Annotated in this window: 57 protein-coding genes (2 of these 57 only partly in view); 17 read left to right on the top strand and 40 right to left on the bottom strand. The window is 70.6% G+C overall.

Features of this window, described 5'->3' with window-relative positions; genetic code table 11:
* The 4 genes from menE to ABZX10_RS16105 form a co-directional block, all read left to right on the top strand.
* A protein-coding gene (gene menE, locus ABZX10_RS16090) for an o-succinylbenzoate--CoA ligase (protein ID WP_355541714.1) crosses the window boundary here: on the top strand, positions 1–1,071 show its 3' portion. The gene continues 81 nt to the left of window position 1, outside the view; only the last 1,071 of its 1,152 coding nucleotides appear in the window; its start codon lies beyond the left edge, outside the window; the stop codon is at positions 1,069–1,071.
* Positions 1,072–1,139: 68 nt separating this feature from the next.
* Complete coding sequence (locus ABZX10_RS16095; protein WP_355541717.1) at positions 1,140–2,933, top strand: acyl-CoA dehydrogenase; 1,794 nt, start codon at positions 1,140–1,142, stop codon at positions 2,931–2,933.
* Between the two features lie 21 nt (positions 2,934–2,954).
* Positions 2,955–3,833 (top strand): 1,4-dihydroxy-2-naphthoate polyprenyltransferase, encoded by an 879-nt coding sequence (locus ABZX10_RS16100; RefSeq protein WP_355541720.1) that lies wholly within the window; start codon positions 2,955–2,957, stop codon positions 3,831–3,833.
* A 253-nt stretch (positions 3,834–4,086) separates the two neighbouring features.
* Positions 4,087–4,638, top strand: coding sequence for a LysR family transcriptional regulator (locus tag ABZX10_RS16105; RefSeq protein WP_355541723.1), 552 nt, complete (start codon positions 4,087–4,089; stop codon positions 4,636–4,638).
* Positions 4,639–4,785: 147 nt separating this feature from the next.
* Here the strand turns inward: ABZX10_RS16105 and ABZX10_RS16110 are convergent, their stop codons facing one another.
* Together ABZX10_RS16110 and ABZX10_RS16115 are read right to left on the bottom strand one after the other, a co-directional pair.
* Positions 4,786–5,877 carry a PLP-dependent cysteine synthase family protein gene (locus ABZX10_RS16110; protein WP_355541726.1) on the bottom strand — a complete coding sequence of 364 codons (1,092 nt, stop codon included), beginning with the start codon at positions 5,875–5,877 and terminating at the stop codon, positions 4,786–4,788.
* Complete coding sequence (locus tag ABZX10_RS16115; RefSeq protein ID WP_355541729.1) at positions 5,874–6,173, bottom strand: DUF4229 domain-containing protein; 300 nt, start codon at positions 6,171–6,173, stop codon at positions 5,874–5,876. Before ABZX10_RS16115 ends, ABZX10_RS16110 begins: the two co-directional genes overlap by 4 nt.
* 176 nt (positions 6,174–6,349) lie before the next feature.
* Between ABZX10_RS16115 and ABZX10_RS16120 the strand changes: the two genes are divergently transcribed.
* On the top strand, positions 6,350–6,511 hold the full coding sequence (locus tag ABZX10_RS16120) for a BldC family transcriptional regulator (protein ID WP_168544426.1): 162 nt from the start codon (positions 6,350–6,352) through the stop codon (positions 6,509–6,511).
* Positions 6,512–6,600: 89 nt separating this feature from the next.
* Here the strand turns inward: ABZX10_RS16120 and ccsB are convergent, their stop codons facing one another.
* From ccsB to hemL, 6 genes are read right to left on the bottom strand one after another with little or no spacing between them, the layout of a single operon-like run.
* Positions 6,601–7,608, bottom strand: coding sequence for a c-type cytochrome biogenesis protein CcsB (gene ccsB / locus ABZX10_RS16125; RefSeq protein WP_355541732.1), 1,008 nt, complete (start codon positions 7,606–7,608; stop codon positions 6,601–6,603).
* Positions 7,609–7,610: 2 nt separating this feature from the next.
* On the bottom strand, positions 7,611–9,254 hold the full coding sequence (locus tag ABZX10_RS16130; protein WP_355541735.1) for a cytochrome c biogenesis protein ResB: 1,644 nt from the start codon (positions 9,252–9,254) through the stop codon (positions 7,611–7,613).
* Positions 9,251–10,036, bottom strand: coding sequence for a cytochrome c biogenesis CcdA family protein (locus ABZX10_RS16135; RefSeq protein ID WP_355541738.1), 786 nt, complete (start codon positions 10,034–10,036; stop codon positions 9,251–9,253). Before ABZX10_RS16135 ends, ABZX10_RS16130 begins: the two co-directional genes overlap by 4 nt.
* Positions 10,036–10,626 (bottom strand): TlpA disulfide reductase family protein, encoded by a 591-nt coding sequence (locus ABZX10_RS16140; protein ID WP_355541741.1) that lies wholly within the window; start codon positions 10,624–10,626, stop codon positions 10,036–10,038. The genes ABZX10_RS16135 and ABZX10_RS16140 overlap by 1 nt, the downstream gene beginning before the upstream one ends.
* Positions 10,623–11,252 (bottom strand): histidine phosphatase family protein, encoded by a 630-nt coding sequence (locus ABZX10_RS16145; protein ID WP_355541744.1) that lies wholly within the window; start codon positions 11,250–11,252, stop codon positions 10,623–10,625. Before ABZX10_RS16145 ends, ABZX10_RS16140 begins: the two co-directional genes overlap by 4 nt.
* 23 nt (positions 11,253–11,275) lie before the next feature.
* On the bottom strand, positions 11,276–12,580 hold the full coding sequence (gene hemL / locus ABZX10_RS16150; RefSeq protein WP_355541747.1) for a glutamate-1-semialdehyde 2,1-aminomutase: 1,305 nt from the start codon (positions 12,578–12,580) through the stop codon (positions 11,276–11,278).
* A 125-nt stretch (positions 12,581–12,705) separates the two neighbouring features.
* Between hemL and ABZX10_RS16155 the strand changes: the two genes are divergently transcribed.
* From ABZX10_RS16155 to ABZX10_RS16175, 5 genes are all read left to right on the top strand, one after another.
* Complete coding sequence (locus tag ABZX10_RS16155; RefSeq protein WP_355541750.1) at positions 12,706–12,909, top strand: CopG family transcriptional regulator; 204 nt, start codon at positions 12,706–12,708, stop codon at positions 12,907–12,909.
* Positions 12,906–13,274 (top strand): type II toxin-antitoxin system death-on-curing family toxin, encoded by a 369-nt coding sequence (locus ABZX10_RS16160; RefSeq protein WP_355541753.1) that lies wholly within the window; start codon positions 12,906–12,908, stop codon positions 13,272–13,274. Before ABZX10_RS16155 ends, ABZX10_RS16160 begins: the two co-directional genes overlap by 4 nt.
* A 93-nt stretch (positions 13,275–13,367) precedes the next feature.
* Complete coding sequence (locus ABZX10_RS16165) at positions 13,368–14,780, top strand: wax ester/triacylglycerol synthase family O-acyltransferase (protein WP_355541756.1); 1,413 nt, start codon at positions 13,368–13,370, stop codon at positions 14,778–14,780.
* Positions 14,777–16,258, top strand: coding sequence for a carboxylesterase/lipase family protein (locus ABZX10_RS16170; RefSeq protein WP_355541759.1), 1,482 nt, complete (start codon positions 14,777–14,779; stop codon positions 16,256–16,258). Before ABZX10_RS16165 ends, ABZX10_RS16170 begins: the two co-directional genes overlap by 4 nt.
* A 41-nt stretch (positions 16,259–16,299) precedes the next feature.
* Positions 16,300–17,793: a carboxylesterase/lipase family protein gene (locus ABZX10_RS16175; RefSeq protein ID WP_355541762.1), complete on the top strand. Its 1,494-nt coding sequence runs from the start codon at positions 16,300–16,302 to the stop codon at positions 17,791–17,793.
* Positions 17,794–17,873: 80 nt separating this feature from the next.
* On the opposite strand, the gene ABZX10_RS16180 is transcribed toward ABZX10_RS16175, so the two are convergent.
* On the bottom strand, positions 17,874–18,797 hold the full coding sequence (locus tag ABZX10_RS16180; protein ID WP_355541765.1) for an alpha/beta hydrolase: 924 nt from the start codon (positions 18,795–18,797) through the stop codon (positions 17,874–17,876).
* A gap of 178 nt (positions 18,798–18,975) precedes the next feature.
* Here ABZX10_RS16180 and ABZX10_RS16185 point away from each other — a divergent pair, with 178 nt between their 5' ends.
* From ABZX10_RS16185 to ABZX10_RS16195, 3 genes are all read left to right on the top strand, one after another.
* A complete protein-coding gene (locus tag ABZX10_RS16185; RefSeq protein WP_355541768.1) occupies positions 18,976–20,949 on the top strand; it encodes an acyl-CoA dehydrogenase in 1,974 nt (657 codons plus the stop codon).
* Positions 20,950–21,092: 143 nt separating this feature from the next.
* Entirely contained in the window at positions 21,093–21,431 is a 339-nt protein-coding gene (locus tag ABZX10_RS16190; protein ID WP_355541771.1) for a type II toxin-antitoxin system RelE/ParE family toxin, read from the top strand.
* On the top strand, positions 21,431–21,763 hold the full coding sequence (locus ABZX10_RS16195) for a helix-turn-helix domain-containing protein (RefSeq protein ID WP_355541774.1): 333 nt from the start codon (positions 21,431–21,433) through the stop codon (positions 21,761–21,763). Before ABZX10_RS16190 ends, ABZX10_RS16195 begins: the two co-directional genes overlap by 1 nt.
* 138 nt (positions 21,764–21,901) lie before the next feature.
* On the opposite strand, the gene ABZX10_RS16200 is transcribed toward ABZX10_RS16195, so the two are convergent.
* Complete coding sequence (locus ABZX10_RS16200; RefSeq protein WP_355541777.1) at positions 21,902–23,272, bottom strand: serine/threonine-protein kinase; 1,371 nt, start codon at positions 23,270–23,272, stop codon at positions 21,902–21,904.
* 105 nt (positions 23,273–23,377) lie between these two features.
* Here ABZX10_RS16200 and ABZX10_RS16205 point away from each other — a divergent pair, with 105 nt between their 5' ends.
* Positions 23,378–24,319, top strand: coding sequence for a hypothetical protein (locus ABZX10_RS16205; RefSeq protein ID WP_355541780.1), 942 nt, complete (start codon positions 23,378–23,380; stop codon positions 24,317–24,319).
* A 19-nt stretch (positions 24,320–24,338) separates the two neighbouring features.
* Here the strand turns inward: ABZX10_RS16205 and ABZX10_RS16210 are convergent, their stop codons facing one another.
* The 12 genes from ABZX10_RS16210 to ABZX10_RS16265 all read right to left on the bottom strand — a co-directional run bounded on the left by ABZX10_RS16210 (position 24,339) and on the right by ABZX10_RS16265 (position 36,433).
* Positions 24,339–25,154, bottom strand: a complete 816-nt coding sequence (locus ABZX10_RS16210) for a DUF1266 domain-containing protein (RefSeq protein ID WP_355541783.1) — start codon at positions 25,152–25,154, stop codon at positions 24,339–24,341.
* A gap of 40 nt (positions 25,155–25,194) precedes the next feature.
* Positions 25,195–25,674: a hypothetical protein gene (locus ABZX10_RS16215; RefSeq protein WP_355541786.1), complete on the bottom strand. Its 480-nt coding sequence runs from the start codon at positions 25,672–25,674 to the stop codon at positions 25,195–25,197.
* A gap of 91 nt (positions 25,675–25,765) precedes the next feature.
* Positions 25,766–26,686: a MetQ/NlpA family ABC transporter substrate-binding protein gene (locus ABZX10_RS16220; protein WP_355541789.1), complete on the bottom strand. Its 921-nt coding sequence runs from the start codon at positions 26,684–26,686 to the stop codon at positions 25,766–25,768.
* The gene (locus ABZX10_RS16225) at positions 26,683–27,393 is read right to left on the bottom strand and encodes a methionine ABC transporter permease (protein ID WP_355541792.1); all 711 of its coding nucleotides are present in this window, start codon (positions 27,391–27,393) and stop codon (positions 26,683–26,685) included. The genes ABZX10_RS16220 and ABZX10_RS16225 overlap by 4 nt, the downstream gene beginning before the upstream one ends.
* A complete protein-coding gene (locus tag ABZX10_RS16230; RefSeq protein WP_355541795.1) occupies positions 27,390–28,385 on the bottom strand; it encodes an ATP-binding cassette domain-containing protein in 996 nt (331 codons plus the stop codon). The genes ABZX10_RS16225 and ABZX10_RS16230 overlap by 4 nt, the downstream gene beginning before the upstream one ends.
* 101 nt (positions 28,386–28,486) lie before the next feature.
* Positions 28,487–29,164 carry a TetR/AcrR family transcriptional regulator gene (locus ABZX10_RS16235; RefSeq protein ID WP_355541798.1) on the bottom strand — a complete coding sequence of 226 codons (678 nt, stop codon included), beginning with the start codon at positions 29,162–29,164 and terminating at the stop codon, positions 28,487–28,489.
* 5 nt (positions 29,165–29,169) lie between these two features.
* Positions 29,170–31,335: an MMPL family transporter gene (locus tag ABZX10_RS16240; protein WP_355541801.1), complete on the bottom strand. Its 2,166-nt coding sequence runs from the start codon at positions 31,333–31,335 to the stop codon at positions 29,170–29,172.
* A 104-nt stretch (positions 31,336–31,439) separates the two neighbouring features.
* Positions 31,440–33,752, bottom strand: a complete 2,313-nt coding sequence (locus ABZX10_RS16245) for a protein kinase (RefSeq protein WP_355541804.1) — start codon at positions 33,750–33,752, stop codon at positions 31,440–31,442.
* 77 nt (positions 33,753–33,829) lie between these two features.
* Positions 33,830–34,312 carry a hypothetical protein gene (locus ABZX10_RS16250; protein WP_355541807.1) on the bottom strand — a complete coding sequence of 161 codons (483 nt, stop codon included), beginning with the start codon at positions 34,310–34,312 and terminating at the stop codon, positions 33,830–33,832.
* A 46-nt stretch (positions 34,313–34,358) separates the two neighbouring features.
* Positions 34,359–34,982, bottom strand: coding sequence for a hypothetical protein (locus tag ABZX10_RS16255; protein ID WP_355541810.1), 624 nt, complete (start codon positions 34,980–34,982; stop codon positions 34,359–34,361).
* Positions 34,983–35,005: 23 nt separating this feature from the next.
* Positions 35,006–35,212 carry a heavy metal-associated domain-containing protein gene (locus tag ABZX10_RS16260; protein ID WP_355541813.1) on the bottom strand — a complete coding sequence of 69 codons (207 nt, stop codon included), beginning with the start codon at positions 35,210–35,212 and terminating at the stop codon, positions 35,006–35,008.
* Between the two features lie 99 nt (positions 35,213–35,311).
* Positions 35,312–36,433, bottom strand: a complete 1,122-nt coding sequence (locus tag ABZX10_RS16265; RefSeq protein WP_355541816.1) for a serine hydrolase domain-containing protein — start codon at positions 36,431–36,433, stop codon at positions 35,312–35,314.
* Positions 36,434–36,472: 39 nt separating this feature from the next.
* On the opposite strand from ABZX10_RS16265, the gene ABZX10_RS16270 reads away from it, so the two are divergent.
* Positions 36,473–36,952 (top strand): NUDIX domain-containing protein, encoded by a 480-nt coding sequence (locus ABZX10_RS16270; protein ID WP_355541819.1) that lies wholly within the window; start codon positions 36,473–36,475, stop codon positions 36,950–36,952.
* A gap of 3 nt (positions 36,953–36,955) precedes the next feature.
* Here the strand turns inward: ABZX10_RS16270 and ABZX10_RS16275 are convergent, their stop codons facing one another.
* A complete protein-coding gene (locus tag ABZX10_RS16275; protein WP_355541822.1) occupies positions 36,956–38,701 on the bottom strand; it encodes a GMC family oxidoreductase in 1,746 nt (581 codons plus the stop codon).
* Between the two features lie 132 nt (positions 38,702–38,833).
* Here ABZX10_RS16275 and ABZX10_RS16280 point away from each other — a divergent pair, with 132 nt between their 5' ends.
* Positions 38,834–39,406 carry a TetR family transcriptional regulator gene (locus tag ABZX10_RS16280; RefSeq protein WP_355541825.1) on the top strand — a complete coding sequence of 191 codons (573 nt, stop codon included), beginning with the start codon at positions 38,834–38,836 and terminating at the stop codon, positions 39,404–39,406.
* On the opposite strand, the gene ABZX10_RS16285 is transcribed toward ABZX10_RS16280, so the two are convergent.
* From ABZX10_RS16285 to ABZX10_RS16315, 7 genes are all read right to left on the bottom strand, one after another.
* A complete protein-coding gene (locus tag ABZX10_RS16285; protein WP_355541828.1) occupies positions 39,390–39,878 on the bottom strand; it encodes a DUF3093 family protein in 489 nt (162 codons plus the stop codon). The two genes, ABZX10_RS16280 and ABZX10_RS16285, sit on opposite strands and share 17 nt — an antisense overlap.
* Positions 39,875–40,450: a hypothetical protein gene (locus tag ABZX10_RS16290; RefSeq protein WP_355541831.1), complete on the bottom strand. Its 576-nt coding sequence runs from the start codon at positions 40,448–40,450 to the stop codon at positions 39,875–39,877. The genes ABZX10_RS16285 and ABZX10_RS16290 overlap by 4 nt, the downstream gene beginning before the upstream one ends.
* A 5-nt stretch (positions 40,451–40,455) precedes the next feature.
* Positions 40,456–41,448 carry a porphobilinogen synthase gene (gene hemB / locus ABZX10_RS16295; protein WP_355541834.1) on the bottom strand — a complete coding sequence of 331 codons (993 nt, stop codon included), beginning with the start codon at positions 41,446–41,448 and terminating at the stop codon, positions 40,456–40,458.
* 58 nt (positions 41,449–41,506) lie between these two features.
* The gene (locus ABZX10_RS16300; protein ID WP_355541838.1) at positions 41,507–43,228 is read right to left on the bottom strand and encodes a bifunctional uroporphyrinogen-III C-methyltransferase/uroporphyrinogen-III synthase; all 1,722 of its coding nucleotides are present in this window, start codon (positions 43,226–43,228) and stop codon (positions 41,507–41,509) included.
* Positions 43,229–43,254: 26 nt separating this feature from the next.
* Positions 43,255–44,190: a hydroxymethylbilane synthase gene (gene hemC / locus ABZX10_RS16305; RefSeq protein WP_355541840.1), complete on the bottom strand. Its 936-nt coding sequence runs from the start codon at positions 44,188–44,190 to the stop codon at positions 43,255–43,257.
* A 1-nt stretch (position 44,191) separates the two neighbouring features.
* Positions 44,192–45,529: a glutamyl-tRNA reductase gene (locus ABZX10_RS16310; protein ID WP_355541843.1), complete on the bottom strand. Its 1,338-nt coding sequence runs from the start codon at positions 45,527–45,529 to the stop codon at positions 44,192–44,194.
* Between the two features lie 207 nt (positions 45,530–45,736).
* Complete coding sequence (locus ABZX10_RS16315; RefSeq protein ID WP_355541846.1) at positions 45,737–45,979, bottom strand: glutaredoxin family protein; 243 nt, start codon at positions 45,977–45,979, stop codon at positions 45,737–45,739.
* 122 nt (positions 45,980–46,101) lie between these two features.
* Here ABZX10_RS16315 and ABZX10_RS16320 point away from each other — a divergent pair, with 122 nt between their 5' ends.
* Positions 46,102–46,989, top strand: a complete 888-nt coding sequence (locus tag ABZX10_RS16320; protein ID WP_355541849.1) for an HAD-IB family hydrolase — start codon at positions 46,102–46,104, stop codon at positions 46,987–46,989.
* A gap of 173 nt (positions 46,990–47,162) precedes the next feature.
* Here ABZX10_RS16320 and ABZX10_RS16325 read toward each other — a convergent pair whose 3' ends face one another.
* From ABZX10_RS16325 to ABZX10_RS16370, 10 genes are all read right to left on the bottom strand, one after another.
* Positions 47,163–48,086: a hypothetical protein gene (locus ABZX10_RS16325; protein ID WP_355541852.1), complete on the bottom strand. Its 924-nt coding sequence runs from the start codon at positions 48,084–48,086 to the stop codon at positions 47,163–47,165.
* Between the two features lie 218 nt (positions 48,087–48,304).
* On the bottom strand, positions 48,305–49,375 hold the full coding sequence (locus ABZX10_RS16330; RefSeq protein WP_355541855.1) for a lysophospholipid acyltransferase family protein: 1,071 nt from the start codon (positions 49,373–49,375) through the stop codon (positions 48,305–48,307).
* Positions 49,372–50,463 carry an NAD-dependent epimerase/dehydratase family protein gene (locus ABZX10_RS16335; RefSeq protein ID WP_355541858.1) on the bottom strand — a complete coding sequence of 364 codons (1,092 nt, stop codon included), beginning with the start codon at positions 50,461–50,463 and terminating at the stop codon, positions 49,372–49,374. Before ABZX10_RS16335 ends, ABZX10_RS16330 begins: the two co-directional genes overlap by 4 nt.
* Positions 50,464–50,538: 75 nt before the next feature.
* Entirely contained in the window at positions 50,539–50,640 is a 102-nt protein-coding gene (locus tag ABZX10_RS16340) for an AURKAIP1/COX24 domain-containing protein (RefSeq protein ID WP_003402602.1), read from the bottom strand.
* Between the two features lie 161 nt (positions 50,641–50,801).
* Positions 50,802–51,047, bottom strand: a complete 246-nt coding sequence (locus ABZX10_RS16345; RefSeq protein WP_068523814.1) for a helix-turn-helix domain-containing protein — start codon at positions 51,045–51,047, stop codon at positions 50,802–50,804.
* 128 nt (positions 51,048–51,175) lie between these two features.
* Positions 51,176–51,985: a pyrroline-5-carboxylate reductase gene (proC, locus tag ABZX10_RS16350; RefSeq protein WP_355541868.1), complete on the bottom strand. Its 810-nt coding sequence runs from the start codon at positions 51,983–51,985 to the stop codon at positions 51,176–51,178.
* 30 nt (positions 51,986–52,015) lie between these two features.
* Positions 52,016–52,837 (bottom strand): thioesterase family protein, encoded by an 822-nt coding sequence (locus ABZX10_RS16355; protein WP_355541871.1) that lies wholly within the window; start codon positions 52,835–52,837, stop codon positions 52,016–52,018.
* A gap of 40 nt (positions 52,838–52,877) precedes the next feature.
* Entirely contained in the window at positions 52,878–53,723 is an 846-nt protein-coding gene (locus ABZX10_RS16360) for a sugar phosphate isomerase/epimerase (RefSeq protein ID WP_355541874.1), read from the bottom strand.
* Between the two features lie 14 nt (positions 53,724–53,737).
* Positions 53,738–54,808: a hypothetical protein gene (locus ABZX10_RS16365; RefSeq protein ID WP_355541877.1), complete on the bottom strand. Its 1,071-nt coding sequence runs from the start codon at positions 54,806–54,808 to the stop codon at positions 53,738–53,740.
* Between the two features lie 162 nt (positions 54,809–54,970).
* Positions 54,971–55,497: the 3' portion of a Ppx/GppA phosphatase family protein gene (locus ABZX10_RS16370; protein WP_355541880.1), read on the bottom strand. 433 nt of this gene lie beyond the right edge of the window; the window shows 527 of its 960 coding nt (coding positions 434–960); the start codon falls outside the window, past its right edge; the stop codon is at positions 54,971–54,973.

Here is a 55,497-nt window from a genome sequence, read left to right on the forward strand (position 1 = left end):
GCATGGCTGCCCGTTCCCGCGCACGATCCGCGTGAGGCGGCCCGGCTCACCGACGCGCTCGCCGCGGGCGAGCCGATCGACGAGCGCGTCGCCCTCGTGGTCGCGACCTCCGGCACCACCGGCACCCCCAAGGGCTCGATGCTCAGCCGGGAGGCGCTGACGGCCAGCGCGTCGGGCACGCATGCCCGGCTCGGCGGCGCGGGCCAGTGGCTGCTCGCGATGCCGCCGCATCACGTCGCCGGAGTGCAGGTGATGCTGCGCTCCCTGGCCGCCGGACACGCGCCCGCCCAGCTCGACGTCCGCGGCGGATTCGACCCCGCGGCCCTCGCCCCGGCGCACGCCGCGATGACGGCGGACCGTCGGTACGTCTCCCTGGTGCCGACCCAGCTCGTCAAGGTCCTCGTGGACCCCGCCGCCACCGACGCCCTGGCCCGCTTCGACGGCGTGCTCATCGGCGGCGCCGCCTGCCCCGCCCCCGTCCGCGAGGCGGCGCTCGCCGCCGGGATCCGGATGGTCCGCACGTACGGGATGAGCGAGACGGCCGGGGGCTGCGTGTACGACGGTGCGCCCCTCCCCGGCGTCGAGGTCCGCCTGGACGGTCCGGAATCCCGCGTCGTGCTGGGCGGCCCGACGGTGGCTCTCGGCTACCGGAACCTGCCCGATCACCCCGCGTTCGCCGAGCCCGGGTGGTTCCGCACCGACGACGCGGGGACACTCACGAACGGTGTCCTCGCCGTCACGGGCCGGCTCGACGAGGCCATCTCGACCGGCGGCCTGACGGTGCTCCCCCAGGTCGTCGAGGCCGTCCTCGCGCGGGTGCCCGGCGTGGCCGAGGTCGCGGTGTTCGGCCAGCCCGATCCGCGGCTGGGGCAGGCCGTCGCGGCGGCGGTGGTCCCTGCACGGGGTGGGCCGGAGGTCACCGTCGAGGCCCTGCGACGGGCGGTCGAGGCCGAACTGGACCGGACGGCGGCGCCGCGCGCGGTGTACCTGGTGGACGCGCTGCCCCTCCGTGGGCCGGGCAAGGTCGACCGCCGGAGCCTGGCGGCGCAGATCACAAATATTCACGAGTGAAGGAATCTCCGGTAAGGTTACCGCCGAGTAAGATAGCCCGGCAGTAGTCAGCCCCGGATCGGAGAACCGTGAAGCAGAACATCGCAGCGCAGACCCCGCTGCTCAACCCCCGCGACGTCGACTTCCTGCTCTACGAGTGGCTGAACGCCGAGGAGCTGACCAAACGCGAGCAGTTCGCCGACCACTCCAAGGAGACCTTCGACGCCGCGCTCGACCTGGCCGCCGACATCGCGGTGCACAAGCTGTCGAACCACTACAAGGAGGCCGACGCCGCGGAGCCGACGATCCAGCCCGACGGCACCGCGAAGACGCTCCCCGAGACCAAGGCGGGCCTGGACGCGATCAACGAGGCCGGCTTCACCTTCGCCGAGCTGCCCGCCGAGGAGGGCGGCATCGGCCTGCCGTCGCTGATCAGCAAGGCCGCGTTCGCGTGGATGCAGGCGGCGAACGTCTCGACCACGGTCTACTCGGGCCTGACGCTCGGCAACGGCAATGTCATCCGGTCCTTCGGCACCGACGAGCAGAAGCGGCTGTACCTCGAGCCGATGATCGCGGGCCGCTTCACCGGCACCATGTGCCTCTCCGAGCCGGACGCCGGCTCGGCGCTCGCCGACATCAGCGCGAAGGCCGAGCCCCGCGAGGACGGCACCTACGCCATCACCGGCACCAAGATGTGGATCACCGGCGGCGACCACGAGATGACCGAGAACATCGTCCACCTCGTGCTGGCGAAGGTGCCGGGCGCGCCCGACGGGGTCAAGGGCATCTCGCTGTTCATCGTGCCGAAGTACCTGGTGAACGACGATCAGTCCGTCGGCGAGCGCAACGCCGTGAACCTGGTGAGCCTCAACCACAAGATGGGTAACAAGGGCACGACGAACTGCCTGCTCTCGCTCGACGGTGCCACCGGCTACCTGGTCGGCGCCGAGAACCGCGGCCTCGTGCAGATGTTCCAGATGATGAACGAGGCGCGCGTCGCGGTGGGCCTCGCGTCGTCGGCGATCGGCTACACCGGGTACCTGCAGTCGCTGGAGTACGCCAAGACCCGCGTGCAGGGCCGCCCCGTCACCGCCCCGACGGGGCCGCAGGTCCCGATCATCGAGCACCCCGACGTACGCCGGATGCTGCTCGCGCAGAAGAGCTACGTCGAGGGCGGGCTGGCGCTCGCGCTGTTCGGCGCGCGCCTCGTCGACGACGCGCACACGGCACCGTCGGAGGAGGAGCGGGCGGCGGCCGCCCAGCTGTTGGACCTGCTGACCCCGATCATCAAGAGCTGGCCGTCGGAGTGGGCGACCCGCGCCAACGATTACGCCCTCCAGATCCACGGCGGCTACGGCTACACGCGCGACTACAACGTCGAGCAGTTGTACCGGGACAACCGGCTCAACGCGATCCACGAGGGCGCGAAGGCGATCCACGGCCTGGATCTGCTGGGCCGCAAGGTGCCGCAGCAGGGCGGCGCCGCGTTCGGCGCACTGCTCGGCCGGATCGAGGCCACCGCGGCCCGCGCCGCCGGCGTCGACGAGCTCGCCCCGTTCGCCGAGGCCCTGCGGGCGGCGTCGCAGCGCGCCGTCGAGGTGACGATGACGCTCGGCGGCTCCGGCGACCCGTCGCTCTCGCTCGCCAACGCCACCTCGTACCTGGACGGTCTCGGGCACGTCGTGGTGGCATGGCTGTGGCTGGACCAGGCCCTGGCGACCTACGCCGAGGACGGGACGGCGCGGGGGGAAGCGTTCTACCGCGGCAAGCGGTCGGCCACGCAGTACTTCTTCGTCTACGAGCTGCCCAAGGCGCACACCGAGTTCGACCTGCTCGCGAAGCTCGATCGGACCACGCTCGACCTGGACACGTCGGTCCTCTAGCGACTGCATAGGGTGGGTCGCATGGCAACCCCCGCGCAGTGGCTCGAAGGAGCCCGGCCCCGCACGCTCCCGAACGCGATCGCCCCGGTGATCGCGGGTACGGGGGCGGCGGGGTTCTCCGGCCTGGAGTGCTGGCCGCGGGCCGCGCTCGCACTGGTGGTCTCGCTGTCGCTGATCATCGGCGTGAACTTCGCCAACGACTACTCGGACGGCGTGCGCGGCACCGACGACGACCGCGTCGGCCCGCTGCGCCTCGTCGGCTCCGGGCTCGCCTCCCCCGCGGCGGTCAAGCGGGCGGCGTTCTGCTGCTTCGGCCTGGCGGGCGTGGCCGGCGTCGTGCTCTCGCTGCTCGCGGGCGCATGGTGGCTGATCCTGGTGGGCGCGGTGTGCGTCGCGGGCGCGTGGTTCTACACGGGCGGATCGAAGCCCTACGGCTACCTCGGGTTCGGCGAGATCGCGGTGTTCGTGTTCTTCGGCCTGGTCGCGGTGCTCGGCACGCAGTTCGTGCAGGCCGGGAGGGTCGACGGTGCCGGGTGGCTCGCCGCCAGCGCGGTGGGCTCGTACAGCTCCGCGGTCCTCGTCGCCAACAACCTGCGCGACATCCCCACCGACCGCGAGTCGGGCAAGATCACCCTCGCCGTCCGGCTCGGCGACTCCCGCACGCGCGTCCTGTTCGCCGTCCTGGTGGGCGTCCCGACGGTGCTCGGCCTGGTCCTGGCCCTCGCCTACTCGCCGTGGGCGCTGCTGACCCTGCTGTCCGCGCCGCTCGCGGTGCGCGCCGCGCTCCCGGTCGTGCGCGGCGGCCAGGGCCGCGACCTGATCCCGGGTATCGCGCAAACCGGCCTGGCCATGCTGGTCTGGTCCGTCGGCGCCGCGGTCGGGCTGTTCCTGGGCGCCTGACGGAGGCGTCGTCCGCCCGTGACCGTCCCACTCGGACCGCGGGTACGCCGCCTCCGGCAGGTGCACTCCCCGACACCCATGTCGTTCTTGAAAGCCATGCACTGGACGCATGGCTCTATATTCGCAGGTCTGCCCATATTTTCCGCGGCCGAGCCATGCATACCGCGCATGGCTCGGACGCCGCGGCCGACCGCACCGCGGATCCCGACTGGCGGAAGCGAAAGTCGTCAGTGTCCGGCGGTACCGTCCCGACATGTCCGACATAGAACGATTGCGGGTGGTGGCCACGGTCGCGCACACGCACAGCATCAGTGAGGCGGCGCGGGTGCACGGCGTCGCGCAGTCGACCGTCACGCGGTCCGTGGCGGCTGTCGAGGCGCACGTGGGATTCCCCCTCTTCCGGCGCGGCGTCGCGGGAGCGCAACTGGAGGTGGGCGCACGGCCGGCGATCGCACTGATCGAACGGATCGTGGGCGGCTTCGACGAGCTTCGCACCCTCGGTGGCGACCGGCCGGAGGCGTTCCGCCTGGCTCATCGCGCTGATCTGCAGCTGCCCGCGCACCTGGAGAGCACGATGATCCGGTGGAACCGGGAACACACACCCCACGCCGAGGAGGTCATCCTCGATGATCCGATCGCGGCTCTGCTGGCCGGCGAGGTCGAGATCGCGATGGTGCTCCGCAGTGGTCCGGGTAACGAGGACCTGGAGACCCGCGTGGTCAAGGCGATGCGCACCTCCCGGGTCGAGCTGGTGAATCTGCCCGATCCGCCCGCGGAGATGGCCGAGTTCCTGTTGCGCGTCTAGCCGTCGACGGCGTGAGCCATGCGCTCGGCGTATGGCTCACGTCACAAAAACACCTATTGACCTGCAATTTCATCTGCCATGCGTCCGACGCATGGCTTTCTGAACGAGACACGCACCTCGGTCGGCGTGTCAGCAGGGCCCCGCCGCCTACTCCCGCCAGGTCCCGTCGGCGAGGAACCGTTCGACGGTGAGCGTGGGCGGGATCAGGTCGAAGCCCTTGGACGCGACCCAGGCGTCGTCGAAGTAGGTGTCGAGGTAGCGGTCACCGTCGTCGGCGAGGAGCGTGACGACACTGCCCGACCGGCCCGCCGCCACCATTTCGGCGATCACGCCGAACGCGCCCCACAGGTTCGTGCCGGTGGATCCGCCGACGCGCCGCCCGAGCATGGCGGAGGCGATGCGGGCCGCGGAGATCGAGCCCGCGTCGGGCACGCCGACCATCCGGTCCACGATCTCGGGGACGAAGGAGGGCTCGACACGCGGGCGGCCGATTCCCTCGATCCGCGAGGACTGCCCCGTCTCCACCGAGCAGTCCCCCGCCTCGAAGCCGGGCAGGAAGCTGGAGTTCTCCGGGTCGACGACGCACAGGCGCGTTGCGTGCCGGCGGTACCGGATGTACCGGCCGATCGTCGCGGATGTGCCGCCGGTGCCCGCGCCGACCACGATCCACGCCGGCTCCGGATGCTCCTCGAGCGAGAGCTGCGAGAAGATCGACTCGGCGATGTTGTTGTTCCCGCGCCAGTCGGTGGCGCGCTCCGCGTGCGTGAACTGGTCCATGTAGTGCCCGCCCAGGTCGCGGGCGAGGCGAGCCGCCTCCGTGTACACCTGGTCCGCGCGATCGACGAAGTGGCAGGTACCACCCTCCCGCTCGATGAGCGCGACCTTGGCCGGCGACGTGGTCCGCGTCATCACCGCCACGAAGGGCAGGCCGAGCAGCTTGGCGAAGTACGCCTCGGACACGGCGGTGGACCCCGACGACGCCTCGATCACTGTGGTGCCCTCCCGCACCCACCCGTTGCAGAGCGAATAGAGGAACAGGGACCGGGCCAGACGGTGCTTGAGGCTGCCCGTGATGTGCGTGGTCTCGTCCTTGAGGTACAGCTGGATACCACCCGCCCAGGACCCGAGCGGGAAGCGCAGCAGGTGCGTGTCGGCGCTGCGGCGCGCATCGGCCTCGATGAGCCGTACCGCGTTGTCCACCCAGGCGCGGTCCCCGGACCGATCGCAGACGACCGTCATTCGTCCACGCCCTGCAGCCGCCGACGGAAATCGTCGCGCTTCTGCTTGCGGGCGGCGTCGATCACCGAGACGCTGCGGTTGACGCGATCCCGCAATCCCTTGCCGACGACCATCGACACCGGAAGGGCGACGACGAGAGCGAAGAGGAAGACGATCACGAGGGGGACGTCGTCCATGAACAGCCGACCGATTCCGTAGAACACCGCCGCGATCACCGCGAGGAGTGCCAGGCGGAACAGCGTATACAAAACAATGTCGCGCGCCAGCGCGCGCTTGGCGGCTCCCGTATCGGTCATGCCGATCAGCCTACCCCCGTCCGAAATCCGACTTTACCAATACTTGACACTTCGATAGCGGTTCGAGTACTCGGGCAAATCGCTGCATACTGGGCATCATGACCACGGCACACCCGAACCTCGCCCAGCGCACCGTCGACCCGCGCGCCGCGGCGCCCCGTCAGCCCGAGCGCCTCATGACCCCTGGCCAGGTGGCTGCTCTGTTCAACGTGAACCCGAAAACGGTCACCCGGTGGGCGGGTGCGGGCCTCCTCGGCTCCGTCCGCACCCCCGGCGGGCACCGTCGCTTCCGCGCGTCGGAGGTCTTCGCTCTACTGAACCAGAACACCACCGGGTAGCCCGGTCCGCGGGCCGGAAAAGGGGCGCAGCTCCGTCGTCGATGACGGAGCCGCGCCCCTTTTCCGTACGCGGATTTCCGGCGCGAATATCAGCCCGCGTAGGAATGCAGTCCGGTCACCACGTAATTGATGAAGAACAGGTTGAACACCATCGCGGCGAATCCCAGGATGTTCAGATAGGGCGCGGCCATGCGCCACACCGAGGTCGCCCGCGCGTGCAGGTACGCCGCGTAGATCACCCACGCGATGAACGACACCGTCTCCTTCGGATCCCAGCCCCACGGCCGGCCCCACGCCGCCTCGGCCCAGATCGCACCGCAGATCACGCCCGCACTGAACAGCGGGAACGCCACGATCACGGTGCCGTAGGCCACGCGATCGAGCACCTGCGCGGAGGGCAGGGCCTCGACCAGCCGGCCCGGGAAGCCCGACGGTGCCGCCACCGTCCCGTCCGGCCGCTCGTAGCGACGCCGGAGCAGGTACAGCAGGCTGGCCACGCCGGAGACGAGGAAGATCCCCGAGCCGATCGACACGATCGACACGTGGATCGCGAGCCAGTAGGACTTCAATGCGGGCACCACGGGGCCCGCGGTCGTGTACAGCACGCCCTCGGCGACGAACATCAGCGCCAGGACCGGGAGCAGCACGAACACGAGGATCGGCCGGGTCTCGGACCTGCGCAGCATGATCAGCGCGGCGAGCACCGCGCCCGCGCAGGTGATGGTCACGAACTCGTACATGTTGCCCCAGGGCATGCGCCCGGTGGCGATGCCGCGGGAGACGATGGACGCGACGTGCAGCAGCAGACCCGCGACGACCACCGCGTAGCCCATCCGGCCGATCCGCTCGGACCGGGAGCGACGCGGACCGTCGTCCACGACGAGGCCGGGCGTGCCGGCCGTGGCGATGGGCGCGCCGCCCGCGGCGACGAGCTCCCGGCTGCGGTCGCGGGCCGCGGTCGCGGTGACCCGGGTGGTCGCGAGTTCGATCACCAGCAGCACCAGGGCGACCGCGTAGATCGCCGTGGCGCTGAGGAACATCGTCTCGGCGTACCCGGCGAGGGTCGTGTTGGTCCCCTCAGCAAGTTGGACTTCCATCGTCAAGCCACCTTCTCACCGTTACGGCCGACGAGGCGGTCGGCCAATGCATCGAAGTCTTCGTTCCATCCGGCCTGGTCGGTGCGGGCCAGTCCGCCGATCTCCATCACGGTACCGCCGTGCTCGCGCGGGGTCAGCCGCACGAACACCCGCCGCCGTTTCACCGTCAACGAGACGATCAGCCCGCCGAGCATCCCGATCGCGAACACCAGCGTCCAGTTCTGGGCGGGATTGTGGCTCACCTGCAGCGCGGCGAAGTTCGCCACGCCGTCGAAGCGCACCTGCGTGCCGTCCTCGAGCGTGGTCGACTGCCCGACGTCGAGGTTCACCCGCGCCTTCCGCTCGAGCCGGCCGGAGTCGATCTGGTCGCGGCTGAGCGAGAAGATGTTCTGCGGCTTGCCCGAGTCGAGGCCCGTATCGCCCTCGTAGACGTCGATCGCGACGGCCGGGTCGTTCGGCGCCGGGAACCGCGAGGTCAGGAGGGATCCGTTGAGCTGCTTGGTGGGGGCGAGCAGGCCCTCGATCCCGATCTGCTTGGCGCGGCGCTCGTCCTCGGTCTTGTACAGCTCGGCCGGCGGGTCGAAGCGCAGTGCGCCGGAGCTGAGGAAGTAGACCTTGTCCTGCGGCGCGAACTGCATGGTCTGGGTGCGGGTCTGCCCGCCCGGGTAGGTCACGGTGAACGTGCCGGCGTAGCCGTGGCCGAGCATGTAGACGCGCACGCCCTCCATGCGCAGGGGCTTGTTCACCTCGATCGTGAACTTCTTCCAGGTGCCGTCGCGCAGGCCGTCGCGGTCCTGGTAGGAGGCGTTCGTGGAGAACATGTCGGGCTGCGCGTTCGGCAGGAAGGTGGCGTTGACCGCGTCCGCTTTGATGCAGAAGGGCGCGAGTCCGGTGCCGTCGACGAGGTTGCCCGCGCGGAAGTTGTCGTAGTTCGACGAGGTGTTGCAGAAGCCCTCGTCGCCGGCGATGACGATGCGCGAGCCCTCGTAGCCGAACTGCTGCCCGACCCCGATCGCGACGAGGATGCCCAGCAGCGACGCGTGGAAGAGGAGGTTGCCCGCCTCGCGGAGGTAGCCCTTCTCGGCGGAGACGGTGACGGTGGCGCCGCGATCGGTGCCGGCCTCGGCGGCCGTCTCCACCCGCGATATCCGGCGCCAGCCGCGGAGGCCGGCGAGCACCGTCCGCGCCGCGGTCTCCGGGTCCTCGTCGCTCTCGCGGACGGTGTGCCGGGGTAGGCGGGACAGGTTGCGGGGAGTGTTGACGGGGGCCGTGCGCAGCGCGCGCAGGTGCTCGACCAGGCGGGGCACGATGCAGCCGACGAGCGAGACGAACAGCAGCGCGTAGACGGCGGTGAACCACACCGACTTGAACACGTCGAAGAGTTGCAGCTTCTCCATGATCTCGCCGAGCGTGCCGTGGTCGGCGATGTACTTGGCGGTCGCGGCGGCGTCGATGTCGCGCTGCGGCAACAGCGCGCCGGGCATGGCCGCCACGGCGAGCAGGAACAGCAGGACCAGCGCCGTCTTCATCGAGGTCAGTGAGCGCCAGGTGTTGCGGACCGTGGCCATCGCGCGGCGCAGCGGCGACTGCCGCTGCGGGCTCGAGGGCGGGACCGGCTGGTTCGGATGTTTCGTCAAGGTACTCATATCGGCATCACCGTGTCGGAGACGAAGAGGCGGCGCACCAGGTCGATGAACTCGGCCCAGTAGCCGGTGACCAGCGCGACGCCCACCGCGATCATCAGCACACCGCCGAGGACCTGGATGCGGCGCGAGTTGCGGCGCAGCCACCCGACCGCGCGGACCGCCACCGTCGACCCGAGGGCCAGGACGATGAAGGGCAGCCCGAGCCCCGCGCAGTAGGCGACGATGAGGACCGCGCCGCGGGCGGGTTCGGCGTCGGTGCCGACGACGATCGAGAGGATCCCCGCCAGCGTCGGGCCGATGCACGGGGTCCAGCCCAGGGCGAACACCCCGCCCAGCAGGGGCGCCCCCGCGAGGGTCGTCCACTGCCGCGGCGCGAACCGGACGTCGCGCTCGAGCACCGGGACGAGGCCGATGAACGCCAGGCCCATGACGATGGTGATCACGCCCCCGATGCGCATGAGCGTGTCGGCGTTGAGGGCGATCGAGGTGGCCAGCCCGAAGACGGACATGGTCATGAGGAGGAAGACCGCGGTGAATCCGGCGACGAACAGCACCGCCGCGCCCATGACCCGCCACCGTCCGGCACGCGCGCCCGCGCGGGCCTCGTCGACGGTGGCGGCCGGCGCCTCCGCCCCGACGAGCCCGGCGAGGTACGACAGGTAGCCCGGCACGAGCGGGACGATGCACGGCGAGGCGAAGGAGACGAGCCCCGCGAGCAGGCACGCACCGAGCGCGAGCAGCAGCGGGCCCGAGACGGCCGCGGTGGCGAAGGCCTCTCCCATCAGCCCTCCCCCAGTACCTTCTCGACGGTGCCGAGCAGTTCCTTCTCGCTGACCGTCGTCAGGTACGACGCCGCGACGCGGTGCTTGCGGTCGAGCACGAAGGTCATCGGCACGACGGTCGTCGGGTACTGCTCGCCGATGGCCAGCAGCGCGCGGCCGGGCGGGTCGTAGATCGACGGGTAGGTCAGGCCCTGGGAGCCGATGAAGTCGCGGGCGGCGTCGTCGCCGGCGGTCTCGCGCACGTTGATGCCGAGGAACGCCACGCCGCGGTCCTTGGTGGCGAGGTAGGTGCGTTCCAACTCGGACGACTCGAGGCGGCACGGCGCGCACCAGCTGCCCCACACGTTGATGACCACGACCTCGCCGTCGTAGTCGGAGAGCTTGAGGGTGGTCTTCTCGTCCGTCACGCTGCGCCCGGACAGGTTCTCGACGGTGCTGCGCTTGTCCGGCTCGTAGAACTGCCGGACCTTGCCGCCGGGGGCGATGACGCCGCCCTTGGCCGCCTGGTCGGAGTACTGGACGCAGCCGGACGCGCCGAGGGCGACCGCGCCGAGGACGATGAGGGCGGCGGCGCGGCGGGCGAGCCTCACGCGCCCGTGATCCGCGGGTCGGACGCTCCCGCGGGTTCGGAGTACACGAGGTCGACGAGGGCGTCGCCGTCGTAGACGAGGCTGGTCAGCGACGCCAGGGAGCACTGCCGCTTGCGCGGATCGTGCCAGAGCCGCTTGCCCTCGAGGTAGCGCCGCAGGGTGACCACGGGCAGCTGGTGGCTGACCAGCACCGCCTCGTGCCCGCGGGCCCGCTCGCGGGCGATGTCGACGACGCCGAGCATGCGGTGCGCGATCTGGAGGTAGGGCTCGCCCCACGAGGGGGTGAACGGGTCGCGCAGCTTGGCCCAGTGCTTGGGCTCGCGCAGCGCACCGTCGCCGACGGACACCTTGAGCCCCTCGAACTGGTTGCCCGCCTCGATGAGCTCCTCGTCGGTGATGATCGCCAGGCCGTGGGCGGCGGCGATCGGCGCCGCGGTCTCCTGGGCGCGCTGCAGCGGGGAGGCGAACACGGCGGTGATGTCGTGGTCGGCGAGCGCGTCCGCGACCTTGCGCGCCTGGGCACGGCCCGTGTCGGACAGGCGGAAGCCGGGGAGGCGGCCGTAGAGGATGCCGTCGGGGTTGTGCACCTCACCGTGCCGCATCACGTGCACGATCGTCTGGGTCATCTCGTCGTCTCTCCTACCGGGGCTCACTGCTCCGCCGCGGCGGCGGCGCGGGCGGCGGCGGGCAGGGCCGCCTCGATGGACTCGAAATCGGTGTCGGTGAGCGCCGCGGAGACGAACCACGCCTCGAAGGCGCTCGGCGGCGGGTAGACGCCCTGCTCGAGCAGCGCGTGGAAGAAGGGCGCGAACCGGAAGGTCTCGGCGGCCTTCGCCTGGTCGTAGTCCACGACCGGGCCGTCCGTGAAGAACACGGAGACCAGGTTGCCCGCGTACTGGACGTGGTGCCGCACGCCCTCGGCGGTGAGCGCGTCGCCGATCAGGCCGCCGAGGCGGATCGAGTTGGCGTTGAGCTTCGCGTACACCTCGTCCGTGGCGTTCCGGAGGGTCGCGAGGCCCGCGGCCACGGCGACGGGGTTCCCGGAGAGCGTTCCGGCCTGGTAGACGGGGCCGAGCGGGGCGAGCCGGTTCATCACCTCGGCACGACCGCCGAAGGCCGCGGCGGGGAGGCCGCCGGACATGACCTTGCCGAAGGTGAACAGGTCGGCGTCGACGGGCTCGAGCCCGTACCACCCGGCCTTGCTGACGCGGAAGCCGGTCATGACCTCGTCGAGGATGAGCAGCGCACCGTCGGCCTCGGTGATCTCGCGCAGGCCCTGATTGAACCCGGGCTGCGGGGGAACCGCGCCCATGTTGCCGGCGGCGGCCTCGGTGATCACGGCGGCGATCTGTCCGGGGTACCGCGCGAAGGCCTCGCGCACGGCGTCCAGGTCGTTGTAGGGCAGGACGACGGTGTCCTGCGCCTGCGCGCCCGTCACGCCGGGGCTCGTCGGCAGGCCGAGGGTGGCGACGCCGGAGCCCGCATCGGCGAGCAGCGCGTCGACGTGGCCGTGGTAGCAGCCGGAGAACTTGATGATCTTGGCGCGGCCCGTGACGCCGCGGGCCAGGCGGACGGCGCTCATGGTGGCCTCGGTGCCGGAGTTGACCAGGCGCACCCGCTCGACGGGGGCGACCCGCGCGATGAGCTCCTCGGCGAGCTCGACCTCGGCCTCCGTGGGGGCACCGAAGCTCAGGCCGGTCGTGGCGGCACGCTGCACGGCCTCGACGACGGCGGGGTGCGCGTGACCGAGGATCATGGGACCCCAGCTGGAAACGAGGTCGACGTAGCGGTTGCCGTCGGCGTCCGTGAGCTGTGAGCCCGTCGCGCTGGTGATGAACCGCGGGGTGCCGCCGACGGCGGAGAACGCGCGCACCGGGGAGTTCACCCCGCCGGGAATCGAGCGTGCCGCGCGGTCGAACAACGCGGCACTGGCCTGGGTCTGGGGAGAACTCACGACCTCCAGTGTCCCAGGCCGAAGCAAATCGTCAACTACAGGGTGTAGGAGATCACCGGAATCCGCCACGATGGGCGGTTCGAAACTCGATACCACTGTGGTACCACCGGGCGTACCGTGGGGCCATGGCCATGACACTCCGCCTCACCGACGACGACGATGCCGCACTCACCGCGCTCGCTGCGGCCGAGGGCGTCAGCAAGCAGGAAGCAGCACTGCGCGCGATCCGCGAGAAGTCCGCCCAGATCAACCGTGACGCGCAGGTCCGCCGCCTGACCCGCGACGCAGTCGCGCGGTACGGTCCGCTCCTCGATCGCCTGGCGCAGTGACCGTTCACCTCGACCTGGAACTGCTGCTCGCGATCGCCGACGAGGCGGGATTGCCCGGCGTGCGCGACGCAGGGCTGCTCGAGGCCGCAGCAATGCGGCCGCGGACAACCGCGTTCGGGACCGACGCCTACCCCACCCTGGACGAGAAGGCCGCGGCACTCCTGGAATCGATCGTGCGCAACCACCCCCTCGTCGACGGCAACAAGCGCCTCGGCTGGCTGGCGACGACGGTCTTCTTCGCACTGAACGGCGTCGCACTCGACGCACCGGAGGACCCGGCGTACGACCTGGTCATCGGGATCGCCGAGGGTCGGATCGACTACCACGTGAGCGCCGCGACGCTGGCCACCTGGACGAATCCGTGACCCGAGCCTGGTAACGCGGCGGACCACCTATAGTGGAACAGGTTCCACATACCGGGGCCGCACATCATCGCCGAAGCACGGGGAGCACGACCAATGGAACGACTCAGCGGACTGGACGCGTCCTTCCTGTACCTGGAATCGCGCTCCCAACTCATGCACGTGTCCGGGCTGCTCGAACTCGACCCGGGCACCGTCGAGGGCGGCTACCGGTTCGAGGACCTGCGCAGCGAGCTCGCCCGGCGGATCACCGCGATGCCGGCCTTCCGGCGCAAGCTGCACGATTCCGTGGTCAACCTCGACCACCCCGTGTGGGTGGAGGACGAGTCCTTCGACATCGAGGCGCACGTGCACCGCATCGCCGTCCCGGCGCCCGGCGGTGACCAGGAGCTCGCGGACCTGTGCGCGCACATCGCCGGCCAGGCCCTCGACCGCAGCAAGCCGCTGTGGGAGATGTGGGTCATCGAGGGGCTCGCGGACGGGAGGATCGCCGTGATGATGCGCATGCATCACGCGGGCGTCGACGGCGTGACCGGCGCCGGCCTCATGGCGCAGCTCTGCTCGCTGACCCCGGAGCCGCCCGCACTGGACCCCGCGATGGTCGACAAGTCCACGGGCGGCGCCCCGGTCCTCGCCCTCGCCGCCGACGGCGCGAAGAACGTGCTGTTGCGCCCGCTGTCGCTGGTCTCGCTGCTCCCCCGCACCTTGCCCGTCCCGGTCAAGTGGTGGACCCGCGCGCGCCGCGGCGCCGCGATGCCCGCCCCGTTCAGCGCGCCCCGCACCTCGCTGAACAGCGCGATCACCGGCCACCGGGCGATCGCGTTCGCCTCGGTCCCGCTCGCCGACGTCAAGAGGGTCAAGGACCACTTCGGCGTGAAGATCAACGACGTGGTCCTCGCCGCCTGCTCCGGCGCGATGCGCGAGTTCCTGCACGACCGCGGCGAGCTGCCCGAGCAGCCGCTGGTCGCGATGATCCCGGTGTCGGTGCACGAGGCGGAGATCGGCGCGACGCTGGTCGAGGGCTCGAACAAGGTGACCGGCATGTTCACCCGCATGACCACCGACGTGGACGCACCCGTCGCGCGGCTCGAGGCGATCCGCGAGCGGGTGGCGACCAGCAAGGAGCACCACGGCGAGCTCGACGACAACCTGCTGCGCTCCTGGGCGCAGTTCGCGCCGGCGTCGATCATGTCGCTGGGGGCGAAGCTGTACGGCGAGAACAACCTGCCCGAGCTGCACCCCGTGATCTACAACCTGGTGATCTCCAACGTGCCGGGCCCGGACTTCCCGCTGTACTTCCTCGGCGCGCGGATCCACTCGATGTACCCGCTGGGCCCGGTGTTCCACGGCGCGGGCCTCAACGTGACGGTGTTCTCCCAGGAGGGCACACTGAACATCGGCGTGATCGCCTGCAAGAAGCAGGTACCCGACCCGTGGCCGATCGTCCGTGCCTTCGAGCGCGACATCGCGGCCCTGGTCGCCGCTGTCGACGAGGGGACGGAACCATGACCGACGGTCCGCGCGTACGGATCGATGCCGGCGAGCTCTCGGGGCTCGACCAGGGCACCGTCCACGCCTTCCGCGGCATCCCCTACGCGCAGCCGCCCGTCGGCCCGCTGCGCTACCGCGCCCCGCAGCCGGTCCGACCGTGGGACGGGGTCCGCGACGCCACGGCGTTCAGCGCCGCCGCCCCGCAGAACAAGAAGTACACGCTCGTCGGCTTCCGCGAGTACCAGCCCACCAGCGAGGACTGTCTCACGCTGAACGTGGTCACCCCCGCGCGTCCGGCCACCGCGCCCCGCCCGGTGATGGTGTTCCTGCACGGCGGCGCCTACCTCATGGGCAGCTCGGCGACGCCGCTCTACTACGGCAACTCGCTCGTCGAGCGCGGCGACGTGGTGTTCGTCTCGATCAACTACCGCCTCGGCGCACTCGGCTACCTGGACCTCACGGAGTTCTCCACGGACGAGCGCCCCGTCGACGGCAACCTGGGCCTGCGCGATCAGGTCGCCGCACTGCAGTGGGTCCGGCGCAACATCGCGGCCTTCGGCGGCGACCCCGGAAACGTCACGATCTTCGGCGAGAGCGCCGGCGGCAACGCCGTCACCACGCTGCTCGCGGTGCCCGCGGCCCGCGGCCTGTTCCACCGCGCGATCGCGCAGAGCTCCGCCCCCGAGCTCACCGTCGACGCCGTCACCGCCCGCGGCTGGGGCAAGCGCTTCGTCGAGATCATCGGCGGCCCGGAGAAGATCGACACCAGCACCTCCGAGGAGCTGGGCCGGGCCGGGAACCACCTGATGGGCGAACTCAACCGGGAACAGCTCGGGGTCATCCCGTACGGCCCCACGGTCGACGGTGACCTCCTCCCGGAGGATCCGGAGCTCGCGATCGCGGCCGAGCGGGGCGCCGACGTCCCGTTGATCATCGGCACCAACCGCTCCGAGGCCACGCTGTTCACCAAGATGCCCGGCATGGGCAAGCCGACGGCGGAGCGCGCCGCGCACACCCTCGGCGCCGAGCCGGACCGGTTCGGCCCGCTGGCCGCGGCCTACCCGGGATTCCCGGGCATCCCCGCGATCAACCGGATCATCGGCGACTACATGTTCTGGGCACCGTCGTTGCGCATCGCGCAGGCCCACGCGCGGCACGCGCCCACGTACTTCTACCGGTACGACTTCTCCCCGAAGACGCTCGATGTGTTGGGCTACGGCGCCACGCACGCGACGGAGCTGATGGCGGTGTTCGGTGTGTACCACGGTACGACGGGCTGGGTCCTCGGCGCGCTCGGCGACCGGCGCATCGCCATGCGCGTGTCCGACGGGATGCAGCGCGACTGGATCACTTTCGCCCGCACCGGCCGTCCCGCGAGCGAGTGGCCCACCTACAACGGCACCTCCCGCGCGACTCTGGTGATCGACGACCGGAACCGGATCGTCTACGACCCGTCCCCCGAGATCCGTCGGGCGTGGGAGAGCTTCACGGGCTAGTGGGCCCGCCCCACGGGCGACGGCGCAGGCATACTCGGGGTGTGAACACCGTCGTGCAGACCGAGTCGGGAGCCGTACGCGGCGTGGCGCGGGGCGCGGTGCTGACGTGGCGCGGCGTCCCCTTCGCGGCTCCGCCCGTGGGCGAGTTGCGCTGGCGGGCGCCGCACCCGGCCCCGTCGTGGTCCGGGATCCGGGACGCGGACGACTTCCGCAACGCCGCAGTACAGCACCCGAAGAGCACCCCCGTGGGGCTCGGGAAGTACCAGCCCGTCGACGAGGACGCCCTGACGCTCAACGTTGTCGCCCCGGCGGCCGCGTCCGCCGTGGCCCGCCCGGTGATGGTGTTCATCCACGGCGGCGCCTATCTCATGGGCAGCTCGGGAACGCCGCTCTACTACGGCAACTCGCTCGTCGAACGCGGCGACGTGGTGTTCGTCTCGATCAACTACCGGCTCGGCGCGCTCGGCTACCTCGATCTCACCGAGTTCTCCACGGAGCGCCGCCCGATCGACGGGAACCTGGGCCTGCGCGATCAGGTCGCGGCACTGGAATGGGTCCAGCGCAACATCGCGGCCTTCGGCGGCGACCCCGGCAATGTCACGGTGTTCGGCGAGAGCGCCGGCGGCAACGCGGTCACCACGTTGCTGGCGACCCCGGCGGCGCACGGGCTGTTCCACCGCGCCATCGCGCAGAGCTCCGCCCCCGCACTGACCACCGACCTCGAGACCGCCCGGTCCCGCGGCCGCCTCTTCGTCGAACTACTCGGCGGTGCAGCGCAACTGGGAACCTCTGCCATGCTGGTCTCCCGCGCCGGCCACCACACGATGCGCAGGCTGGAGAAGGAGCAGCCGGGCATGGTCCCGTACGGCCCCGTCGTCGACGGTGACTTCCTCCCGGAGGACCCGATGCTCGCCATCGCCGCCGGACGGGGCGCCCGGGTGCCGTTGATCATCGGCACCAATCGCGACGAGGGCACGATGTTCACCCGCTCCGGGACGCTCGCCGAGCCATCGGTGGACGTGATGGCCCGCGCACTGAACGCCACGCCCGATCAGGTCGCGGCGATCGGGATGGCGTATCCGGGATTCCCCGGAAAGACCGCATGGCAGCGCCTGTTCGGCGATCACGAGTTCTGGGCACCGTCGGTCCCCATCGCCGAGGGGCACAGCGCCCACGCCCCCACGTACATGTACCGCTACGACTACACCCCGACCGCCTTCCGCGCCGCAGGCCTGGGCGCCACCCACGCGAGCGAGTTGCTCGCGGTGTTCGGCGTCCTCACGGGCAAGGCGCGGGTCCTCGCGCTCGGCGATCGGCGCACCGCCGCGCGTGTGACCACCGAGGTGCAGCGGGACTGGATCGCCTTCGCCCGCACCGGACGGCCCTTCTCCGACTGGCCGCAGTACGACGGTGCCGCCCGCCGCACGCGCATCATCGCCGCGCGGTCCCGGGTGGAGGACGATCCGGATGCGACGCAGCGCCGCGCGTGGGCGGCGTCCGGCCTGCCGGGGACCCGCGCGGTCGCGGTCTGCTGACAGACGTGTGCACCGTTGATCAACGGTGAGTCGATCAACGGTGCACAGGTGCAGCGGCGTGCGCTGCCAGTCGCCTCGACCTACTTGGCGGCGAGCTTCTCGCCGAAGAACTTCGCGGCCTCGGCGGCGGCGAGGGTCGTGGCCTCGGGGCCGTCGTAGAAGTCCATGTGGGCGTAGCCGTCCACGACGAGCAGCTTCTTGTCACCCTTCGCGCGGGTGTACAGCTCGGTCGAGTGCCACAGCGAGCCGGCCTCGGAGCCGGCGATCGCGAGCACCGGCTGGGTCAGCAGGTCCTCGACCAGGGCGAAGGCGTCGAAGCCGATGATCGCGGGGATCGACAGGCCCAGCAGGTACTTGTTCTCGGCCGTGGGGTACTGCGCGCGCGGCGTCAGGTAGTAGTCGCTGGCCTCGGCCAGGTCGCGCGGGACCTCGGGGGTGACCTCGGTGGGCACGTAGCCGACGGTGAAGGGCTCGGCCTTGGTGGTGACCTCGACCTGGCGCTGCGCGGAGGCGGCGTCGCGGGTGGGGAGCACGTCGGCGTCGCGGCCGTTGCCGTCCCAGCCCTTGCGCCACGCGGAGCCGATGTTCACGGCGCTGACGGTGCCGACGGCCTTGATCCGGGCGTCCACCTTGGTGGCGGCCACGGCGTAGCCGCCGCCGGCGCACACGCCCCACACGCCGATCCGCTCCGGGTCGACGAAGGACTGGGCCTGCAGGAAGTCGACGACGGCGTTGATGTCGCTGACGCGGGCGGCCGGGTCCTCGAGGAAGTGCGGCTCGCCGCCGGACTCGCCCTGGAAGGAGGCGTCGTACGCCACGGTCACGAACCCGGCCTCGGCCAGCTTCGCGGCGTAGAGGCCCGCGGTCTGCTCCTTGACGCCGCCGCCGGGATGCACGACGACGAGGGCGGGGTAGGTGGTGTTCTCGTCGAAGTCGGCCGGGGTGAACAGATTTCCGGCGAGCTCGATGGTGCCCTTGGCGATCTTCACGGACTGGGTGGCCATGATGGTTCCTCTCCTTGCGGTGTCCCGGTCCGTCCGGCCGGGCTGCTGAAAACCACTATGCCGCCGTCCGGGCCGGGGTGACAGTGTGCGCTTATCGGGGGTACTGACAGCCCTTCCTTGCGCCCCTCCGGCAGCGGCGAACCGGCATCAATCGCCCCCGCTCGGTACGGTTGGGGCCATGAGTGCTCCGACCTCGCCGGCATCGTCCCCCGAACTGACCGCAGCGCTGCGCGCCGTCCTGGACGGCCGGTGGGCCGCGACGAGGGACACGGTGCGAGCGCAGATCCAGGACGGGAACGTGGTTCCGAAGACCGGCCTGAGCTTGGACGAGTACCGCGAGCTGATGCTCGGCCAGATGAAGGACATGGTGCCGCTGGGGTTCCCGGCCGACGGCTTCCGCGTCGAGCACGGCGGCACCGGCGACGTGGGCGCGGCCGTCACGGCGATCGAGACACTCGGCTACGGCGACCTCTCGCTGATGGTCAAGGCGGGCGTGCAGTGGGGCCTGTTCGGCGGCGCGGTCGAGAACCTGGGCACCCGGTACCACCACGACACGTACGTGAAGGGCCTGATCGACCTCGACGTGCTCGGCTGTTTCGCGATGACGGAGACGGGCCACGGCTCCAACGTGCAGGAGCTGGAGACCACCGCCACCTACCTCCCGGAGACCGGTGAGTTCGAGATCCACTCCCCCACCTCCAGCGCCCGCAAGGACTACATCGGCGGCGCCGGCAAGCACGCGCGCTGGGCCTCCGTCTTCGCGCAGCTCGTCACCGGCGGGCCCGGCGAGGAGCCGAAGGGCCGCGGCGTGCACTGCTTCGTGGTGCCGATCCGCGACGAGAACGGCGACGACCTGCCCGGCGTCACCACCTCGGACTGCGGCTACAAGGGCGGCCTGCCCGGCGTGGACAACGGCCGCATCGTCTTCGACCGCGTGCGCATTCCTCGGCGCGAGCTGTTGAACCGCTACGCGGAGGTCGCGGAGGACGGGACCTACTCCAGCGAAATCGAATCCGACAACAAGCGGTTCTTCACCATGCTCGGCACGCTGATCCGCGGCCGCGTCACCGTGGGCGCCGCGGCGGGCGCGGCCGGCCGGCTCGGCATCGCCCTCGCGACCAAGTACGCACTGGTGCGCCGCCAGTTCGACGCGCCGGGCGGCGATGACGAACTGCTGCTGCTCGACTACCGCACACACCAGCGCCGCCTGCTCCCGCTCGTGGCCCGCGCGTACGCCTTCGCCATCGCGCAGAACGAGCTCACCGCGGAGCTGCACGAGCTGCAGTCCGGCGATCCGGACGCGGTGGATCCGGCGTACGCCCGCGAGATCGAGGGCAAGGCGGCCGGCATCAAGGCGGGCCACACCCGCCTGGCGTCCGACGCGATCAGCGCCGCGCGCGAGGCCTGCGGCGGCGCCGGCTACCTCTCCGAGAACCGGCTTCCGTTGCTGCGCGGCGACATCGACGTGTTCACCACCTTCGAGGGCGACAACCTGGTGCTCACCCAGCTGGTCGCCAAGGAGCAGCTGACCGCCTACGCGGGCGACGTGCAGGGGCTCGACGCCGTGGGCTGGGTGCGCTTCGTGGCGAACATGGCCAAGGACGTGGTGCTGGAGAAGACCGCCGCCCGCCAGGTCGTGCAGACCCTGCTCGACGATTCGGACGAGGACACCGAGGAGAGCGAGCTCACCCACCCGGGCACGCAGCTGCGGCTCCTGCGGAACCGCGAGGACCACCTGCTTCGCACCGCGGCGGCCCGTATGCGCCGCGCGAAGGAGCCCGACGAGGACCCGCTCGAGGTGTTCACCGAGACGCAGGACCATCTGATCAAGGTGGGCGAGGCGCACATCGAGCGGATCGTGCTGGAGGCCTTCGTCGATCAGATCACCGACGTCAAGGACCGGCGGACCCGTGACGCCCTCAAGCTGATGCGCAACCTGTACGTGTACTCGCTGCTGGAGCGCGACCTCGGCTGGTACCTCATGCACCGCCACGTGTCGGTGGAGCGTGCCAAGGCCATCCGCCGCGGCGTCAACGAGCTGTGCGGAAAGGCCCGCCCGCTCGCCGAGTCGCTGGTGGACGCCTTCGGCATCCCCGCCGCCGCGCTGGACGTCCCGATGCTGGACCCCGCCAACAGCGTCTCCCTGCGCTAGCAGGCCCGACGGTGCGGCCACCCCGGAGTGGCGCGACACGCACGCCCGACTCGGTCGGGAGTTGCGGAGCGCCACCCGGGACCCGTGGTGACGCAAGGTCCGACCACCACTCTCTGAAATAACTTCTGTGTTATATTCGGAGTGTGTGGGAGGTCGTTCTGGTCACGGAGGTCGAGGACTGGTTCCTTGCGCTCGACGAGGAGAGCATCGACACCGTGACCGCGGCAATCGACTACCTGGAAGCGCACGGTCCCATGGCGGGGCGTCCACTTGTGGACAAGTTGAAAGGGTCGAAGTACCACCACATGAAGGAGCTTCGACCCTCCGGTACGTCGATTCGCGTGCTGTTCTTGTTCGATCCGAGTCGACAGGCGGTTCTGCTGGTCGCTGGCGACAAGGCCGGACAGTGGACCAGGTGGTACCGAGACAACATTCCGGTCGCTGAGCAGCGATACGAGGCATGGCTCGAAGGAGGTGCATGATGGCTCGCAATTGGCGTGAGATCCGAGCGGAGGCGGTCGCCTCGGGCAAGATCGACGAGGCCCGCGTTGCGACCAAGCGGCGCGACCTTGAACGGTCCCAAGCGGTCCACCGGTTGGCGGAACTGCGCAAGGAACTCGGGATGCTCAAGCAGGTGCAGATCGCGGAGCTCATGGGCGTTTCGCAGGCCCGGGTGTCCAAGCTCGAACGGGGCGACCTCGGGCACACCGAGCTGGGTACTTTGCAGGCGTACGTCGCGGCCCTCGGCGGTGAGCTGCGCGTCACCGTGGAATTCGGTGACGAGAGCATCGTTCTCGCGCAGGAGACGACATAGAGCACTGCGGATGCCGGGCCACATACACACCTCACCCAGCCCGCCCGCGCCGAGCAAGGGCTCGATCACGTACCCGGCGAAGGATTCCCCTACTCTCAGTGCCACACGTCCTCCGCCGTGAGCCATGGTGTCGTCAGATCATTCGCCTGCTGCCGACGAAGACGCACGGTAGGTGACGAGGACGCGCTTATCGTCCGCAGCCAGTAGTCGACTCCCCCCGCCTTGGAACCCCTGAAAGGTCCATCGCGACTGCGCTGGCGCGCCGTTCAGCGACGGCATCAGCGGTGTCGCGAGAATCGGCGTGAGCGTCGCCGCCTCACTCGACACGGCATCGTCACCGCTGTCCTTCCCGCGGTTCCCGATCACGACCGCCACGCCCACGATCAGGGCGATCACTGCGACGATCGCGACCCCGGCGGTGATCGGGCCGCGCCGACGCGACCGAGCGGGCTCCCCTGTCCGCCCATGCGCGCGTGGCACCACCGTCGGAGCACTGGCCGGGTACTCCCCGCGCACCACCGTGCGGTCGGTGTCCGCACTCACGGGTCCGACCGCTGGCGCGGATTCGTCGGCATGTGACAGCGCTTCGGCGAGGTCGGCCGCGAACGCACCGGACGACGGATACCGGTCCGCCGGCGACTTCGCGGTGGCCCGTGCCAGAGCCGCGTCGACCGCCGCCGGGAGGCCCGGTCGCAGCGTCCGCACCGACGGCAACGGTTCGCCCAGGTGGCCCGCCATCACGGTGGCGGCGTTGGTACTCGCGTACGGCGCACTCCCGTTGAGAAGCTGAAATGCTGTGCAGCCGAGCGAGTACTGGTCCGATCGGCCGTCGAGCGGAAGCCCCCTGAGTTGTTCCGGGGACGCGTAGTTCAGAGTTCCGACGGTGACGCCCGTCCCGGTCAGGTCGGACGACTCGGCGCCCATCCGGGCGATCCCGAAGTCGCTGAGGAGCACCCGCCCCGTGGTGCTCATCAGAATGTTGGCGGGCTTCACGTCGCGGTGGACGAGCCCGGTCGAGTTCGCCGCGTCCAGCGCTGCGGCGGCCTCCGTCACCACCCGAGCGGTCAGCGTCGCGTCCAATGAGCCACGGGATCGCACCAGGTGCGCGAGGTCCTCGCCGTCCACGAGTTCCATCGCGATCCACAGGTGGCCGTCGAACTCGCCCCGGTCGTACACGCGAACGATCGCCGGGTGCACGAGCCCAGCAGCGAGATCGGCCTCCCGCTCGAACCGTGCCCGGAACGCCGGATCCGCCGCGAACTGCGGCAACAGCACCTTCAACGCATCCGACCGCGGCAATCGCGGATGACGAGCGACGTAGACCTCGCCCATCCCACCTGCACCGAGCAAACGCTCGATCACGTATCCCGCGAACTCCGCCCCCGGCTCCAGCGCCACCGCAGTTCCTCCTGTGCACAGCAACGACCACAGTTGGCCATCGCGAAGACCATATCGTTCGTCGCTTGACGCCGTCTTGGATCTGAGTTGCGCACGCGGCGAACGTTCCATCGTCCGCGACCTGAGGTTGAGGCCTCGAGCGTCCGCTCGGGTGATCCCTCGGGATCGTCACGGACGGCCCCGGCCCACCGGGCGCGCGACGGCTACCATCGCCCTATGACCGAGTTCAGGACCGCGGGCGGCTGGCTCCGCCTGACGGAGGGCACCGTCGAGATCCACCGCGGCGGCAGGACGGTGACGGTGCCGCTCGGGGACGTCGAGGACATCCGCATCACGGCGGGATTCGTACACGTCCAGCGCGTGGGCGCTCCCGCGACCACCGCCGCGGACCTGTCCGGCGATCCCACCATGATCTCGATCGCACCCGAGCAGTGGCCCGCGGCGGTCGCGTTCCGGGATGCGGCCTTCAAAGCCCGTCGCGCGCCGCAGGCGGACCCGTCGCCCGTGCTCCGGCCACCGTCGACCGCCGTGGACGACACGCTGACCAGGCCCGCCGCGGCGCGCCCGAACTACGGTGCCGCCAGCCGCGAACGCCCGGACATCAAGGCCGCGATGTACTGGTTCCGACAACTCGATCCGTTGCCGGCGGCCGATCAATGGCTGATCGATGCCGTCGGCGACGACGAGCTGGTGCTCGGCGCCTTCGAGGTGTGGCGGGTGAAGGACGAGGGCTGGCAGCCGCTCCTGGTCACGGACCGGCGGCTGCTCTACGCGACCTCCACTCCGAGCCCCACGATCCTCGAACTTCCTCTCGCCGTGCTCATCCGGATCACCCAGGGGGAGTCGAACGACGCGGGTCACGTCCAGGTGAACCTCGTCGACCGCACCGGGCAGTACAAGCTGTGGCTGCGGTCGACCTCCGCATATCACCGTTTCTACCTGACCGCGAACAACGCGCGCAGCTTCTCCATCTACGCGGTCGCGCCCGCCCCGGAACCATTGCGCGGCAACCAGGTCGCCGAACAGTACCGGGCCTACTCGGAGTTGATGGCGCAGATCGACGCAGGGACCGTTCCCGAAGCGGAGGTCGGGGCTCGGGTCGCGGCGGTCTTCGGCGTCGCACCTCCCGAGCAGTCCCCGCGCCGCGACTGGGAGTGAATCGCGACCGAGCGCGCCATCAGGGCTGAAGGGATACCCGCCGCCACGGGCTGGTGTCGGCCTCGAGCAGGTAGTGGAGTTCGGCCGCGACGCGGGTGTCTTCTGCCTCGACCTCGGTGACATCGCTCATGGCCAGCCAGAACGCGCGACCGGTAAGCAGGCCGTCGGCGAAGGTCTCCCAGTCCGGGTATTCGGCCTGCGCGCTCCGCAGCGCCGCTCCCATCAGCTGCCACGCCTCACTCTCGTCGATGAGGCCGGCGGTGAATCCCATGCGCGCCACCACCGGGACCCGTGCCAGATCCCACGCACGGACGTGCGGGGGCAACGACACCGCCCCCAACCGTCCGAGCAGCTTCATCGCGATGAGCCGATAGATCGCCTCGTGCGCCTCGATCGCCCGCCCGGGATCCTCGCCCACGAGCCGGGCACGCACCGCGATGAACCGCCGGTGCTCCTCGAGCGTGAGCGGCGAATCCATGGCCTTGCCATCGCGTTTGGCGATGCCCAGCGGCTCCGCGAGCGGGAACGCCGTCTCGTAGAGCGGGGAGTGCATTCCGTCGAGCAACCGGCCCACCGTCCGCCGCAGTTCCACCGCGTCCTCGACGCTCCACGATTTCCGCAGGTCCGCCGCGGCCTGCTGCGCTGTGGTGCCCTCACCCTGGTGACGGGTGCACTCCCGCCACACCGTGTCCACGGCGTGGCTGCAGGTGCGTCCGACGTACGCGCCCAGTGAGAGCGCACGCAGCTGATTGTCGGTGATCGACGCCCCGGTCCAGTGGAAATCGGACTTGCGGTCACCATTGGGCCACAGCGTGACCTCGGGTCGAGCGGTCATGTCCCTAGGTTAGTCACCCGTTCCGGTCCGCGGCGGTAGGTCACGCCGGCCCACCGATCCGGCCCCGCAGGAACCCCACGGCACCCGGCGGGACCAGCTCGGCGAAGGTGCTGACGCGGCCCGCCGTGCGCATGAAGATCGTAACGAACGGCCCGCGCGGTAGGACGCGAGTCATGTCCGAGTAGTTGAGAGTTGAGATCCCCGCGGGCGAGCCGATGGTCATCGTCGCCGGCCCGAAGGTCGAGGTCCAGGGCGCGCCGGATGCGAAGCTGCGCCGCAGCGACCGCCGCGCCACCACATAGGTGAGGGCCGGAAGCAGCAGAGGAAGCACGAGGATCACGATGTACGGGGTCGCGCCGTCGCCGAGCGCGATCAGCGCGGCGCCCAGGGCCAGGCACAGCACCGTCGTGATGATCCATTGCGGCCGGCGCAGGACCAGTACCGTCGACGCCCTGGCGATCCGTTCCGCGTCGGCCCGCCCCGGAGTCCACACGTGGTGCGGTGCACCTTCGACCTGCATGCCGTCTCCTTCGCCGTCCGTCCGCTCCAGTGTGGACCTTCGGGCTTGGGATGCGCTTACGGCGCGGTTCACGGATCCGCGCGGCCCTGATCTACAACGGGAGCAAGATGTTCTTCACCCGCGAGTCGGTGCGGAGGAATTCCCGCACCGCGGGATCCTTGAACGCCGCCACCAGGTTCTTGATGTTCGCGGTGTCCTTCCACCGAGTCCCGATGGTGAGCTGGCCGGCGAACTCGTCCGGTGCGGGCGGCGCGAAGATCTCCTTCTCGATGCTCACCCCCGCGGCGAGGTAGTACTCGGTGTAGCCGACGGCGGCGTCGAGGTCGGGCAGCGCCCGGGTCTGCGCGGCGAAGTCGAGCAGGGTGAACTGCAGGTTCTTCGAGTTGGTCGCGATGTCCTTGACGGTGGCCTGCCACTTGTTCACGCCCGGCTTGAGGGTGATGAGCCCGGCCCGCTCGAGGAACCACAGCCCCTGTGCCTCGTTCGCCGGGTCGGAGTACAGGGAGACCTTCGCGTTCTGCGGCAGCTGCTGGGGGTCGGTGTACTTGTCGGAGAACAGACCGAAGCCCCACCGGAAGACCGGCGTCGCGGCCTCCTCCCGGAAGTCCGGATTGGCCTGCAGGACCTGGCCGAGCCACAGTTTGTGCTGGTAGACAGTGGCGGCCACCTCACCCTCGCTGACGGCACGGTTGATCGTGGTGGAGTCCGCGAGCCCCTTGAACGCCACGGTGATCCCGTGCCGGGGCGCCACCTCCTTCGCGATGAACTCGATGAGCGCCTGTTCGGCGGCGTTGCCCTCGGTGGTGGCGACCAGGAGCGTGGCGCCGGCGGTCTCGTTCGCGGTCTTCGCATCGGAGCCGCCGAAGGCGCGCCAGCCCACGAACCCGGCGACGACGAGCACCACCAGGACCACCACGCCGAGGATCACGGGACGGCGGGACCCGCGGGTGGTGAAGCCATGATCATCGTCGGCGGGAGGCGCAGCGGGCGTGGGGGTTTCGGTGTCGCTCATGCGAGGGCCTTTCGGAGGACGGTCTGTTCGGGGGTGAGGTGCCGCACGAGCGCGTCGCCGGCGAGTTGGATCGCGGTGACCACCACGATGAGGACGAGGATGGTGGCGATCATGACGCCGTGGTCGAAGCGCTGGTAGCCGTAGGTCACGGCGACATAGCCGAGCCCGCCCGCGCCGATGGTGCCGGCGATCGTCGAGTACTCGATCATCGCGATCGTGTTGATGGTGAGGCCGCCGACGATTCCCGGTAGCGCCTCGGGGATCTGTGCGCCCCAGATGATCTGGGTGTTCGAGCCACCCGAGGCCTTCGCCACGGTCACCACCTCGGGCGGCAGCGACCGGAGGCTGTTCTCGACGATCCGGGCGAAGAAGGCGATGCCGGCGATCGACATCGGCACCACCGCCGCCGCGATGCCGATGTTGGTGCCGGTGACGAACCGCGTGAACGGGATGATCGCCGTCATGAGCACCAGGAAGGGCAGCGACCGCCCGATGCTGATCACCCAGGTGAGAGGCTGGTGCAGAGCGGGTCTCGCGAGCAGGCCGCCCGGCGCGAGGTTGTGCACGAGGGCGCCCAGCGGCACGCCCACGACGAGCACGATCGCCATGACGAGGCCGACCATGATCACCGTGTCGCGCAGCGCGGGCAGCACCAGGTCGGGGATGTCGCTGAGCGGCACCGTGATCCCGGAGGCGAGGTAGGTCATGCGGCCACCGCCTCGCGGTCGCCGGCGTCGGTGCGCAGCCCCAGGGCGCGCGCCGAATCCAGGACGCGGGTGAGGTCACCGTCGTCGATCCCGACGGTGACCGTCCCGACGGTGACGCCCGCGACCGCCTGCACGGAGGCCGAGAGCAGCGCGACCGCGGCGCCCGTCTCGAGGGTGACGCGGCTGAGCCAGTCGGCCGGCACCGCGGTGTCGTAGGTGAGGCGCACCGTCGCCTGGCCCGACGGTGCCGCTGCCGCCGGGCCGGACGAGCGCAGGGCCTGCCCCAGAACCGATTCCGGGTCCGTCAGCAGGTCGACGAGGTCGCCCTGTTCAGCGAGGACGCCCTGGTCGAGGCGGGCCGCACTGTCGGCGACGCGGACGATCGTGTCCATCTCGTGCGTGATGAGCACGACGGCGAGGTCCAGCTCGTCACGCACGTCGCGGAGCAGGTCGAGGTACTGCGCAGTGGCCTCGGGGTCGAGGCCGGAGGTGGCCTCGTCGGAGAGCAGCACCTTGGGCCGCAGCGCCAACGCGCGGGCGATCCCCACCCGCTGACGTTGACCGCCGGACAGCTGGTGCGGGTAGTGGCCGGCCCTGTCCGCCAGGCCCACCCGGTCCAGCAATTCGGCGACCCGCGCCCGCGTCTCCCCCTTCGTCACCCCCAGGTACTCAAGCGGTAGCGCCACGTTCTCCGCCGCGGTGCGCCGGCGCAACAGGCTCGATGCCTGGAAGACGGTGCCGATGCGGCGACGCGCCGCCCGCAATTGACCCTCGGGCAGCGCCGTGAGGTCCTGCCCGCCGATCACCACCGTGCCGCTGGTCGGACGTTCGAGCAGGTTGAGGCACTGCGCGAGCGTCGACTTGCCGGCGCCGCTGGGGCCGACGACGGCGAAGATCTCACCGGCGGCCACGGTGAAGCCCACGTCCCGCAGCACCGGCGTGGCCGTGGCTCCCGACCCGTAGGTCTTGGTGAGGCCCTGCACCTCGATCATCTGTCCTCCTCACGATGTGAGGAACACGGTGCGGTACCGGCCGCCGGGACGGAACGGTTGCGGTCAGCCTGATCCGAGCAGCCGGTCGCCCAGGGGTCCGTTCAGCGTTCGCGCAGCGCCCGAACCAGGCGAAGGGCCTCGGCACCGTCGGGCAGCTCGGACATGCCTGCGGTCAGCGCGATCCCGAGGCACGCACCGCTGATCACGCGGTCGGCGTAGTCCAGCGGATCACCCCACGGCAAGAAGGGTTTCGCCACCAGGAGCGAGGCGACGCCGTGCACGACCGCGAGCATCCGCAGTGCGATGGGCTGTGGGTCGCCCGGTGGGTAGTAGCCCTCGGCCTGCAGGTCACGCACGTTCTGTTCCAGGTGGGTGAACGCGGCCGCGTTCAGCACCACGTCGACGTCCGAGGCGGAATCCGACGGGGTCATCGCGGCCAACCGGTAGAGCTCCGGCGTCCGCAGCGCGAACCGCACGTACGCCAACCCCTGTGCGCGCGCCGCATCCAGCGGGGTCGGTGCGGCCGCCTCCGCCTCGGTGAGGGCGTCGTCGAGCTGGCCGAGGTACCGCGCGACCACCGCGGTGAGGAGCGCGTTCTTGTCCGCGTAGTGCAGGTAGATCGACGGCGGTGTGACGCCGACGCGCTGCGCCACCCCGCGGATCGACACCGCCTCCGCACTGCCGGTCTCGACGAGCAGTTCCGTTGCGGCGTCGAGGATGTCGGCACCGAGACGGTCACCGTCCCCGCGTTTGCTGCGTCGCCGTCGCTCCTGCGCCATGATGCCTACGCTTCTCGCAGACCGACGCGGTCGTACAGGCGCTTCAGCGGGGCGGGCGCCCACCAGTTCCACGTGCCCGCCACCCGCATGAACGCGGGCACCAACAGCATGCGGATCAGGGTGGCGTCCAACAGAACCGCGATCATCATGCCCACCCCGAACATCTTCATGAACGACACGCCCGCGAATCCGATGGCCGCGAACACGATCGCCATCAGCAGTGCCGCGGCGGTGATCACCCGGCCGGTGCGGGCGATGCCCATCGCCACGGCCTCGTCGTTGGCGGCGCGGTCGTGCGTCGGCGAGTGGTCCCAGAACTCCTTGATCCGGGACAGCAGGAACACCTCGTAGTCCATCGACAGGCCGAACGCGATGCAGAACATCAGCACGGGCATGTTGGCGATGATCGCGCCGGTCACCGTGGTGTCCAGGCCGCCGAGCCAGCCCCACTGGAAGATCGCCACGAGCGCTCCGAACACCGCGGACAGTGAGATCACGTTCATCACCAGGGCCTTCAGCGGAAGCACGAGGCTGCCGGTGAGCAGGAACAGCAGGATGAAAGTGGTCGCCGCGATGACGATCAGCACGGTGGGCAGGGTGTCGAGGATCGACTGGACCGAGTCGCGGTTCAGCTGGGCCGACCCGCCGAAGGACGCCGGCGCGGGCGCGCGCACCTCGCGCAGCCGGTCGAGCTGGTCCGACGCGGCGTTGGTCAGCGGGTCGAGTTTCGACGAAACCGTCACCAGGACGGTGCCGTTCGATGCCCGGGAGGTCGGGTCACCGTCGGCGATCCGATGCCCGCCGAGGTACGTCCCGGTCGAGGAGACGACGGTGCCCGTCGACTCGACGGTCGAGAGGCGCGTGGCGTAGTCGGCGACGGCACCGTCGTCGACCTTCTCGGTGAGGACCACGCTGACCTGACCCGAGGCGTCCTCCGCGAAGTCCGTGCGGATGGTGTCGCCCACCTGATGCGAGGATGCCGAGGCCGGGAGCACGCGGTCGTCGGGGAAGCCGAAATGGATACTGAGGAAGGGGCTTCCGAGCACGAGCAGGAGCGCGATCAGCGCCAGCCCGACCGGCACGGCGCGCCGCAGCACGCCGCGGGTGAACCGGTAGAAGAGGCTGTCGTGCGGGTCGGGTTCGGGGCCGCGCCGGCCGATCTTCCACGCGTCCACCCGGTCGCCGAGGACGGTGAGGATCGCGGGCGTGAGGACGAGCGTGGCGAGGGCCGCGAAGACCACCACCGCCACACCCGCGTACGCGAACGAGCGTAGGAAGTACATCGGGAAGATCGCCATCGCGGCCAGCGAGAGGCCCACGATCACGGCGGAGAAGATCACCGTGCGCCCGGCGGTGTTCATGGTGCGGCGCAGCGCTTCCCGCCGGTCACCACCCGCGGCCACCTCCTCCCGGTAGCGACTGAGGACGAGGAGCGTGTAGTCGATCGCGAGCGCCAGCCCCATCGCGGTGGTGAGGTTGAGCGCGAAGATCGACACGTCGGTGATCGCCGTGAACGCACGCAGGATGCCGGTGGTCGCGATGATCGCGGCGATGCCGATGAGGACCGGGATCGCGGCCGCCACCAGCCCGCCGAACACCCACACGAGCACGAGGAAGGTGATCGGGATGGCGACCGCCTCGGCGACGAGCAGGTCCTTCGACGACTGGTCGTTGATCTGCGCGTAGCTGTAGGCCTGACCGCCGGGCATCATCGTGACGGGCGACGGCGCCCCGGGCAGCTTCTCGACGATGGCCTTCGCGTTGAGCGGCGCCTGCGACTCCCCACCGGCGATGGACGCCACGATGAGCACCGTGCGCTTGTTCTCGCTGAGCAGCATCGGGGTGGGCGCGGAGAAGCCGTCGACCACGCTCTCGACCCGTCCGTCGCCCTTGAGCCGGTCGACCAGGTCACGGCCGTAGGCGGACGCCGGGCCCTCCTGCCCCTCGGGCACGGACACCGCGAGCACGAGCGGGAGGCCGCCGCGGTGGAAGTCGTCGGCCATGTGGTTGTAGGTTTGCATGGCCTCGGCCTGCGGGTCCACGTAGCCGCCGGCCTGCAGCTTGTCGGCGACGCCGGCGCCGGCGAGGCCGAGCCCCGCCAGCAGGATCACCGCGAGCAGGAGCACCGCCGTGGCGCGCCGCGCGACCAGCCGCGTGAGTGCGTCGATCATCGTCCGACCTCCGGGAGAGTTGTAATAACGTCGTTAAGTTAACAGCGTTATTACAGCGTCCGTCAACCGTCCGGGGTAGGAGATTCGGGTCACAGCAGCCGGAGTCAGAGCACCCGACCGTTGCCGAAGTACAGACCGCCGCCTCCGGCGCGAGCGAGCCCGCTGCCGCCGTCCGAACTCACCCGCCACTCTTGCAGTCCCACGGGCCCTACTGGTGTCATTCCGAACCAACCGTTACCGGTAGTAAGTGCGCGCTGCCCATCGGTGCCGACGAAGTCTGTAGCCGCACCCAGAAATAGCGAGCCCCCGGCGCCGGTGTATGCGTCGAACATCACGGACTGCGAACCCGTCGAGCCGCCGGCGGAGTAGTCGCGCATCGCGACCACGTTGGTCGCCGCGCCGAAGACGCGGAGAGTGATGGTCCGCGAGCCACCCTTGACCTCGAACGCATTTCGCGCCCACAGGACGTTCCCTGTAGCAGGATTGACGGTACCGAGGACGAGACTTCCACCGACTTCCTTGTACACCACCGGAAGCGGCGATTCGGGAGAGTCACAATTGCAGTCGTCGTACGCGGCGTTCCAACCGGCCTCCACGTCCTTCACCGCTCCGTTGCGATCCACCACCTGCAGCGCTCCCGACGCAGTCGCTGTCGTGAACAGCACTCCGCTAGCGGACCCGCTGATTTTGGGAGAATCGTTCTGACCGACGTCGCGCTGCAGGACGACGCGGCCGTCAGCAGCAAGGAACCGGATCTGCCCCTTCGCAAACGGGTCCGAAGCGGCCGGGCTGGTGACGGCGACCGCCATCCCCGCCTTCGGGTACACCTTCACCGTCTTACCTTCGAGACGCCAGGCAACGGTTCCGTCGGGACGATATACAGTGGCCGAGTCGCCTGCGGCGCCGACCGTGACGATGTTGTCACCCAGGAAACCGACCTCGGGCCCCTTCGCATCAGACAGTCGAGTCAGAGCGCCGGTTTCCAGGTCGAGCAATGTGCCCGATCTCGCATCCATGCAAGCGAGTACGGAAGCGTGGACCGCGCAACGATAGTTCGGTCCGGCGTATGGAATCGGCGAGCGCCGAATCTTGCCGGTCGCGGCGTCGACCACGACGACCAGCCGTTGGTCTGCGGTTCCCCCCTGGAAGACCGCGGTCTTCTCGTCCGCCGCCAGGAAGGTCAATGTCGTCGGACCCGTCGCAACCCTCCACCGCCAACCATCGGGCTTGCGTTCCAACGACGGCAGCAGAGACGACACCGAGGTACGTGGAAGCGCGGCTGCCTCCGCTGTAGGAGTACGCGTCAGCCCCTGAGCCGGATCGGCCGGCCTCCACCAGCGATACCCGGCGTATCCGCCCGCGGTCACAACGAGTAGCGCGGCCACCGCAGCCGCCGCGATACCCCACCCCTTTGCACGGCCTCTGGATCGCGATCGGGGCGACAGCTCCTCCAGCTGCTGCCCACGCAGTTGGGTCGGGGCCCCGTCCGGCAGCTGCCCGCGGACATGCGTACGCTCCGGGTCATCGGGTTCGGGGACCGACCGCGCGGTGGTCCGCGCAATGGACGACACGGTCGGCGGAACGGGTACCGCGCCGTCGCGGAGCGCATCGTTGAGCGCAGCTGCGAACTCGACGCTGGACGCGAACCGGCCTTCCGGATCCTTCGCCATGCCACGGGCGAACACCACGTCGACCCGCGGCGAAAGGTCTGGCCTGGCGGCACGAACGGACGGCGCCGGAGCCGTCAGGTGCGACCCGATCACAATGGCGGCGTTGCTGTTCTGGAACGGCGCTTCCCCGGCCAGGAGCTGGTACGCGGTGCACGCGAGGGAGTACTGGTCGGACCTACCGTCCAACTGCTCACCCCGAAGCTGTTCAGGCGAGGCGTAGTTCAGCGTGCCGACGGTGACGCCGGTGCCCGTCAGGTCGGAGCTCTCGGATCCCATCCGCGCGATGCCGAAGTCGGTGAGCATTACGTGCCCGCCGGAGCTCAGCAGGATGTTGGCCGGTTTCACGTCCCGATGGACGAGGCCGCGACCGGCCGCGTAGTCGAGGGCCCCTGCCACTGCAGCGACGGTCTCCCCGACCTCCTGCGGCGGCAGCCGCCCCTGTTCGCGCAGCCTGCACGACAAATCGACCCCGTCGACCAGTTCCATGGCGATCCAGAGACGCCCTTCGAACTCGCCCCGGTCGAAGACCTTGACGATCGCCGGGTGCGAAAGGGAAGAAGCGAGGTCCGCCTCGCGCTCGAACCGCGCACGGAACTGCGGATCGGCGGCGAACTGCGGCGCCAGGACCTTCAGCGCATCGGACCGAGGCAGCCGCGGATGCCGGGCGACGTAGACCTCGCCCATGCCGCCCGCACCCAGCATCCGCTCGATCCGGTACCCGGCGAACTCCTGTCCCGATTCCAGCATCACGACTCCTCGCATCCATCCGCACCCATCGCCTCACGATGCACACTGGTCAGTGGTTCGCGTGCTCGGCCCCCGACTCAGCGGTCGTAGTCCGCAGGGATGTAGCCCGGCCCGATCACCTTGTAGTCGACTTCGTAGCCGGAACCGACCGGTCGGCCGCAGAGCGTCACCCCGAAGATCTTGCGCGGGTCGTCCTTCGGTTCGAAACGCTGCGCCCGAGCACACCCCTTCTCGGTCCCGTCGGGCTTACCGTCCACGTCGACCACCCAGTTGCCGGTGAGCAGCAGAGCTTGCGCCTGATCGAACGCCGCGGGTTGCACGTTCAGCACAGTGAGGTTCCGGCTGACGGCGGTGCTCACGCCCTTCTTGTACTTTCCCGCGATCACAGGCACCGTGGCAGGGAAGTCGCGCGGGACGGGATCCGACGCAGAAGCTGAGGACGTCACCGTGGCGGTGTCATCCTTGCCGTCGGTCGCCTGACCACCCGTCGTCGAGCCACACCCCGCGAGCAACACCGCGACACCCGCCGCACAGACCGTCGCACCGATCGCCTTCGTCATGATCGGGAGAGTACGTGGACCCGCCAACGGCGCACTTGTCGATCGCTTAGACCCCGCCGAGGCGGTTCTCACCGAGGGAGTGCACGAACCGCGGGCCGAGGAGCGCGAGCTCGCGGGTGTAGGCATCCGACCAGCCGCCGAAGGGCACGTGAGCGAGGTACTCGTTGCGGAACCGGTCGTCCTCGGACACCTCGGTGGCGCAGAAGTCCGGGATCGCGAGGTCGACGACGGGGCCGCCGCGCTCCACCTCCGCCATGACGAGCGGAGCGTTGGCGCCGAGGAAGTCGTCGACGATCCAGCCGTCCTCGCCGAGCCACATCGAGTAGCGCACCTTTGCCACCACGTGCTCCGCACGGCGAACGATCTGGCCCGCCACCAGCGCATCGAGCTCGCGCTCGGCCTCGTAGCGGGTTCCGCTCACGGCCGGCCCCTTGGCCGCCATCGTGCCGGTGGTCGCGTCGGCGAGGGCGTCGATGAGCGCACCGGGATCGTCGGTCGGTTCCGACGGTGCCGGCCCCTGCACGCGCACCCGGACCGCGTATCCGTCGGCCGCGAACAGGTACGCCTGCACGATGAGCGTGGGCGCCGGGTCGAGCGCAGCGGCCTCGGGGACCTCGCGCACGAAGAACTTGCGCTCGAACTCGAAATCCCCGAAACCCTGCTCAGACATGCCCCAACCGTAACCGGTCGAGGTCACACCAGCGTGTAACCGGCTTCCTTCACCGCGGCCTCGACGGCATCGCGGGTCAGCTCGGCGTCGCTGGCGACGGTGACGGCGCCCGTCTCGACGTTCACGTCCACGTTCGTGACGCCGCCGATCTCCGAGATCTCCTCGCGGACCGATGCCGCACAGTGCCCGCAGGTCATCCCGGTCACGGTGTAGGTGTTCTCCACTGCCATCTTCCACTCCTCATCTCGGACGGGCCTGCGACCTCTCATGATCCGGCGCACCGTCCCACCCACGATACCCCCCAGGGGTATTTTCCGCCAGTGCGGGCATCACGCCGTCGCGGCCGTCAGGAAGCGCCCGATGGCGCCGAACTCGGACGGCCCCGCCAGCTGCAGCTGCCCGAGCCACACGGCCACCCGCCCCGTATCCGGGTAGAAATAGAGCGCCGTCCCCGAGCCGCCGACCCAGCCGTACCGGCCGGGGACGCTCCACGGATGGGCGCGGTCCACGTCGACCGCCCCGCCGTAGCCCCACGCCGCGCCGTCGAGGAAGACATCGCCCGGCTGCGGCGGGACCTGCACGGCCGTCATCGCCGCCACGGACTCGGCGCCGAGCACGCGGACACCGTCGAGCTCGCCTCCGCCGCGGAGCATCCGGCCGAACCGGAGCAGATCGTCCAGCGTCGACAGCAGGCCGCCGGCGCCGGATTCGAAGACCGGCGGCGGGACGAAGGCACCGTCGGCCGGGTCGACGACCTCGAGCCCGCCCGGACCGTTCATCACGGCATCGCCGAGGCGCGGGCGCATCGCATCGGAGGCCCGGAAGGCGGTGTCGGACATGCCGAGCGGCGTCAGCACAGCATCGTCGAGCACCTCCCCCAGCGGGCCGCCGGCCGCCCGGGCGAGCAGCACGCCGAGGATGTCCGCGCCCGTGTTGTAGGTCCACCCCTCCCCCGGCTGGTGCGCGAGCGGGATCCGCGCGGCGCGGGCGAGCCACTCGTCGGGCGGCGGGGTGCCGAGCGGGTCCGCCGGCCCCTGGTGCAGGTCGCCGAACAGGGCTGCCATCAGCGGCGCGGAGAAGTCGGAGATCATGCCGAGCCCCGCAGAGAAGGACAGCAGGTGCCGTACGGTGATCGGCCGGACGGCGGGCACGGTGTCGCCGAGCGGGCCGCTCGGGTCGCGCAGGACGCGGGGCTCGGCCAGCTCCGGCAGCCACCGCGCCACCGGATCGTCGAGGCCGACGGTGCCGCGCTCGACGTGCACGAGAGCGGCGGCGGCGAGGATCGGCTTGCCGATCGAGGCGATGCGGAAGACGGTGTCCCGGGTCATCGCGACGCCCGGCGCCCGCTCGCCGGCGACGGCCACCTCCAGGTCGGTCGGATCGCCGAACGCGGCCACGGCGCCCGGAAGCGGCCCTTGGGCAACCTCCCGCTCAAGCAGCTCCTGCAGCACGACACCCTCCCGATCGGATCGTTACGTACGCTGACAAGCATGCCCATTCCCGAGTACGTCCGCAGCATCCGCGAGAAGATCGGCACCGATCTGCTGTGGTTGCCCGGTGTCGCCGCGGTGGTGGTCAACGAGGCGGGCGAGGTCCTGCTGGGCCGCCGCGCCGACACCGGCGAGTGGGCGTCGATCGCCGGCATCCTCGAGCCCGGCGAGCAGCCGGCCGAGGCGATCGTCCGGGAGATCCGGGAGGAGGCGGGGGTCGAGGCGGAGGTACTCGACCTGCTGGCGCTGCGCACCGACGAGCCGGTTCGCTACCCGAACGGCGATGCGGCGCAGTACCTCACGATCCTGTTCCTGTGCCGGCACGTCTCCGGCGAGGCGCACGTCGCCGACGACGAATCGTTGGAGATCGCCTGGTTCGAGCCGAGCGCGCTACCGCCGATGTCCGTCCGGCAGACCGAGCGCGTGCATCGCGGCCTCGCCGCGCTCCGCGGCGACACCCACCCCGCCTGGCGGCCGTAGTCGCTAGCCGATGACCTGCTCGCCCCGCCGGATCTCGACGATCGGCAGCCGCAGGGCACCGGGCGCGCTCGCGGGTACGACGGGCTGCCGAGGCGCGACGGGCGCGATGCGGCGGTAGGGCTCGCCCTGCGGCGCGCGGGTGTCCACCTCTCCCTTGTTGGGCCAGAGCGCCGCCGCCCGCTCGGCCTGCGCCGTGATGGTCAGCGACGGGTTCACGCCCAGGTTCGCGGACACGGCGGAGCCGTCGACGACGCTCAGCGTCGGGTAGCCGTACACGCGGTGGTAGGCGTCGATGACGCCGGTGGACCGGTCCGCGCCGATGGCGCATCCGCCGAGGAAGTGCGCGGTCATGGGGATGTTGAAGACCTCGCCCCAGGTACCGGCGGCGGCACCGTCGATCTTGTCGGCGATCCGTCGGGTCGCCTCGTTGCCCAACGGGATCCACGTGGGGTTCGGCTCCCCGTGGCCCTGGCGCGAGGACATCTTCCGGCCGAACAGGCCGCGCTTGGTGAACGTGGTGATCGAGTTGTCCAGGTTCTGCATGACGAGCGCGATGATCGTCCGCTCGCTCCACCCGTTCACGAACAGGACGCGCAGGAACTCGAGCGGGTGCCGCACGACGGTGCCGAGGAACTTCAGCCAGCGCGGCACGCGACCGCCACCGTCGGTCATCAGCGTCTGCAGCATGCCCATCGCGTTCGAGCCCTTGCCGTAACGGACCGGCTCGACGTGGGTGTCGCTGCTCGGATGGAAGGAGCTGGTGATCGCGACGCCGCGCGTGAGGTCGAGCTCCTTGTCCACGGTCATCCGGACCGCGGACAGGATGGACTCGGAGTTCGTGCGGGTGAGCACGCCGACCTGATCCGAGAGCTCGGGCAGCGCGCCGGTGTCGCGCAACCGGTGCAGCAGCTGCTGCGTGCCCCAGGTGCCGGCCGCGAAGACGACGTGCTGCGCCGTGTACGTGCGCCGACGCTTGCGCACCTTCGCACCGGAACGCACCGTCGACACCGCCCAGGTCCCGTCGACCAGCTGGGTCACGTCGGTCACCGTCGTCAGCGGGTGCACCTGTGCGCCCGCCCGCTCGGCGAGCCCGAGGTAGTTCTTGACCAGCGTGTTCTTGGCGCCCCACCGGCAGCCGGTCATGCACTCGCCGCACTCGATGCAGCCGGTGCGATCGGGGCCGGCGCCGCCGAAGAAGGGATCCGGAACGGTCTTGCCGGGCTCCCCGAAGTACACCCCCACGGGGGTCTGGATGAAGGTCTCGCCCGCACCCATGTCGTCGGCGACCTGCTTGACGATCTCGTCGGCCGGCGTCATGTGCGGGTTCTGGACCACGCCGAGCATGCGGCGCCCCTGGTCGTAGTACGGCGAGAGCTCGTCGAACCAGTCGGTGATACCCGCCCACTGATCGTCCTCGAAGAACGAGGCGGGGGGCTTGTACAACGTGTTGGCGTAGTTCAGCGACCCGCCGCCCACGCCGGCCCCGGCCAGGATCAGGCAGTCGCGCAGCATGTGGATCCGCTGAATGCCGTACAGGCCGAGCGCCGGCATCCAGACGAATCGACGCAGGTCCCAGCTGGTCTTGGCGAAGTCCTCGTCGGCGAACCGCCTGCCCGCCTCGAGCACGCCGACGCGGTAGCCCTTCTCCGTGAGGCGCAGGGCGGTGACGGATCCGCCGAAGCCGGATCCGATGACGAGCACGTCGTAGTCGGTGGTACCGGCGGGCGCGGGGGTGGCTGAGCTGGACATGGCGTTCTCCTTCGGTCCCCCCGGCGGGGCGGTCGCCGGGTGACATGAATCACTGTCGTGTTCCATTTGATTACACATCGTGCCCATCTGTCAACCATGCGTACAGAGTGAGCCAGGATGTACGCTGTCGGCATGAGCGCCCCCGCGAGCTTTCAGGTCGAGGTCAAGCAGTTACTGCGCGACCGCGCACTGGACGCCACCCGTGACCTGGTCCACGACGAGGGCTGGGGCGCGGTGAACATGTCGCTCATCGCCAAACGGGTCGGGGTCAGCCGCACGGCGCTCTACAAGGCGGTCGGCGCCCGTGACGAGGTGGCCCGCGCGCTCATCGCGCGGGAGACGGACGACTACCTCGCCGGCGTCGTCGCCCGGCTCGGCGAGCACCCCGGCGACCTCCGCGCGGGCTTGGCGGCGGCCGCGACCTTCGCACTCGAGTACGGCGCGGACAACGCGCTGCTCAAGTCCATCCTCGCCGGTGACCGCGGCGATGCCGACCTGCTCCCGCTGCTCACCACGGACCCGTCGGCCGTGCTCGACCGGGCCGTCGCCGCGGTCGCGCAGGCACTCCCCGCCCGGGTGCCCGACGGTGCCGTCGAGGTCTTCGTCCGCCTGACCGTCAGCCACCTGCTGGGACCGCGCGGCCCCGTCGACCGGGCGGCCGATCAGATCAGCCGGGCCGCCTGCGGGCTCATCCCGCCTTCGTGAGCAGGGGCTCGAGGGACGCGCGCAGCGCGTAATCGTTGCGGGCCCAGGCCTGCACCGTCGAACCGTCCGTGAGCTGCAGACCCACGCCGTACCTGCGGCGCGGGATCTGGCTGAGGCGGCCCATCGGCCGGGCCGAGGTCCACGCGGGAAAATCCTCCGGCGCGGCCTTCTTCGGGTGGTCCGGAGCCTTCCCGGGGAGGATCCGCCCGATCTCGGCGACGGGGAGGCCCTCCTCGCCGCACCGCAGCTCGTGTTCCGTCAGCTCGACGGACACGTGGGTGCGGCCGGCGGTCACCTGCAGCCACACGAAGCCCTGCGTGGCCAGGCCCAGCAGCAGCCAGATCCACCACTCCGAGGTGCGCCCGGCGAGCAGCCACTGGGTCACGATCATCGCGACCGTCGCCAGTGGGACCAGCAGCAGCCAGGCACGGGAGAGGCCGCGCTCGGCGTACAGGGGGACGGCGTCGCTCACCGGCGCGCCCCCGCGATCGAGCCCGGATTGAAGTACTCGAGCGCGTCCCGGCTGTTCGCCGTGATCATCGCGCCGACCACGGCGATCGCCGCCAGGATCGCCGGCACCGCGATCTCCCCCTCGCCCGAGAAGAACCCCAGCACGCCCTGCACGAGCACGAACGCCGCGACGAACTGCAGCACCACGCGGGACCACCCCTGGCCCCGCCACAGGAAGAACACGAGCAGGCCGACGACGATCACGCCGAACGCGACTGCCACGAGCGCGAACAGGAACACGCTGGCGTCGAACTGCTCGAAGGTCTTGTACTGCTCGCGGTTGATCTTCGCGAGGGTGCCCTCGCCCCGCTGCATCGCCGCGAACTCCTCGCGCAACGCATCGGAGCCGCGGCTCGCGACCGCCGTCGCCACGGACGAGACCACCGACGCGAGGATCACGAAGATCCACAGCTGCACGGACAGCTTCACATCGTCGGGCCGGGGGCCGCGCGCCGGCTTGGGCGCGGGCGGCGGCGCGGGCCACGTGGGCGGCTGCGGCCCGGGACCGGGCCAGACGGGACCCTGGTGCTGCATGCCGCTCACCACCGCCCCCGCGCGATCCACCCGGCGGCCTCGGTGGCCCAGTAGGTCAGGACGATGTCCGCACCGGCCCGACGGATCGACAGCAGCGACTCGCGGATCGCGGCGTCGCGGTCGATCCAGCCGTTCTGCGCGGCCGCGGTGATCATCGAGTACTCCCCCGAGATCTGGTACGCCGCAACGGGAACCGGCGAGGCGGCGGCCACGTCGGCCAGCACGTCCAGGTAACTCATCGCGGGCTTGACCATCACCAGGTCGGCGCCCTCGGCGAGATCGAGCTCCAACTCGCGCAACGACTCCCGACGGTTCGCCGCGTCCTGCTGGTACGTCCGGCGGTCCCCGACCAGCGACGACCCGACGGCCTCGCGGAACGGACCGTAGAAGGGCGAGGCGTACTTCGCGGTGTAGGCGAGGATCGAGACGTCCTGGTGGCCCGCGGAATCCAACGCGGAGCGGATCACGCCGATCTGGCCGTCCATCATCCCCGACGGGCCCAGCATGTGCGCCCCGGCGTCGGCCTGCGCGACCGCCATCAGCGCGTAGCGCTCCAGGGTGGCGTCGTTGTCGACGCGCCCGGCACCGTCGAGCACCCCGCAGTGACCGTGCGCGGTGAACTCGTCCAAGCACGTGTCGGCCATGACGACCGTGGCGTCGCCGAGGTCCTCGCGCAGCGCGCGCAGGCCCCGGTTGAGCACCCCGTCGGGCTGCCAGGCGACGCTGCCCTCGGCGTCCTTGTCCGCATCGTCGGGGACCCCGAACAGCATGATCCCGCCGACCCCGGCCCGGACCGCCTCGTCGGCCGCGGCACGCAGCGAGTCGACGGTGTGCTGGACGACGCCCGGCATCGACGAGATCGGCGCCGGCGCGTCGATCCCGTCGCGCACGAACATCGGCAGCACGAGCTGCCGCGGCTCCACCGAGACCTCGGCGACGAGCCGCCGGACGGCGGGCGTGGTGCGCAGCCTGCGCGGCCGCACCTGCGGAAAACTCATGGCTCCAGCCTACGGACGGCGCCGGGAGCGGAGCGAGCGGGCCGCATCGACACCGCCGTCAGGACCGCGAGCGGCGCGGCTTCTTCCGCGGCGGGGGCAGGGCGCCCTCCGCGCGGAGCCGGGAGGCGTGCGCGGCCAGGGCCTCGACGAGGTCCTCGACCGACGCGGTCTCCGGCTGCACGTCCACCCGCAGGCCGAACTCGATCGCGGTCTCGGCCGTCTTGGGGCCGATGCACGCGACGATCGTGCGGGTGTGCGGCTTGCCGGCGATGCCGACCAGGTTGCGCACCGTCGAGCTCGAGGTGAAGCAGACCGCGTCGAAGTCGCCGGTCTTGATCATCTCGCGGGTCGAGGCGGGCGGCGGCGCGGCGCGCACCGTGCGGTACGCGGTCACGTCGTCGATCTCCCAGCCGCGGTCGCGCAGGCCCTCGGCGAGGGTCTCGGTGGCGATGTCGGCGCGGGGCAGCAGGACCCGGTTGACCGGGTCGAAGACGTCGTCGAAGGGCGGGAAGACCTCGAGCATGCCCAGGCTGGACTGCTCGCCGGTGGGGATCAGCTCCGGCTCGATGCCGAAGGCGCGGACCTTCGCGGCGGTCTGCTCGCCGACGCAGGCGATCTTCACGCCGGAGAAGGCGCGGGCGTCGAGGCCGAACTCGATGAACTTCTCCCACACGGCGCGCACGGCGTTCGTGGAGGTGAAGACGACCCACTGGTAGCGGCCGTCGACGAGGCCCTTGACCGCCCGCTCCATCTGCGCGGGACTACGGGGCGGCTCGACCGCGATGGTCGGCACCTCCATCGGGATGGAGCCGTGGCTGCGGAGCCGGTTCGACATCTCGGCGGCCTGGTCCTTGGTGCGGGGCACGAGCACGGTCCAGCCGTACAGCGCGCGCGACTCCCACCACGAGAGCTTGCTCCGCTGGCCCACGACCTTGCCGACGGTGACCACGAGCGGGCCCGGCAGCCCGGCGCCGGCCTCGTTGAGCGTCGCGAGGGTCGCCTCGACGGTCTTCTGCTTGCAGGTGGAACCCTGCGCGGTGACGGCGACCGGGGTCTGCGGCGCGAGGCCGTTCTCGACCAGCGCGGAGGCGGTGTCGGCGAGGTGCTCGGCCGTCGCGCTCAGGACCAGGGGCGACGGTGCCGCGGCCAGCGCCGCCCAGTCGACCTCGCCGCGCACGTCGGCCTCGGTGTGCGCCGAGCCCAGCGCCATGCCGGCGTAGGTGGGGACGGCGGTCGCAGGCGCGAGGCCCGGGATGATCTCGAAGGCGATCTGCGTCCGGGCGACGGCGTTGACCTCGGCCAACACGGCGTCCGAGGACAGCGGGTCGCCGGCGACGAGGCGCACGACGTCGTGCCCGTGGCGGGCCTGCGCGAGCAGCGTCTTGGCCACCTCGGCCGGCTCGCCGAGCGCGGGCGCGACGGAGGCGGGGTTGCGGAACGCGGGCTCGCTCTTGCGCCCCTTCGACGCGGTGGCGGCCGCCGCGTCGGCGCCGTCCTCCTCGGTGTCGATCGGCTCGACCGGCAGCGCCGTGCCCACCATGTCGAGCACGGTCTGCGGAACGTCGGGGTCGGTGAAGACCGTCCGGGCGCCCGCGATAGTCTGCTCTGCACGCAAGGTGAGCAGTCCCGGATCACCCGGGCCGGAACCCACGAAGGTGATGCGCCCCGGCGCCGTCGCGCGGCCCCGGGCCGGCTTGTTCGCCTTCGCGGCTGCGCGGGTGGACACCGCGTCGGTGTCGGCTGCCGTGTCGGCCTTCGCGGTCTGTGCAATGCGGCTCATGTATCGGCTCCCAGTAGTTGCGGGTGCTACGCGAGCAGGTCGCGTGCGCCCAGGTCGAGCAGCTCCCGTGCCAGCGCGATGCCCAACGCGTCGGCGTCGCCCACCGGACCGACCACGGAGGCCCGGACCGAGTCGGAGCCGTCCGCCGCGAGGGCGACGCCCCGCAACGACAGCTCCTCGAAGATCCGACCGTCGTCGTCGAGGGACTCGACGACCTCCGCGATCGCACCGACAGGCGCGGTACACCCGGCTTCCAGCTCGGCGAGGAGGGCGCGTTCGGCGGAGACCGCCGCGCGCGTGACCGGATCGTCCAGGCCGGAGAGCACGGAATGCAGTTCCGCATCGTCGCGTCGGCACTCCACCGCGAGTGCGCCCTGAGCGGGCGCGGGCAACATCTGCACCGGGTCGAGCGCTTCCGTCACCTCGTTGTGGCGACCGATCCGCTTGAGTCCGGCGAGGGCGACCACGATCGCGTCGAGTTCACCGTCCGCTACTTTGCGTAACCGAGAGTCAAGGTTGCCTCGTAGGGGGCGGATTTCCAAACCCAGACCCAGTGCAGTAAGCTGTGTGGCTCGCCGTGGGCTCGAAGTTCCCACCACGGAGCCGGCCGGCAGCTCACCGAGCACCAGCCCGTCGCGTGCCACCAGGGCGTCGCGGGAGTCCTCCCGGGGCGGCACGGCGGCCAGCGAGAGCCGCTCGTCCGGAGCCGTGGGCAGGTCCTTGTACGAGTGCACGGCCACGTCGACCTCGCCGGCGGCCAGCGCGTCGCGCAGCGCGCTCGTGAACACGCCGACGCCGATCTTCTCGACCGGGTCGGAACTCAGATCGCCCGGCGTCTGCACGATCACCAGCTCGGCCGGGTGCCCGGCGTCGATCAGCGCGTCGCGCACGGTGCCGGCCTGCGTGGTCGCGAGCAGCGAGCCGCGGGTGCCGATGCGGATGGGGCTGGGCAGTGTGGTCACGTCAGACACTTCGGTCGTCGGATCCTTCGGTTGCTGAGACGACGCCCGTGGCGCCCGGCTTGAGTTCGAAGAGCTCGCGCAGCGCCTGCGCGTAGGAGTCGCCGCCCGGCGTCGCCGCGAGCTGCTTGACGCGCACCGTCGGGGCGTGCAGGAGCTTGTCGACGACGCGACGCACCGTCTGCGCCACCTCGTCCCGGTCCGTGCCCTCCAGGCCCGGAAGTCGCGAGTCGAGGCGCAGCAGTTCGGCTTCCACCACCTCGGCGGCGCGGCGGCGCAGCGCCGTCACCGTCGGGGTGACCTCGGCGGAGCGCTGGGCCGACAGGTACTCGGCCAGTTCGCCGGAGACGATGCCGCGCGCCTTCTCGGCGTCCTCCTCGGCGGCCTGCGTGCCCGGCTCGCGGGAGAGCGCGTCGATGTCGATCACGGTGACGCCCGGCAGGCCGACGACCGCGGGGTCCACGTCGCGGGGCAGGCCCAGGTCGCAGACCACGAGATCGCTGTCGACGGTGCGCTGCGCGAGCGCGGAGTGCACGTCCGCGAGACTCACCACGCTGCCGACGGCTCCGGTGCAGGCGATGAGCACGTCGGCGTCGGCGAGCGCGCCGACGATGCCCTCCATCGGGACGGACCGCGCACCGTCGACCCCGGCGTCGAGGGCCGCCTGCGCGAGGCGAGCGGCCTTGTCCTCCGTGCGGTTGGCGACGGTGACGTCGCCGACCCCGGCGCGCGCCAGGTGCGCGATCGACAGGCCGCCCATGGCGCCGGCGCCGACCACGACGGCGCGCCGCAGCGAGCCGCCCTGTGCGTCGAGGACCGCCTGCGCACGGTCGAGCGCCACGGAGACCACGGACGCGCCGGCCTTGTCGATACCGGTATCGGTGTGCACGCGCTTGCCGACGTGCAGCGCGCGCTGTGCGAGGTCGTGGACGACGCGGCCGGCGACCTGGTTCTCGTCGGACGCGGCGTACGCGCCGCGGATCTGGCCGAGGATCTGCTGCTCGCCGACGACCATCGAGTCGAGGCCGCTGGCCACCGAGAACAGGTGCTGGACCGCGGCCTCGGAGTAGCGGACGAAGGCGTGCTTGCTGAGCTCGTTGATGGTGAGACCCGACCGGGCGGACAGCACATCGGAGACGGCTTCCAGCGCAGGGTGGAAGGCCTCGACGACGGCGTAGATCTCGATGCGGTTGCAGGTGGTGACCACCATGACCTCGTCGATGTGCGGCGACTCCATGAGCTGCGCCAGCACCTTGGGACGATCGGTCTCGGTGATGGCCAGTTTCTCCAGCACCGACACCGGCGCGCTGCGGTGCGACGCGCCGAACAGCAGAATCGACACCCTCGCTGCTCCTTCGAAGATCTTCTGCGGGCGACTACAGTCGGTAGTTTCCCGTACAGGCACGGTACCCCGCATCCCCTGAAATGGGAAAACGCGCCCAGCCCGACCTCACCCGTGCAGGTGACGCGGGGTCGTCCGCACGGGTCGCTGCGCCCAGGATATCGGCTCGCAGGCGCGCGACGTCCGCTTCGACCCGCCGCGGACCACTCAGGGGCCGAGTTCCGAGCGCAGCCCTACGACGTCGACGTCCCAATAGCTGTGCATGGCGCCGTCGAGCAGGACCACCGGCAGCATGTCGCCGAACTCGCCGCGCAGCTCGGTGTTGCCGGGCGCGTCGACGTCCACCTGCTCGTAGTCGAAGGCCACCTCGGCGCGGAGCGCGGTGAGCTCGTCGTGCGCGCGGGCGCACATGCCGCAGCCCTCGCGGGTGAGGAGTGTGATGACAGCCATGTGCTCAGTGTGCCGGGTGCGGAGCGCGGTGGCACCGATCCGGGCCGCCTTCCCGGGCCTGCCCGCACCCCAGGCCCGCGGGATATAAGGTTGGACGAGACCACGCAACGCGGGAGGTGCCCTTGTCCGACCAGGCCAGCGCTGACGAACGTCGGCAGAGTGCGGCGGGCGAAGCGAGCGCCGATGCCGCACACTCGCTGCTGCTCGAGAAGGAGGGCCGCGAGGACGGTGCGGTGCCGCCGGATCTCACGGCCGCCGCCTTCTTCGACGTCGACAACACGATGGTTCAGGGCGCGTCGATCGTGCACTTCGCCCGTGGCCTGGCCGCGCGCAACTACTTCAGCTACTCCGACCTCGCGTCGGCCGTGTGGGCGCAGGCCAAGTTCCGCCTCACCGGCAAGGAGAACAGTGAGGACGTGGCCGCGGGGCGGGAGAAGGCGCTGTCCTTCATCGCCGGCCGCTCCACGGAGGAGCTCAAGGCGGTCGGCGAGGAGATCTACGACGAGATCATCGCCGACAAGATCTGGCCCGGCACCCGCGCGCTGGCACAGATGCACCTCGATGCCGGCCAGCAGGTCTGGCTGGTCACCGCCACCCCGGTCGAGCTGGCGCAGACGATCGCGGACCGGCTGGGGCTGACGGGCGCGCTCGGCACCGTGGCGGAGTCGCAGGACGGGATCTTCACCGGCAAGCTCGTCGGCGACATCCTGCACGGCCTCGGCAAGGCCCACGCCGTGCGCTCGCTGGCGATCCGCGAGGGCCTGAACCTCAAGCGCTGCACCGCCTACAGCGATTCCCACAACGACGTGCCGATGCTCTCCCTGGTCGGCACCGCCGTCGCCATCAACCCGGATTCCGACCTGCGCGATGTCGCGCGGGTGCGCGGCTGGGAGATCCGCGACTACCGCACCGGCCGCAAGGCCGCCAAGATCGGCGTCCCCACCGCCATCGGCGTCGGCGTCGCCATCGGCGGCGCAGCCGCGCTGATCAAGCACTTCAGCGACGACTGAGGGGCGCGCCGCCGGCTCACCCCGCGCGGGCCCGACGGTGCCGTCCCTCCGGCTCGGGCGCCGTCTCACCCGCGCAAGCCCGACGGTGCCGCCCTCCAGCAGCCGTCCTCCGGGGCGGACCGCGGTCCACCGATCAGTCTTGACTCTGCATAACGCTGCAGCGTTATGCAGAGTCAAGACCGATAGCGGCAGGATCCGTCGAGCAGCAGGCCGAAGGGCCTGAGGGCGTCGTGGAGCTTGTTCCGAAGTCGATCCGGCTCCTCGCAGTCATCCCAGTCCCAGTGCGTCGGGTACAGGTTCCGGCTCATCAGCAGACTGTCGCGTTGGATCCGCTGCTCCGAGGTGAAGCCGCCCTCCTGCTTACCCTTCCCGTCGAACTCGCCGACCACGCGCTCGGCCCACAGGAAGTCGACCCGCGCCTCTAGAGCGCCCGCTTCGTTGAAGAGCTCCCGCTGCAGCTCCGGGCGCGGGATCTCGGGCCACTTGAGCATCAGCGCTCGACTGCGGGACTCGCCGACGGATTCCGACAGCGGCGACGCCTCCTCCAGCGCCGCAAGCAGATTCGCGATCCCCTGACGCCGGCCCAGCCTCGCTATCGCCGCCTCCAGATCCTCCTGCACGACCCCCATCCGCAACGCCGCGTCCAGCGCACAGACCGCCGCCACGAAGTCGCCGGCCAGAGCGAGGTCGAGCGCAGTGCGCGCGATCGACGTCACCGTCACCCCGTCGACCACCACGACGTCCTCCGCGTCCAATCGCCGGACGTGCAGTCTGCGTCGCCCCCGCTTCGTTCCGCCGCGCACGCCGTCACACGTGAAATCGACTGTCTTCCAATCGGAGTTCAGTGTCGCCATCCCGTGCACCGCGGCCGCTGCCTCGTGACTGAGCACCGTCGCGTCGCTCGATCTCTGCGCGGCGGCGATCGCGCTGAGCCGCAACTCCTCCCACGGCGGCAATCGCCCACCGAGGTGGTAGGCACCACGCCACACGCGGGTCATTCTGTTCTTCTGCTGCCAGACGCGGATCTGCCGATCCGTCGCCCCGAGCGCCACCAGTTCGTCGCGATGCCGGAACTCGACCGGCTTGTCGTCAGCCATGCACACCCCCGTCGGCGCCCCCACGCCGTCCCCTGCATTCTGGCTCATCCTCGGCGATCTCGACGCGAGTTCCGCGACTCTCCGATCTGCCGCTATCGGTCGCTACTCTTCATAGCGTTGCAGCGTCATGCGGAGTCAGTACCGATCGGTGGACCGCGGTCCGCACCAGGGGCCGGAGCTGAGAAGGCACCGTCGGGCCCGCAGGTCGGCACCCGCCCCTAGAAGTCCTGGAAGATGTTCTTCCGGCGCGCGAGGATGCGGTAGAGCGACTGCTGAATGGTCTCGCGGACGTTGTCGGTGAGCTCGAAGACGACCATCGGATCGTCCGCGTCGGACTCCGTGAAGCGGTCCGTCGCGATCGGCTCGCCGAATTCGATGTGCCACTTCGACGGCAGCGGGACCATCCCGAGCGGGCCGAGCCACGGGAACAGCGGCGTGATCGGCGCGTACGGCAGGCCCAGCAGGCGCGCGACGGGCTTCACGTCCGCCAGCATCGGGTAGATCTCCTCGGCACCCACGATCGACACGGGGATGATCGGGACCTGCGCGCGGATCGCGGCGGTCACGAAGCCGCCGCGACCGAAGCGCTGCAGCTTGTACCGGTCGCGGTAGAGCTTGCCGATGCCCTTGAACCCCTCGGGCCACACCGCCACGAGCTCGCCGCGGGTGAGCAGCGCCTCGGCGTCGGCATTGCAGGCGACGGTGGCGCCGAGCTTGCGCGCGACCTCGCCGATGAACGGGTACTCGAAGGCCAGGTCCGCCGCCAGCAGCCGCAGGTGCCGCTGGTCCGGATGGTTGTCGTGCACTGCGACGGCCGACATCAGCCCGTCCAACGGGATCACGCCGGAGTGGTTCGCCACCAGCAGCGCACCGCCCTCCCGGGGCAGGTTCTCGGTGCCCGTGGTGTCCACGCGGAACCACTTGTCGTACATCGGACGCAGTGCCGGCAGGAACACCGCGTCGGTGAGGTGCGGATCGAATCCGAACGGGTCGATGTCGTAGTCGCCGGTGAGGCGCTCGCGGACGAAGGCGGCACCGTCGACCACCGATTCCGCGGCGCGCTCGCGCCAGCCCGGGCCCGGTTCGGCGGGCTGCGCCGCCGCCAGGTAGTCGGGGTTGAGGGCGTGCACCGTGGCCTCGCGGGGCGGGGCCGACGGGGCCGGGGCGCCGGTGAGCGCGGACGGGTGCCGCCGCTGCGCCCGCTCGCGCCCTTCGGAGCGCGCGGCGGTGTCGATGGACACGGGCAACTGCAGCACCTTCGCGTGCTGTGAGCCTGAGGGGTTGGTCATAGATCTACCGTCCAGCCGTGCCGTTCTGAAGAGCCGATTCCCGCGAACCGTCGAGCCAGAGCCGCGACCCGCTGCTCGACGCCCACGATCGATTCCACACCGATTGTAGGTTCTGCCGGGCCGTGGCGGGCGACGTCTTCCATGACCTGGCGCGTGGTGAACCGGGGCGCGAAGCCGAGGTCCTGCCGCATGCGCGTCGTGTCGAAGGCGTTGCCGAAGCTGAGGTAGGCGAGCTGCACCTTGTCCGTCTGACCGCGACCACGGCCGCGGATGGCCGCGACGGCGGGCCCGAAGGCGGGTTTGACCACCGGGAGCGGCACCCGGCCGGACAGGCGGATGGCCTGCGACATCGAGATGGCGCCGTCGCCGGCGATGTTGAACGTGCCCGCCCTACCCGCGACCACGGCGTGTTCCAAAGCGCCCAGCGCGTCGTCCTGGTGCAGCAGCTGCAGTCGGGCGTCGCGGCCGATGATCGAGGGCACCACAGGCCGCTCGAACAGCGAGCCGAGCAGGGTCTCGATGTTGGGACCGAGGATGGGGGCGAGCCGCAGCACCGTCAGATCGATGTCGGTACGGCGGCGCGCCATGCTGCGGGCGTAGGTCTCCGCGTCGAGCAGGTCACGCGGATGACCGCTCGCCGCGGCCCCGCCGACCAGGTCCTCGGTGACCAGCGCCGGGTTGCGCGACCGCGAGCCGTACACCTGGGTCGAGGAACGCATGATGACCCGCTTGACCGTCTCCGACTTCTGACAGGCCGCGAACACCCGCATCGAGCCGAACACGATCGCGTCCTTCGTGGACGCCGACGGGAAGTGGTTGTCGGTGACCGAGGTGGAGCAGTGGACCACCGTGTCCACCTCGTTGGTCGCCATGATCTTGCCGAAGATATGACTGCGATAGTCGACGCGGATGAACTCCGCGGGCTCCATCCGCCGGTGCAGCGCCTTCGTCGGCGGCACCGCGTCGACTCCGATCACGCGCTCGATGTCCGGCCGCTGCGCGAGCCGCCGCACCAGGTATCCGCCCACGAACGTGGAGGCGCCCGTCACCATGACGACGCGCGGCGCGCTGACGACCGACTCACTCATTACTGCAGGGTAACCGGAAACACGAAAGCCCGCCCATGTCCTGGACGGGCTCTCATGAAAGTGTGACCAGAAGGCCTACTTGCCGAGTTTCCTACGCTGCACCCGGGTGCGGCGGAGCAGCTTGCGGTGCTTCTTCTTCGACATGCGCTTGCGGCGCTTCTTGATCACTGAACCCATGGGTTCCTCACGTCTCTCTATCGAATTGCCATGATCGTGCGCGGCGGCCGGGTACGGAAAGAGCCCCCGCGTCCACGCAGCAGGCTTCTATCTTACCCGGCGTAGTGGCCCAGGCGAAATCCGCCCGGGCCACGCTCACCGCTGACGCCCTTCGGCGAGGCTTAGCCCGCGTCGAAGAACGAGGTCTGCAGGTAGTCGTGCACGGCCTTCTCGTGCACCCGGAACGACCGGCCGACGCGCACCGCGGGGAGCTCCCCGTTGTGCACCAGGCGGTAGACCGTCATCTTCGACACCCGCATGAGGGTGGCGACCTCCGCCACCGTCAGGAACGACGATCCGGCTGCCTGGGGAGCCTGAGCTCCGGCACCGATCTCGGCGGGCTTGGTGTTCTTGTTTGCAGACGCCATGAATTCCCTAACCTCCGGCACATGTCGCGCCGCCGGCTTCCCCTCCGGCGGACCTGACACGCACGTGCTTCGAGCAGCTTAGCGGTACCAATGGGAATAATGCGACGGGAGTGAGCTAACCAAAGCTCCTACGCAAGGCGCCCAAGCTCGGCCGATCGCTCGGCACAGGCCCGAGTCGCCGCATAAAACGCAGGTCGGAGGCCATTTTTCTCCAGTTCACGGATCGCTGCCGCCGTCGTGCCGCCCGGGGAGGTCACCGCCGCCCGGAGCTCGGTGGGCGACGGAGAAGTCTCAACCATTAGTGCACCTGCGCCCGCGATGGTGTGCGTGGCGAGGGTCGTGGCCTGGTCCCGGGTCAGGCCGAGATCCACGCCCGCGTCGATCATCGCCTCGGCGACGAGGAAGGCGTACGCGGGTCCGGAGCCAGACAGCGCGGTCAGCGCGTCGAGCTTCGACTCGGGCACGACCAGCACCTCGCCGACGGCCTCCATCACCGACCGCACGAGCGCCACGTGCGCCTCCGTCGCGTCCCGCCCGCCGGAGACACCGCTCATCGACTTCCCGACCAACATCGCCGTGTTCGGCATGACCCGCACGACCGGGGTGCCCGCCGGCAGGGCCGCCTCGTAGGTCGCGGTGGGCACGCCGGCGGCCACGGAGGCCACGACGGCGCCGTCCCGCAGCCCGGCCGCGATGTCGGGCAGGATCGCCGACACCACGTCGGGCTTGACGGCGATCACGACGAGCCCGGCACCGTCGACCGCCTCCCCGACGGTGCCGACGGCACGGACCCCGTACCGCTCGGACAGCTCGCCGGCGCGGCCGGCGTGGGGCTCGGCCACCGTCAGCGCCCCGGGATCGTGCCCCGCGGCGACGAGGCCGCCCAGCAGTGCCTCACCGATCCGTCCGCCGCCGATCAGTGCGATGTTCTCAGTCATGCGAGTTCCTCCAGAAGTCGTCGTGGTCGGTCAGCGGTTCGAGACCGGCATCATCGCCAGCTGCCGGGAGGTCGCGACGACCTGCCCGGACTCGTCGACCAGCAGGTGGTCCTCCTCGAACCAGCGCTGCCCGACGACGGGTGCCGACGCCCGGAACCGCAGCCAGCCCGGGGCCGGCTCGCGGCGCACCGACGCCGTCAGCGTGAGCGTGGGCGCCCACCCGACGCCGCCGAGATTCGCCACCACGGGCAGCGAGATATCGGTGGCGAGCAGGGCGAACAGGCCCGACAGCGGCTCCTCGCGCAGCCGCACCCAGCCGCGGGTCTCGGCGGGGCCGGTGCGGCCCTCGATCACCGGCAGCGTCGACCCGACGTAGCGGACCTCCGCGACCCGCCCGACCTTGAAGACCTTGGCCGCGGGGTGCTCGGGATCCCAGTCGAGGGCGTCGGCGGACGGGGTCGCGGGCATGTCGTCGAGCGGGTTCGGCTCGCGATAGCGTTCGTCGCCCTCGTCGCGCTGCGCGAGCGTGACGCTGGCCTGGACGTACACCCGCTCGCCCTGCACGGCCTCGACGTTCACGACGGAGGTGGTGCGGCCGCGCTTGGCCACCCGGGTCCGCAGTTCGACGGTGCCCGGGTCGGGCGCGCCGAGGTACTCGGCCGAGATGACGACCGGCACGACGGCGGGGTCGGCACCGTCGTCCTCGAGGTACGCGGCCTGCGCGCCCGCGGCGAGCACCGCGAGCAGCGCGCCGCCGTGCACCTTCGTGCCCACCGACCAGGTGGGGTCGATCTCGGCGGTGTAACCGCCCGGGGCCTTCGTGACCGACACGAGGTCCGCGAACAATGCCATCCTGCGCTCCTTACCGGGACGCCCCGGCGCGTCCGGGGCGTCAGGCGGCCGGGACGTCGCGCAGATGCTCCCGCGCGAACTCCAGCGCCTCCGTGAGCATCGCACGTCGCTCCCCGGGCGTCTTCGCCGAGCCGGTCGCGATCTCGAGGATCACGTGGCCGTCGAAGCCGGACGCGGTGAGCCGGCGGCACACCTCGGCGGCCGGCTGGGTGCCGTGACCGGGCACGAGGTGCTCGTCGACGGCGGCGCCGAATCCGTCGGTGAGGTGCAGGTGGCGCAGCCCGTCGCCCATGCGATCCATGAGCGCGAGCGCGTCCACACCCGCCGTCGCGGTGTGCGAGAGGTCCAGGGTGTAGTTCGTGTAGCCCACGTCCGTCGGGTCGATCGACGGTGCGAACGCCGAGACCGCGGTGCCCGGATTGCCGCGCCGCTTGAGCCGCTCGACCGACTCGCTGCGGCGGAAGACGTCGAACCGGAGCGGGAACATGTTCTCCACGGCGACGGCGACGTCGCTGCCGTCCTCGAGCTCGCTCACGAGGTCGACGAAGTGCTCGGCGTAGCGCCGCTGCCACCGGAACGGCGGGTGCACGACGACGGTGCTCGCGCCGAGGTCCTCCGCCGCCGTGACGGCCCGGCCGAGCTTGGCCAGGGGATCGGATCCCCACACCCGCTGGCTGATCAGCAGGCAGGGCGCGTGGACGGACAGCACCGGCATGTCGTAGCGCATCGACAGCCCGGCGACGCAACCGATGTCCTGGCTGGCGCTCTCGTGCCAGACCATGAGCTCGACGCCGTCGTAGCCGACCTCGGCGGCGTACCGGAACGCGTCCTCGAGCTTCTCGGGGTAGACCGAGGCGGTCGACAGGCCGACCGCGATACCGCTCACGTCGCCGAGGGTACTCAGTTCGCGCCGAGGGCCATGAGCAACGGTCCGAACGTGATCACCAGGCCCACGAGCAGCGCCAGCCCCAGCGTCAGGTAGTCGGTGGTCTTCCGCAGGAAGTGCGTGAAGGTCACGATGCCGATGATCACGATGAAGGCCAGCACGACCGTCAGCGCGATGGTCGGCATGCCGCCGCCCCAGTTCCACAGCTTGAAGAAGCCGAAGAACAGGCCGGCGCCGGCGGCGATGCCGAGCACGACCTCCGCGGCGAGTACGAGCCAACCGCGTGCGGCACCCGACTCGGCCTTCTTCGGGGCCGCATCACCCTGATCGTCCGCCTCCGCGAGCAGGTCGGACTCCTCGTGCTGGTCCAGCGCGGCGCGGGCCTCGTCGATCTGCTCGACGCTCATCCGTCCCGTGTCCGGGACCGACGGTGCCGCCGCCTCGCCGTCCGCGGGCTCCGGGACGTCCGTCGCGGGGGCCACGTCGACGGTGTCGTCCGTCTCGATCTCCGCGAACCGGGCCTGCCGCTCACGGACCTGGGCGGTGTTGAAATCGGCGGTCGCCATGATCGGGGCCTCGGCCTGATCCCACCGCGACCACGCGAAGTTCTCCTCGGCGTGCCCCTCGTCCGTGTGGTGCACGACGTCGACGCCCTCGGCCCCGTCCGCGAGGTCCTGCGCGGCGGGCTCCGCCGGCGCCTCCTCGGCGCGGGCCTCGCCGACGGCGGCGGCCAGGAACGACGAGGTGATCGGCTCGTCCGCGCTCGCCGCGGCCTCGGACTCGGGCCCGGACTCGGCGGGCTCGTCGACGACCTGCTCCTCGACGGCATCGGACTCGACGTGCGCGTCGACGGCGTGCGGCTCGGGGTCCTGCGGCGCACCGTCGGACTGCACGGCCTGTGCGGCCTCAGGGTCCTGCGCGGCGGGCTCGTCGTCGCGGACGACGGGGATCTCCCCCGTCAGCTCCGCGACGGTGATGGAGTTCTCCCCGCCGCGGTGTCGCCGACGGCGACCACCCGACGCCGACGGGGCGCCGCCCTCCCTGGCGAGCAGCTCCGCCAGCGAAATCCTTCGCTCCTCGCTCATGCACGTCACCGTCCTGTGGTTCGTCGGCCCCGTGGGCCGCGCGTACGCCGGTGTTGTCACAACCGCCACACACGCCAATCTGGTCGTCTCGCAGATCCTACTTCTTCACCCCGCCGCGACCGTGACGGCGCGCGCGGCGATCTACCATCTTACGCACAGCATTTACTGGACTTTACCGCTGTGTTCCGGCGTGAAACCCGCCTGCGTATCCAGATAGCGGAGGATCACGCCCTCGCGCAGCGCCCACGGGCAGATGTCGAGCGCCTCGACCTTCAGCGACCGCATCGCGGCCTCGGCCACCAGCGCGCCGGCCACGATCTGCCCCGCGCGATCGGAGCTGAGCCCTTCGAGCTCCTTCCGGTCGGCCGCCGTCATCCGGCTGATGAATCCGATGAGCTGGCGCAGGCTGCTCGCGGTGAGGGTGCGCTTGACCCGCGGTCCGGCGGACGAGGGTGCGGCCCCCGTCAGGCGCGCGAGCGTGCGCATCGTCTTCGACGTGCCCGCGACCATGTCCGGGGTTCCTGCCGCGAGCAGGCGCTCCGCACCGGGGGCGATCTCGGCGTCGAGCCAGTCGCGCAGCATGCTCACGCGGCGGCGGCCGGGCGGGTCCTCCGGCAGCCACTCGCGGGTGATGCGTCCCGCGCCCAGGGGCAGCGACAGCGCGACATCGGGCTCCTCGTCGACACCGT

It is taken from the genome of Tsukamurella sp. NPDC003166, assembly GCF_040611135.1.
GTDB lineage: Bacteria > Actinomycetota > Actinomycetes > Mycobacteriales > Mycobacteriaceae > Tsukamurella.

Bases quoted from the DNA above. Each gene is read 5' to 3' on its own strand.
- ABZX10_RS16100 (WP_355541720.1), top strand. From the start codon at position 2,955: ATGGCAACCCCCGCGCAGTGGCTCGAAGGAGCCCGGCCCCGCACGCTC.
- ABZX10_RS16105 (WP_355541723.1), top strand. From the start codon at position 4,087: ATGTCCGACATAGAACGATTGCGGGTGGTGGCCACGGTCGCGCACACG.
- ABZX10_RS16110 (WP_355541726.1), bottom strand. From the start codon at position 5,877: ATGACGGTCGTCTGCGATCGGTCCGGGGACCGCGCCTGGGTGGACAAC.
- ABZX10_RS16115 (WP_355541729.1), bottom strand. From the start codon at position 6,173: ATGACCGATACGGGAGCCGCCAAGCGCGCGCTGGCGCGCGACATTGTT.
- ABZX10_RS16120 (WP_168544426.1), top strand. From the start codon at position 6,350: ATGACCCCTGGCCAGGTGGCTGCTCTGTTCAACGTGAACCCGAAAACG.
- ccsB (WP_355541732.1), bottom strand. From the start codon at position 7,608: ATGGAAGTCCAACTTGCTGAGGGGACCAACACGACCCTCGCCGGGTAC.
- ABZX10_RS16130 (WP_355541735.1), bottom strand. From the start codon at position 9,254: ATGAGTACCTTGACGAAACATCCGAACCAGCCGGTCCCGCCCTCGAGC.
- ABZX10_RS16135 (WP_355541738.1), bottom strand. From the start codon at position 10,036: ATGGGAGAGGCCTTCGCCACCGCGGCCGTCTCGGGCCCGCTGCTGCTC.
- ABZX10_RS16145 (WP_355541744.1), bottom strand. From the start codon at position 11,252: ATGACCCAGACGATCGTGCACGTGATGCGGCACGGTGAGGTGCACAAC.
- ABZX10_RS16155 (WP_355541750.1), top strand. From the start codon at position 12,706: ATGGCCATGACACTCCGCCTCACCGACGACGACGATGCCGCACTCACC.
- ABZX10_RS16165 (WP_355541756.1), top strand. From the start codon at position 13,368: ATGGAACGACTCAGCGGACTGGACGCGTCCTTCCTGTACCTGGAATCG.
- ABZX10_RS16170 (WP_355541759.1), top strand. From the start codon at position 14,777: ATGACCGACGGTCCGCGCGTACGGATCGATGCCGGCGAGCTCTCGGGG.
- ABZX10_RS16180 (WP_355541765.1), bottom strand. From the start codon at position 18,797: ATGGCCACCCAGTCCGTGAAGATCGCCAAGGGCACCATCGAGCTCGCC.
- ABZX10_RS16185 (WP_355541768.1), top strand. From the start codon at position 18,976: ATGAGTGCTCCGACCTCGCCGGCATCGTCCCCCGAACTGACCGCAGCG.
- ABZX10_RS16195 (WP_355541774.1), top strand. From the start codon at position 21,431: ATGGCTCGCAATTGGCGTGAGATCCGAGCGGAGGCGGTCGCCTCGGGC.
- ABZX10_RS16200 (WP_355541777.1), bottom strand. From the start codon at position 23,272: ATGGAACGTTCGCCGCGTGCGCAACTCAGATCCAAGACGGCGTCAAGC.
- ABZX10_RS16205 (WP_355541780.1), top strand. From the start codon at position 23,378: ATGACCGAGTTCAGGACCGCGGGCGGCTGGCTCCGCCTGACGGAGGGC.
- ABZX10_RS16210 (WP_355541783.1), bottom strand. From the start codon at position 25,154: ATGACCGCTCGACCCGAGGTCACGCTGTGGCCCAATGGTGACCGCAAG.
- ABZX10_RS16215 (WP_355541786.1), bottom strand. From the start codon at position 25,674: ATGCAGGTCGAAGGTGCACCGCACCACGTGTGGACTCCGGGGCGGGCC.
- ABZX10_RS16220 (WP_355541789.1), bottom strand. From the start codon at position 26,686: ATGAGCGACACCGAAACCCCCACGCCCGCTGCGCCTCCCGCCGACGAT.
- ABZX10_RS16225 (WP_355541792.1), bottom strand. From the start codon at position 27,393: ATGACCTACCTCGCCTCCGGGATCACGGTGCCGCTCAGCGACATCCCC.
- ABZX10_RS16230 (WP_355541795.1), bottom strand. From the start codon at position 28,385: ATGATCGAGGTGCAGGGCCTCACCAAGACCTACGGGTCGGGAGCCACG.
- ABZX10_RS16235 (WP_355541798.1), bottom strand. From the start codon at position 29,164: ATGGCGCAGGAGCGACGGCGACGCAGCAAACGCGGGGACGGTGACCGT.
- ABZX10_RS16240 (WP_355541801.1), bottom strand. From the start codon at position 31,335: ATGATCGACGCACTCACGCGGCTGGTCGCGCGGCGCGCCACGGCGGTG.
- ABZX10_RS16245 (WP_355541804.1), bottom strand. From the start codon at position 33,752: ATGCTGGAATCGGGACAGGAGTTCGCCGGGTACCGGATCGAGCGGATG.
- ABZX10_RS16250 (WP_355541807.1), bottom strand. From the start codon at position 34,312: ATGACGAAGGCGATCGGTGCGACGGTCTGTGCGGCGGGTGTCGCGGTG.
- ABZX10_RS16255 (WP_355541810.1), bottom strand. From the start codon at position 34,982: ATGTCTGAGCAGGGTTTCGGGGATTTCGAGTTCGAGCGCAAGTTCTTC.
- ABZX10_RS16260 (WP_355541813.1), bottom strand. From the start codon at position 35,212: ATGGCAGTGGAGAACACCTACACCGTGACCGGGATGACCTGCGGGCAC.
- ABZX10_RS16270 (WP_355541819.1), top strand. From the start codon at position 36,473: ATGCCCATTCCCGAGTACGTCCGCAGCATCCGCGAGAAGATCGGCACC.
- ABZX10_RS16275 (WP_355541822.1), bottom strand. From the start codon at position 38,701: ATGTCCAGCTCAGCCACCCCCGCGCCCGCCGGTACCACCGACTACGAC.
- ABZX10_RS16280 (WP_355541825.1), top strand. From the start codon at position 38,834: ATGAGCGCCCCCGCGAGCTTTCAGGTCGAGGTCAAGCAGTTACTGCGC.
- ABZX10_RS16290 (WP_355541831.1), bottom strand. From the start codon at position 40,450: ATGCAGCACCAGGGTCCCGTCTGGCCCGGTCCCGGGCCGCAGCCGCCC.
- hemB (WP_355541834.1), bottom strand. From the start codon at position 41,448: ATGAGTTTTCCGCAGGTGCGGCCGCGCAGGCTGCGCACCACGCCCGCC.
- ABZX10_RS16300 (WP_355541838.1), bottom strand. From the start codon at position 43,228: ATGAGCCGCATTGCACAGACCGCGAAGGCCGACACGGCAGCCGACACC.
- ABZX10_RS16315 (WP_355541846.1), bottom strand. From the start codon at position 45,979: ATGGCTGTCATCACACTCCTCACCCGCGAGGGCTGCGGCATGTGCGCC.
- ABZX10_RS16325 (WP_355541852.1), bottom strand. From the start codon at position 48,086: ATGGCTGACGACAAGCCGGTCGAGTTCCGGCATCGCGACGAACTGGTG.
- ABZX10_RS16330 (WP_355541855.1), bottom strand. From the start codon at position 49,375: ATGACCAACCCCTCAGGCTCACAGCACGCGAAGGTGCTGCAGTTGCCC.
- ABZX10_RS16335 (WP_355541858.1), bottom strand. From the start codon at position 50,463: ATGAGTGAGTCGGTCGTCAGCGCGCCGCGCGTCGTCATGGTGACGGGC.
- ABZX10_RS16340 (WP_003402602.1), bottom strand. From the start codon at position 50,640: ATGGGTTCAGTGATCAAGAAGCGCCGCAAGCGCATGTCGAAGAAGAAG.
- ABZX10_RS16345 (WP_068523814.1), bottom strand. From the start codon at position 51,047: ATGGCGTCTGCAAACAAGAACACCAAGCCCGCCGAGATCGGTGCCGGA.
- proC (WP_355541868.1), bottom strand. From the start codon at position 51,985: ATGACTGAGAACATCGCACTGATCGGCGGCGGACGGATCGGTGAGGCA.
- ABZX10_RS16355 (WP_355541871.1), bottom strand. From the start codon at position 52,837: ATGGCATTGTTCGCGGACCTCGTGTCGGTCACGAAGGCCCCGGGCGGT.
- ABZX10_RS16365 (WP_355541877.1), bottom strand. From the start codon at position 54,808: ATGAGCGAGGAGCGAAGGATTTCGCTGGCGGAGCTGCTCGCCAGGGAG.